The 57,671-nt window shown below is 40.2% G+C and carries 50 protein-coding genes and 1 tRNA gene (1 of these 51 running past the window's edge); 16 read left to right on the forward strand and 35 right to left on the reverse strand.

Annotation, left to right across the window (positions count from 1 at the left end; genetic code table 11):
- Nucleotides 1-102 precede the first annotated feature (102 nt).
- Nucleotides 103-495, reverse strand: a complete 393-nt coding sequence (locus RTL34_RS04425) for an MCR_0457 family protein (RefSeq protein ID WP_312114879.1) — start codon at nt 493-495, stop codon at nt 103-105.
- Between the two features lie 174 nt (nt 496-669).
- On the reverse strand, nt 670-1,401 hold the full coding sequence (gene tsaA, locus RTL34_RS04430; RefSeq protein ID WP_312114881.1) for a tRNA (N6-threonylcarbamoyladenosine(37)-N6)-methyltransferase TrmO: 732 nt from the start codon (nt 1,399-1,401) through the stop codon (nt 670-672).
- A gap of 177 nt (nt 1,402-1,578) precedes the next feature.
- On the opposite strand from tsaA, the gene RTL34_RS04435 reads away from it, so the two are divergent.
- The gene (locus RTL34_RS04435) at nt 1,579-2,355 is read left to right on the forward strand and encodes a ferredoxin--NADP reductase (protein ID WP_188874179.1); all 777 of its coding nucleotides are present in this window, start codon (nt 1,579-1,581) and stop codon (nt 2,353-2,355) included.
- Between the two features lie 58 nt (nt 2,356-2,413).
- On the opposite strand, the gene RTL34_RS04440 is transcribed toward RTL34_RS04435, so the two are convergent.
- The 17 genes from RTL34_RS04440 to RTL34_RS04520 form a co-directional block, all read right to left on the reverse strand.
- Nucleotides 2,414-3,850 carry a capsule assembly Wzi family protein gene (locus tag RTL34_RS04440; protein WP_312114883.1) on the reverse strand — a complete coding sequence of 479 codons (1,437 nt, stop codon included), beginning with the start codon at nt 3,848-3,850 and terminating at the stop codon, nt 2,414-2,416.
- Nucleotides 3,851-3,864: 14 nt separating this feature from the next.
- Nucleotides 3,865-5,079 carry a DegT/DnrJ/EryC1/StrS family aminotransferase gene (locus RTL34_RS04445; protein WP_312114885.1) on the reverse strand — a complete coding sequence of 405 codons (1,215 nt, stop codon included), beginning with the start codon at nt 5,077-5,079 and terminating at the stop codon, nt 3,865-3,867.
- A gap of 43 nt (nt 5,080-5,122) precedes the next feature.
- Nucleotides 5,123-5,770 carry an acetyltransferase gene (locus RTL34_RS04450; protein WP_312114886.1) on the reverse strand — a complete coding sequence of 216 codons (648 nt, stop codon included), beginning with the start codon at nt 5,768-5,770 and terminating at the stop codon, nt 5,123-5,125.
- Complete coding sequence (locus RTL34_RS04455; protein ID WP_312114888.1) at nt 5,763-6,377, reverse strand: sugar transferase; 615 nt, start codon at nt 6,375-6,377, stop codon at nt 5,763-5,765. The genes RTL34_RS04450 and RTL34_RS04455 overlap by 8 nt, the downstream gene beginning before the upstream one ends.
- Nucleotides 6,378-7,508 carry a glycosyltransferase family 4 protein gene (locus tag RTL34_RS04460; RefSeq protein WP_312114890.1) on the reverse strand — a complete coding sequence of 377 codons (1,131 nt, stop codon included), beginning with the start codon at nt 7,506-7,508 and terminating at the stop codon, nt 6,378-6,380.
- Nucleotides 7,505-8,392 (reverse strand): glycosyltransferase family 2 protein, encoded by an 888-nt coding sequence (locus RTL34_RS04465; protein ID WP_312114892.1) that lies wholly within the window; start codon nt 8,390-8,392, stop codon nt 7,505-7,507. The genes RTL34_RS04460 and RTL34_RS04465 overlap by 4 nt, the downstream gene beginning before the upstream one ends.
- Complete coding sequence (locus tag RTL34_RS04470) at nt 8,389-9,471, reverse strand: O-antigen ligase family protein (protein WP_312114894.1); 1,083 nt, start codon at nt 9,469-9,471, stop codon at nt 8,389-8,391. The genes RTL34_RS04465 and RTL34_RS04470 overlap by 4 nt, the downstream gene beginning before the upstream one ends.
- A 4-nt stretch (nt 9,472-9,475) precedes the next feature.
- Complete coding sequence (locus RTL34_RS04475; protein WP_312114896.1) at nt 9,476-10,567, reverse strand: glycosyltransferase; 1,092 nt, start codon at nt 10,565-10,567, stop codon at nt 9,476-9,478.
- A 124-nt stretch (nt 10,568-10,691) separates the two neighbouring features.
- Nucleotides 10,692-11,696, reverse strand: a complete 1,005-nt coding sequence (locus tag RTL34_RS04480) for a glycosyltransferase family 2 protein (RefSeq protein WP_312114899.1) — start codon at nt 11,694-11,696, stop codon at nt 10,692-10,694.
- A gap of 118 nt (nt 11,697-11,814) precedes the next feature.
- Nucleotides 11,815-12,807 carry a glycosyltransferase gene (locus RTL34_RS04485; protein ID WP_050325745.1) on the reverse strand — a complete coding sequence of 331 codons (993 nt, stop codon included), beginning with the start codon at nt 12,805-12,807 and terminating at the stop codon, nt 11,815-11,817.
- A gap of 227 nt (nt 12,808-13,034) precedes the next feature.
- Nucleotides 13,035-14,321, reverse strand: coding sequence for an oligosaccharide flippase family protein (locus RTL34_RS04490; RefSeq protein ID WP_312114901.1), 1,287 nt, complete (start codon nt 14,319-14,321; stop codon nt 13,035-13,037).
- The gene (locus tag RTL34_RS04495; RefSeq protein WP_312114902.1) at nt 14,321-15,292 is read right to left on the reverse strand and encodes a glycosyltransferase family 32 protein; all 972 of its coding nucleotides are present in this window, start codon (nt 15,290-15,292) and stop codon (nt 14,321-14,323) included. The genes RTL34_RS04490 and RTL34_RS04495 overlap by 1 nt, the downstream gene beginning before the upstream one ends.
- 109 nt (nt 15,293-15,401) lie before the next feature.
- Nucleotides 15,402-17,339, reverse strand: coding sequence for a polysaccharide biosynthesis protein (locus RTL34_RS04500; protein ID WP_312114903.1), 1,938 nt, complete (start codon nt 17,337-17,339; stop codon nt 15,402-15,404).
- A 44-nt stretch (nt 17,340-17,383) separates the two neighbouring features.
- Entirely contained in the window at nt 17,384-19,552 is a 2,169-nt protein-coding gene (locus RTL34_RS04505; protein ID WP_312114906.1) for a polysaccharide biosynthesis tyrosine autokinase, read from the reverse strand.
- A 100-nt stretch (nt 19,553-19,652) separates the two neighbouring features.
- Nucleotides 19,653-20,084: a low molecular weight protein-tyrosine-phosphatase gene (locus RTL34_RS04510; protein ID WP_312114907.1), complete on the reverse strand. Its 432-nt coding sequence runs from the start codon at nt 20,082-20,084 to the stop codon at nt 19,653-19,655.
- Between the two features lie 16 nt (nt 20,085-20,100).
- Entirely contained in the window at nt 20,101-21,216 is a 1,116-nt protein-coding gene (locus RTL34_RS04515; protein ID WP_312114910.1) for a polysaccharide biosynthesis/export family protein, read from the reverse strand.
- A gap of 331 nt (nt 21,217-21,547) precedes the next feature.
- A tRNA-Leu gene (locus RTL34_RS04520) sits at nt 21,548-21,634 on the reverse strand.
- A gap of 241 nt (nt 21,635-21,875) precedes the next feature.
- Here RTL34_RS04520 and modA point away from each other — a divergent pair.
- Nucleotides 21,876-22,817, forward strand: a complete 942-nt coding sequence (modA, locus tag RTL34_RS04525; protein WP_312114912.1) for a molybdate ABC transporter substrate-binding protein — start codon at nt 21,876-21,878, stop codon at nt 22,815-22,817.
- Between the two features lie 40 nt (nt 22,818-22,857).
- On the opposite strand, the gene RTL34_RS04530 is transcribed toward modA, so the two are convergent.
- From RTL34_RS04530 to RTL34_RS04545, 4 genes are all read right to left on the reverse strand, one after another.
- Nucleotides 22,858-23,277, reverse strand: a complete 420-nt coding sequence (locus tag RTL34_RS04530) for an HIT family protein (protein WP_309592663.1) — start codon at nt 23,275-23,277, stop codon at nt 22,858-22,860.
- A 70-nt stretch (nt 23,278-23,347) separates the two neighbouring features.
- Nucleotides 23,348-24,694, reverse strand: a complete 1,347-nt coding sequence (locus RTL34_RS04535; RefSeq protein WP_312114914.1) for a serine hydrolase domain-containing protein — start codon at nt 24,692-24,694, stop codon at nt 23,348-23,350.
- A 136-nt stretch (nt 24,695-24,830) separates the two neighbouring features.
- On the reverse strand, nt 24,831-25,727 hold the full coding sequence (locus RTL34_RS04540; RefSeq protein ID WP_312114916.1) for a MaoC family dehydratase: 897 nt from the start codon (nt 25,725-25,727) through the stop codon (nt 24,831-24,833).
- Between the two features lie 272 nt (nt 25,728-25,999).
- The gene (locus RTL34_RS04545) at nt 26,000-27,382 is read right to left on the reverse strand and encodes a 3-oxoacyl-ACP reductase (RefSeq protein WP_312114918.1); all 1,383 of its coding nucleotides are present in this window, start codon (nt 27,380-27,382) and stop codon (nt 26,000-26,002) included.
- Between the two features lie 349 nt (nt 27,383-27,731).
- Here RTL34_RS04545 and RTL34_RS04550 point away from each other — a divergent pair, with 349 nt between their 5' ends.
- A complete protein-coding gene (locus RTL34_RS04550; RefSeq protein ID WP_312114920.1) occupies nt 27,732-29,045 on the forward strand; it encodes an acetyl-CoA C-acetyltransferase in 1,314 nt (437 codons plus the stop codon).
- A gap of 134 nt (nt 29,046-29,179) precedes the next feature.
- On the opposite strand, the gene RTL34_RS04555 is transcribed toward RTL34_RS04550, so the two are convergent.
- Entirely contained in the window at nt 29,180-29,470 is a 291-nt protein-coding gene (locus RTL34_RS04555) for a YeaC family protein (protein ID WP_219331352.1), read from the reverse strand.
- Nucleotides 29,471-29,827: 357 nt separating this feature from the next.
- Here RTL34_RS04555 and RTL34_RS04560 point away from each other — a divergent pair, with 357 nt between their 5' ends.
- The gene (locus RTL34_RS04560) at nt 29,828-31,780 is read left to right on the forward strand and encodes an Lnb N-terminal periplasmic domain-containing protein (RefSeq protein WP_312114923.1); all 1,953 of its coding nucleotides are present in this window, start codon (nt 29,828-29,830) and stop codon (nt 31,778-31,780) included.
- A gap of 36 nt (nt 31,781-31,816) precedes the next feature.
- On the opposite strand, the gene RTL34_RS04565 is transcribed toward RTL34_RS04560, so the two are convergent.
- From RTL34_RS04565 to RTL34_RS04580, 4 genes are all read right to left on the reverse strand, one after another.
- Nucleotides 31,817-32,773 (reverse strand): AEC family transporter, encoded by a 957-nt coding sequence (locus RTL34_RS04565; RefSeq protein ID WP_312114925.1) that lies wholly within the window; start codon nt 32,771-32,773, stop codon nt 31,817-31,819.
- A gap of 83 nt (nt 32,774-32,856) precedes the next feature.
- On the reverse strand, nt 32,857-34,743 hold the full coding sequence (gene mnmG, locus RTL34_RS04570; protein WP_312114927.1) for a tRNA uridine-5-carboxymethylaminomethyl(34) synthesis enzyme MnmG: 1,887 nt from the start codon (nt 34,741-34,743) through the stop codon (nt 32,857-32,859).
- 191 nt (nt 34,744-34,934) lie between these two features.
- Complete coding sequence (locus RTL34_RS04575) at nt 34,935-35,219, reverse strand: hypothetical protein (RefSeq protein ID WP_159676396.1); 285 nt, start codon at nt 35,217-35,219, stop codon at nt 34,935-34,937.
- Nucleotides 35,220-35,386: 167 nt separating this feature from the next.
- Complete coding sequence (locus tag RTL34_RS04580) at nt 35,387-36,319, reverse strand: DUF3025 domain-containing protein (protein ID WP_312114931.1); 933 nt, start codon at nt 36,317-36,319, stop codon at nt 35,387-35,389.
- Nucleotides 36,320-36,653: 334 nt separating this feature from the next.
- Here RTL34_RS04580 and RTL34_RS04585 point away from each other — a divergent pair, with 334 nt between their 5' ends.
- Nucleotides 36,654-37,598 carry an RDD family protein gene (locus RTL34_RS04585; RefSeq protein WP_312114933.1) on the forward strand — a complete coding sequence of 315 codons (945 nt, stop codon included), beginning with the start codon at nt 36,654-36,656 and terminating at the stop codon, nt 37,596-37,598.
- On the opposite strand, the gene RTL34_RS04590 is transcribed toward RTL34_RS04585, so the two are convergent.
- Nucleotides 37,595-38,233 carry a class I SAM-dependent methyltransferase gene (locus RTL34_RS04590; RefSeq protein ID WP_312114935.1) on the reverse strand — a complete coding sequence of 213 codons (639 nt, stop codon included), beginning with the start codon at nt 38,231-38,233 and terminating at the stop codon, nt 37,595-37,597. The genes RTL34_RS04585 and RTL34_RS04590 overlap by 4 nt on opposite strands.
- A gap of 90 nt (nt 38,234-38,323) precedes the next feature.
- Between RTL34_RS04590 and RTL34_RS04595 the strand changes: the two genes are divergently transcribed.
- From RTL34_RS04595 to RTL34_RS04605, 3 genes are all read left to right on the forward strand, one after another.
- Nucleotides 38,324-38,536, forward strand: coding sequence for a DNA gyrase inhibitor YacG (locus tag RTL34_RS04595; RefSeq protein WP_040404327.1), 213 nt, complete (start codon nt 38,324-38,326; stop codon nt 38,534-38,536).
- A 65-nt stretch (nt 38,537-38,601) separates the two neighbouring features.
- Nucleotides 38,602-39,786: an aspartate aminotransferase family protein gene (locus tag RTL34_RS04600; protein ID WP_312114941.1), complete on the forward strand. Its 1,185-nt coding sequence runs from the start codon at nt 38,602-38,604 to the stop codon at nt 39,784-39,786.
- 139 nt (nt 39,787-39,925) lie between these two features.
- Nucleotides 39,926-40,858 carry a manganese-dependent inorganic pyrophosphatase gene (locus RTL34_RS04605; protein ID WP_312114944.1) on the forward strand — a complete coding sequence of 311 codons (933 nt, stop codon included), beginning with the start codon at nt 39,926-39,928 and terminating at the stop codon, nt 40,856-40,858.
- A gap of 63 nt (nt 40,859-40,921) precedes the next feature.
- Here RTL34_RS04605 and RTL34_RS04610 read toward each other — a convergent pair whose 3' ends face one another.
- Nucleotides 40,922-41,893, reverse strand: a complete 972-nt coding sequence (locus RTL34_RS04610) for a TerC family protein (protein WP_224054865.1) — start codon at nt 41,891-41,893, stop codon at nt 40,922-40,924.
- A gap of 435 nt (nt 41,894-42,328) precedes the next feature.
- Here RTL34_RS04610 and dinB point away from each other — a divergent pair, with 435 nt between their 5' ends.
- Nucleotides 42,329-43,384 (forward strand): DNA polymerase IV, encoded by a 1,056-nt coding sequence (gene dinB, locus RTL34_RS04615; protein WP_312114946.1) that lies wholly within the window; start codon nt 42,329-42,331, stop codon nt 43,382-43,384.
- A 162-nt stretch (nt 43,385-43,546) separates the two neighbouring features.
- Here the strand turns inward: dinB and acnB are convergent, their stop codons facing one another.
- Nucleotides 43,547-46,147 carry a bifunctional aconitate hydratase 2/2-methylisocitrate dehydratase gene (acnB, locus tag RTL34_RS04620; RefSeq protein ID WP_312114948.1) on the reverse strand — a complete coding sequence of 867 codons (2,601 nt, stop codon included), beginning with the start codon at nt 46,145-46,147 and terminating at the stop codon, nt 43,547-43,549.
- A 390-nt stretch (nt 46,148-46,537) separates the two neighbouring features.
- Here acnB and lipA point away from each other — a divergent pair, with 390 nt between their 5' ends.
- The 5 genes from lipA (at nt 46,538) to RTL34_RS04645 (ending at nt 51,110) form a co-directional block, all read left to right on the forward strand.
- Nucleotides 46,538-47,626 (forward strand): lipoyl synthase, encoded by a 1,089-nt coding sequence (gene lipA / locus RTL34_RS04625; RefSeq protein ID WP_312114950.1) that lies wholly within the window; start codon nt 46,538-46,540, stop codon nt 47,624-47,626.
- An 88-nt stretch (nt 47,627-47,714) separates the two neighbouring features.
- Complete coding sequence (locus tag RTL34_RS04630) at nt 47,715-48,602, forward strand: alpha/beta fold hydrolase (protein ID WP_312114952.1); 888 nt, start codon at nt 47,715-47,717, stop codon at nt 48,600-48,602.
- Between the two features lie 197 nt (nt 48,603-48,799).
- Nucleotides 48,800-49,234, forward strand: a complete 435-nt coding sequence (locus RTL34_RS04635) for an RNA-binding S4 domain-containing protein (protein ID WP_036598052.1) — start codon at nt 48,800-48,802, stop codon at nt 49,232-49,234.
- 114 nt (nt 49,235-49,348) lie between these two features.
- On the forward strand, nt 49,349-50,458 hold the full coding sequence (murB, locus tag RTL34_RS04640; protein ID WP_312114955.1) for a UDP-N-acetylmuramate dehydrogenase: 1,110 nt from the start codon (nt 49,349-49,351) through the stop codon (nt 50,456-50,458).
- Complete coding sequence (locus RTL34_RS04645) at nt 50,433-51,110, forward strand: YdcF family protein (RefSeq protein ID WP_312114957.1); 678 nt, start codon at nt 50,433-50,435, stop codon at nt 51,108-51,110. The genes murB and RTL34_RS04645 overlap by 26 nt, the downstream gene beginning before the upstream one ends.
- 1 nt (nt 51,111) lies before the next feature.
- Here the strand turns inward: RTL34_RS04645 and RTL34_RS04650 are convergent, their stop codons facing one another.
- Nucleotides 51,112-51,432 (reverse strand): rhodanese-like domain-containing protein, encoded by a 321-nt coding sequence (locus RTL34_RS04650; protein ID WP_312114959.1) that lies wholly within the window; start codon nt 51,430-51,432, stop codon nt 51,112-51,114.
- A gap of 285 nt (nt 51,433-51,717) precedes the next feature.
- Here RTL34_RS04650 and ccoS point away from each other — a divergent pair, with 285 nt between their 5' ends.
- On the forward strand, nt 51,718-51,948 hold the full coding sequence (gene ccoS, locus RTL34_RS04655) for a cbb3-type cytochrome oxidase assembly protein CcoS (RefSeq protein WP_007117308.1): 231 nt from the start codon (nt 51,718-51,720) through the stop codon (nt 51,946-51,948).
- A gap of 89 nt (nt 51,949-52,037) precedes the next feature.
- Nucleotides 52,038-52,952 (forward strand): sulfite exporter TauE/SafE family protein, encoded by a 915-nt coding sequence (locus RTL34_RS04660; protein WP_096489037.1) that lies wholly within the window; start codon nt 52,038-52,040, stop codon nt 52,950-52,952.
- Between the two features lie 447 nt (nt 52,953-53,399).
- On the opposite strand, the gene RTL34_RS04665 is transcribed toward RTL34_RS04660, so the two are convergent.
- From RTL34_RS04665 to alr, 3 genes are all read right to left on the reverse strand, one after another.
- A complete protein-coding gene (locus RTL34_RS04665; RefSeq protein WP_312114964.1) occupies nt 53,400-53,579 on the reverse strand; it encodes an oxidoreductase-like domain-containing protein in 180 nt (59 codons plus the stop codon).
- A gap of 69 nt (nt 53,580-53,648) precedes the next feature.
- Complete coding sequence (gene mfd / locus RTL34_RS04670; protein WP_312114966.1) at nt 53,649-57,251, reverse strand: transcription-repair coupling factor; 3,603 nt, start codon at nt 57,249-57,251, stop codon at nt 53,649-53,651.
- A gap of 233 nt (nt 57,252-57,484) precedes the next feature.
- Nucleotides 57,485-57,671, reverse strand: partial view of an alanine racemase gene (gene alr, locus RTL34_RS04675; protein WP_312114968.1) — the end only. It continues 1,070 nt past the right edge of the window; 187 of the gene's 1,257 nt are visible here — the last part of the coding sequence; the start codon falls outside the window, past its right edge; it ends in the stop codon at nt 57,485-57,487.

Consider the following 57,671-nt stretch of genomic DNA (forward strand, 5'->3'; position numbering starts at 1 on the left):
GTTGCCTTATATCCACCGCCTGAAGTCGGTGGTTTTACGGCAACAGAGGATAAAACCCCCTAAATCAGTTAGGGGGTGGATAGCGTAGATTGACTTAAATTATTAGTTACTGTTGGCAAGGTCTTTGCACAGTTCAATATTCTCCGCTTTTGGATAACTGAGCGTCCATTGGCGAGTTTCATTCAAAATTTGCTTGTAATCTTGCTGAGAGGATAAGTACTGCACCGCTAAACGAGGATCGCTGATGGTTGGCATTAATTTTTTTAGCTCGACATTATAAGCGGTGTTAAACCCTGTTTGTTGCGATTTATTCAGCATGGGTGGGCAGATTTCTGACAACACTTGTAATACCGCCACTTCTTCTTTGGTGGTCGATAATTCTGACATATCGATTGCGATAGTATCGTTATTTTTATCTTCAGCGATACCACTCACGGTGACGCCCATTAACAGCATGCCTATCATAGCTTGACTGATTTTGCCCAGTTTAATCATACGGAGTCCTAACATTATCTAAGTAAAATACAGCCCATATCATACTAAATAATCAAAAAAAATATAGCGAATAATCACGCTACATAGTCAGTATTTTGTGAACAAGTAAAAATTTTTGAAACAGTTTAGCAATATACGGCTAGATAAAAACTTTCATATCCTCAATGCGACGGCTTAGTTTAATACCTCAATCGCTTGAATTTGCAAAACACTATCTGCTATCTGGCTAAAATAAACATCGACATTTTGATAACGCATGACAAATGGGCTATTAAGCTCTTGCTGTCGATACGCAGGTCTGGGGTCTTGCGCAATGAGTTGCTCGATGGTTTGCCAATCTGCTTGATTTAGCTGACTTTTTATTGCAATATGCGATAATTCCTGCAATAAATCGGGATGCCAATGCACCGACTTGATAATGGGTTTTTGGCTGGCATACCCAGCAATCGCGTCATTGATACTATCGCTATAAGGCAAATACGGTTTGATATCAATGACTGGTGTGCCATCTACCATATCACCGCCAATGATATGCAGCCTCAAGCCCTCCTCAGTGTTTTCAATATGCGAAAATTTGACCACTGACAATCCAATATTTGCCGGTCGATACATACTTCGACTGGCAAAGACCCCTATCTTTTGGTTGCCACCAAGTCTCGGTGGACGGACTGTTGGCTGAAAATTTGACTGATTGGTATTGGCTCGATTTTGATGAAATTGCCATATAATCCAAAGGTGGCTAAATTGGGCAATGCCTTCAAAAGCACTGAGCACATTGTAGGGCGGCAACATGCTGATAGTAGCGTTGACATCCACAAGATTGGGCTGGCGGGGTGCGCCAAACTTTTGCTTAAGCGGGGAGTTCACACTGCCGATAATCGGCAGGGTAATTTGTTGTGGTAACATAATGGGTCGTTAAAATATGATATTTTAAACTATGATTATGCCATTTTTTTACGCCCAAATTCGACTAAATCATCAAAAATTTGCTATCATATCGCCCCAGAATGTCAATATTAACCCGCGATTTTTATTCTTTATCCAGTTTTATTTTTATTTATGACCAATACAAGGTTGGGTGCTATGTCAAAATTTTATGAAGAAACCGTTACCTATGTGCATCATTGGAATGACACATTATTTACCCTAAAAACTACCCGTAATGCAGGTTTACGTTTTAGGAATGGTGAGTTTGCCATGATTGGTCTGGAAGTCAATGGAAAACCTTTGATGCGTGCCTACTCTATTGCCAGCACCAACTATGATGAAGAGCTCGAATTTTATTCTATCAAAGTACAAGATGGTCCTTTGACATCTATTTTACAGCATATCAAAGTGGGTGATAAATTATTGGTGAGCAAAAAACCCACTGGCACCCTCGTGCTTGATGACCTAAACCCTGGCAAGCATTTGTATATGCTAGCAACGGGTACAGGCTTGGCACCATTTTTGTCACTTGCCCGTGACCCAGAAGTGTATGAGCGTTTTGAGAAAGTCATCGTGGTGCATGGCGTACGTTATGTGAGTGAACTGGGCTACCGTGAGATGTTCGAAAAAGCCTTGTTTGAAGATGAGCTGCTAGGTGAATACGTTAAAGATAAACTCATCTATTACCCCACCGTCACGCGTGAGCCGTTCCGCAATGAAGGGCGTATGACCGATTTAATGAAATCAGGCAAGTTATTCCAAGATATTGGATTACCACCCATCAATCCAAGCGATGACCGCGCAATGATTTGCGGTAGTCCATCTATGAATAAAGACGTGGCAGCACTACTCGATGAATTTGGTCTTAAACCATCGCCTCGTATGGGTGGTACGGGTGATTATGTGGTTGAACGCGCGTTTGTCGAACAGTAAAAGTTAAACCGTAAAATCATAAAAAAAGCCCTGCTTGGGCTTTTTTTATAACTCAAAATTAGTAGCTATATTCCAACACCAAATTACCACCCGCATCTTTATCATCGCTGATGCTGTCTTTTTTACCCCAAATACCCAGTTTGACCGAGGTTTTGTCATTGTATCTATGTTTCCAATCGGCTTCGACAATATCCAAATCTTGCTTGGTTGCAAAGGCAGCATTAATCACTTGATTAGATTGATTGACTTTGGCGTTAGCGTATTTGAACCCGAGCTGGTTCTTGGCATCAATATTACCTGATAGTCCCACACTAATGATTTCACCATCCCCACCTATCGGATGACCTAGCGGCAAGCCCTTTTGATAATAACCATCTTTATAAATGCTATGGGTGTAAATAGTATTGGTTTTATCAAGGTCATAGTAAGTATTCGCCCATTCTGCATGCCAGAGCCAAGGCTGTTGAAACAGCGGGATCGTACCTTTTAACCCCCCCAAATAAGCGTGTTTACTTGGCAAACCACCTGCCTCATCTTCCCCAATAAATTCACCATACACACTCACCGGCAAATTCACCAACGGTTTTAAATTTAGCTGTGCATCAATTCCTGCGATTTGGTTTGAAGGATCTTCATCTTCGCCACCATTATCATATTTACCGATTAAAGCCTTACCTAAAGATTTTAGGCTTTCAGACTTATTATCGCCACCCCACATCAAGGAACGCGATGCGCCGATTTGAAACGCTTCATGCGGCTGAAAACTCGCTCGCATGCCAATCAATTTGGTGTGAGGCTCTGCTTTATAGTCTTGCAATTGACCGGCAGTAATCTGGTAATTAAAATTACCTAGTTTTGATAATACAGGAAAATTAATAGGGGTATTATTGGCGCGCTGCATTAAAAAGCCCGTGACAGGTCTAGCCGCATCACTGCGAATTAAACTGCCATCAACCCCGTTGCCCCACCATACCGGAATACTACCAAAGGCAAGGCGATGATTGCCTAATTTGGTACCGATATAGCTGCCATCAAGATTAGATAACTTGCTAGGCTCATCATCATCGACATTTAAGGTGCCTTGAATTTTATAATCAATGTTATCACCTGCATAGCTATGAGAAAAACTAACACCCAAAGGCGTCACCGTATTGCCTTCTGTATTAAATCCGCTAAACACAGCGCGCTCGTCACCATTGATGTTGCTTACTATTTGTAGCTTGGATACATCGTTGGCTTCAAGCTTTTGTTTAACTTGATTTAATAATAGTTTATCATTGTCTGATTTGGGCTGCGCTTGACTCAAGGCTATCTCTATGGCTTCTGAACTAACAGGCCATGTTGATATATCAACATTTAGAACGCCATTAAGTTTTAAAATCTCAAGTGTTTGACGCAGGTCACTATCAATTTGGACTAATTGACCTGCCTGACTAAATTGTGAGAGTCCAAGTAGTACACCCAATGAGAGATATTTAACCGTTTTATTTGTCATACGAGACTCGCAGTTTATGTATTGGCATTGAATAGAGTGGTTAGTACATCAACAGTGGTATTAGCAATCGTTTGCATTTCAGTTGTTGTCAATGTCGGGTGTATTAAAAACATCAAGCTGGTTTCCCCTAATTCTTTAGCAACTGTCAATCGCGCGTTGGGACGTGATGGATGATTGTCAAATGCTTTTTCTAAATAAATTTCTGAACAAGAGCCAGAGAAACAAGGAATTTTTTTCTCATTAAGCGAATTTAAAATACTATCTCGATTGATATTCTCTGGCAAGTTTTCCGGTCTCACATATACATAATATTTATAATACGCATGGACAGAATCGCCACCCATGACTTGGTGAAATTCTATATCTGGTATACGTAAAAATTGTCGCTCACCTGCAAACTGTGTTAGAGCATCACGCAAAATCTTGGCGTTTTGTGTACGAATCTTGGTCCACTCAGCCATTTTTTTAAGCTGAATACGACCAATCACTGCTTGCATTTCCATCATGCGCCAATTGGTGCCAAAGCTGTCATGTAACCAGCGAAAACCCGGTGGATGTTGTTTATGATAAATGCTATCGTAGTTTTTACCGTGGTCTTTATACTCCCACATTTTTTGCCATAATGCTTTGTCATTAGTCGTGACCATGCCACCTTCGCCGCCTGTGGTCATGATTTTATCTTGACAAAAACTCCAAGCACCAACGTGACCAATACTACCCACTGGTTTACCTTTGTACTTGGCGCCATGCGCTTGGGCACAGTCTTCGATGACCCAGAGGTTATGCTGCTTGGCAAGTGCCATAATCTCATCCATGTCGCAAGGCCAGCCAGCTAGATGCACGCAAATGATGGCTTTGGTCTTGTCGGTAATATGTGGGGCAATGGTACGCGCTGAGAGATTGCCTGTATCAGCTTCGACATCTGCAAATACCGGCATTGCGCCAGCATTGACGACCGTTGAGACACTGGCAATAAAACTGCGGGGCGTAACAATCACTTCGTCACCCTCGCCAATACCCATAGCTTGTAACGCAACATCGAGTGCTAATGTACCATTTGCCAGTGCCACTGCGTAGTCTGTTCCTGCCCATGCGGCAAATTCTTTTTCAAACTCTCGACATTCTGTGCCCGTCCAGTAGTTGACTTTATTAGACAGTAAGACTTGCGAGACGGCATCGGCTTCTTCTTGGGTAAAGCTAGGCCAAGGGGAAAATTGGGTGTTTAACATGTTTTATATTCTCATATTTTTGAAAATGAAATTAACGATTTTTTTAGTTTTTAATCAAAGGTCTTGCAGGATTGCCGACGACAGTTACGCCAGCGGGTACATCTTTAGTAACGACTGCCCCCATGCCAACGACAGCGCCTTTACCAATTATTAAAGGCTTATCTGGTGTACCTTGACGTAGCACCGCACCTGTACCAATATAAGCATGGTCTTCAATATGCACATTGCCATTGCAGCTAACGCGTGGCGCAAAAGTGACAAAATCACCAATCACACAATCATGCTCAACATAGCTATATAAGTTAGCATGAAAGCAATGCCCTATTATGGCATTTGCCCCAATAGTAACAAATGGACTTAGTGCAGCCCCATTGCCAATTATGACATTATCCATTATAACAGTTGATTGGGATTTGACAGTCCAAATGTTAATGCCATCGTTGGTGAGTTTTTCGGCTAATTTTTGGCGGATATTGCTATTAGCAATGGCAATCAACACATACTTTTCTTGCGCCTTCATCGCCTTGAACATCTCATAGTTAATGGTTGTATGACCATTGATTTGCTGCTCAGTGGTCACCGCATCATCGATAAAGTAAATCGTTTGGTCATCTGGCACACAATCTCTAGCAACTGGCATCAAGCTTCTGCCACAACCTGATGCACCATACACGGCATAGATTTTATTCATGCACAGTTCCTGTAAATTTTGTCCCTGTAAACTTGGTCATAGTCGCTTCACCCTCGGCGCTAATACCGTCTTTGATAATGACTTTTTTAACGGTTTTTAGCAAGATTTTCATATCTAACCACAATGATTGATGCTCAACGTACCAGGTGTCAAGCTTGAACTTATCTTCCCAACTTAAACTATTGCGACCATTGACTTGGGCATAACCTGTCACCCCTGGACGCACGTTGTGACGTTTGACTTGTTCAGCATTATATAAAGGTAAATATTCCATGAGTAAAGGTCTAGGACCAACCAAACTCATATCTCCTTTGAGCACATTCCAAAGTTCTGGCAACTCATCAAGGCTACTGGCACGCAGTTTTTTACCAAATTCGGTCAAGCGCTGGCTATCTGGCAGCGCGTTACCTGCTTTATCAGTCGCATCTTTCATGGTGCGAAATTTAATCATCTCAAATGGCCTGCCATGCAGCCCTGGACGAGTTTGACGAAATAGTACAGGCGAGCCCAGTTCCTTTTTAACCTTATGCGCAGTAATCGCAAGCACGGGCGATAATACTATAAGGGCAGACGCAGAAGCGGCAATATCAAAGGTACGTTTTAGCATTTACACTCCTAAAATTTTTAGTAGTCGCTCATTGACTTTTCGAGCATCAAATTTTTCTTGGGCTATTTTATAACTTTGTTCACCCATTACTTGAATTTGTTTTGGATTTTCGATGAAATAAATCATTTTCTCGGCTAAGGCCTGCGGATTCCACTTGGGTACAATAAATCCATTTTTGCCGTCTATCACAGTTTCACGACAACCGGGTACATCCGTGGTGATAACTGCTCTGCCCACTGCCATCGCTTCTTGGGTACTGCGTGGCACACCTTCGCGATAGTATGACGGCAATACAAAAACATGGCTATTAGCTATCCATTCAGACACATTATTCACCCGCCCCGGATATTCTATAATATTCGATTGGACTAATTCATCTAATTGAAATTTTGTCATTGCCCCGTGTGCGTGCTCATCAATACCACCTAACACTGTGAAAATAGCATTTGGATAGATTTTTTTAACAAGTTTAGCAGCTTCGACAAAATCAAAAATTCCTTTTTCTCGTATCAATCGAGCAATAAATAAAAATCTTGTTTGAGATTCCAAACTAATCGGCTGATATGGATATTCTTTTAGATTCAAGCCAATGCCACCCAAAACCTCAATTTTTTTAACACCAATGTGGTGTGATTTTAATAAATCAATCGGGTCATCTGGGTTAAGAAAGATTACTTTATCGGCTAATGGCAATGCCAGTTTAAATAGAGCGACTTGCACTCGTTGTACGATTTTGGCTTTTCTTGAGTAGCCATTTGGTTGCTCGGTAAAGGCAAAGCCTAAGCCTTCTATCATAGCGATTTTTTTAGGTACTTTGGCAAGCTTGGCAGCGAGCGTGCCATAAATAACAGGTTTGATAAAATAGCTAAGGACGATATCGGGCTGAATTTTTTTGATTTGTTGATAAAGACTTATTGTATTGGATAAATCTTTATAAGGATTAAGACCGCCTCGGCTGAGTTTATAATGGGTAGGAATAGCGCCTATGTGGGCAATTTTGGCAAGCTCCGTTTTATCACTGTCTGACGTGAAGGCATATACGGTATAGCCTTTATCAATCATTGATAATATAAGGTCTTTTCTGAAGGTGTATAAACTTGAAGCAATAGTACCTATAATAACTATTTTCATGATTTATTACTCAACTGCTGAATAATATTTAATTGCTTTTCATACTCATTTCGAATAACAGTAGAAACCTCTCTCTTGCTTCTACGATTCAATATGATATGCATCATCTTCATTGCATCAGCAATGTTTACAATCATTTTTTTCGCAGCAAACTTTCGCATGATATTTTGATAATCTTTTTCAGAAAGAATACTGTTGTAATATTTACTAATAATTTGCATTTGCGTATTATAACCCTTCAGCATTTTCTTCTTTGTAGCACTGCTTTCTTCTCGATAGTAATATAAATATTCTGGCAAAAAACCAACTTTTAAATCATTGTTAATGGCAGCAGATAGCCAAAGTTCATGATCTTCTGCAAGTGCATTAACTTCATTGTATAAATTACGTTCGCACCATGCTTTTTTAGCTAATATAGAGGCATGTAAAATACCCGACTGACCAAGTAAGGCATCTTTTTTTGTAATTTGCTTTGGAAAATAAGTCCTAGTACCGATAATTTCATTACTATTTTTAATGGAAATCATAGAAGTAGAAACCAAGTCAAATTGTGGATTGCATTGCAAAAAATTTAATTGTTTAGCTATTCGTTCTGAATGCATCATATCATCGGCATCCATTCTTGCAATGTAATCCCCTTTGGCTTCACGGATAATTTGATTTAATCTCGCAGGTAATTTTTTATTTATACCATCTGAAATCACCCTAATCCTGCTATCTTGTTTTGCGAAATCTTTAGCAATCTCGAGTGAGTTATCTTTTGAGCCGTCATTAACTAGAATAAGCTCAAAATTTTGATAGCTTTGAGCTAATATCGATTTTATGGCATCTGCTAGGAAATCTTCTGCATTATAGATGGGAATACCTATAGTAATGAGTTTCATAATTTATTCTCCTTGACCTCTTTGGCAAAATAAAACACTACTATTAATATCCAAAAAGCTAATGTTCTTGCATTATAAGTTGAGAATCCGTAAAACATAGGTCCTAAAAGAATTACTTTTTCTGCAAATGTTAATCTTTTAAAAACTCTGCTTAAGAAATACAAAAATAATATTAAACCTGTTATTCCATAATAAAAAGCAATACCAAACCATGTAGAATGTATTTCATGCCCTGTTTCAGAAAACCTTGAGTAGCCACCTTGACCTGCTCCCAAAATACTATATTTTGGATAGTTTAAAAGATGGTCAAGACCTCTATCAGAAATTTGTTTATCTTCTTCATCAACACCCTCTGTAAATCTAGTGATGATATTATCTAAGTACCCATACTTATATAAAATATATCCTGCAATTCCTACACAACAAGCAGCCAAAAGAACTAAAATAATTTTCTGTTCAATTCTACCTTTTTGTTGCAATATCAGCCCTAATGTTAAAACCGCTAATCCAATAGTTGCAGACCTTGACATTGTCAAAAGAATTATAAACACGGACAAAGCATATATGATTATTTTGATATAATTTTTTTCAAAAATTATAAAACTCATAGCACATGCTGATAATATCCAAAATGCCATTTGATTTGGGTCATTGAAAAAACCATTATATCTAGGTGCAAAATCATATCTACCACCACCAATAGCCCAAATTAAAATACTCAAGACTAAGCTTAAAGGTATAAAAAATTTAAGATATTTAATGAATGCTTGAATAGAGACTTCATCTAAGCTTGTCATTACTGCAAATACCATTAGATTAAATATCCAATACAACAACGAAACTATGTATGAAGTATCTCCGAATTCTATAATAAGAAAAGCCATGTTTACTACATAGGCATATGTGGAAAATATTGCTAATGCTTGTAGCGCTGATGAATACTTAAGCTTTTTATATTTTGAACAATATGCGATTATTGCCAAAATTATTATAATATGTGATGGCTGAGGTAGACCACTTGACCAAAGGTAAAACTGGCTTAAGAAAAATCCTAACGCGATTAATAGAGCAATATTCATCTAATCAACCAAATTGAAAGTAAATATTAGTTAGTTCTTTAGAATTTTTATGAATATTAAACCCTTTGATCGACATAGAGCTTAGAATTTTATCCTTTTCTATTTTTCTGGTATCAAATTTAGTTATCTCACAAATCCAAGAATTAACTTTATCTAAATCTTTAAAATTGATTAGATTTAAACCCAAATCAACTTCTCTTGATATATTGGCTGAAATTAGTGAAGGTAAGCCTATTGCTTGACTTTCGACTAACACAACTGGAAAACCTTCATGGAGCGACGGCATCAACATTAAATCCGCTCCTGCCATTAACTCTGGCACATCATCTCTAACGCCTAGTAAATGTACTTGTTCTGATAACTCATATTCTATTATTAAATCTCGAATTTTACTTTCCAAACCGCCTTGCCCAACAATAAAAAAAGTAAATTCAAAACCTTGTTCTCTCAACGCTTTGGCAATTTTCAATGAAAATTCATGATTTTTTACTTCAGTTAATCTGCCAACTTGGATAAGTCTAAGCCCTTTATGTGGCAATACGTTATCCCAGTAACTTTTTTGAGTTGTTGCAACATCGGCATATTTTTTTAAATCTATCGCATTATTTAATATCAAGACGTCATCTGCAGTGCCATACAGATATTGGGCAGCTTCAACCCCACAAGCTATTCGATAAGTTGCTAATTTTTGAATGGTCTTTTTAGCCCAAATTTCATATAGTTTTTTTAATTTTGAATCTGCGCCATTACTTGTGTTGTGAGAATGAGAAATTCTATGCTTGATTCCAGCACTTTTAGCAGCTATTAAATGAAAGGCATTATTAAGCAGGACATGAGAATGTATTATTTGATATTCGGGATGGGATTTTAAAAATTTCTGTAATTTAAACATGCGACTTATAGAGTCTTTAGCCACGATTGGAATAATCTTGCCACCCATTGCAATGATTTCATCATCATAATCACCTTTGTCATAAGTAAAAGTAACAAAGTCAAACTGTACTTTTGAACGGTCAATCTGACGGTATAGATTCATGAGCATGGTCTCAGCCCCTGCTCTGTCCATTTTACCAATGATATGAAGAATACTTTTCATTTTATGACTCTATAATTAATTTTTTTATCTAAGCAAACTTGTGTACTAAAGATTTTAGTTAGTGGATATAAAGGTTTCTAAATTGGTACATAAGTACTAATTCAAAATTATTTTAGTATACGATTTAACTTCTTAATTGAGCTAAAAAAGTAATTATATACTTAGATTTAAATTTAATTAACATAAAATAGATTTTATCTTGCATGGTAATAGGCTTATAAAATTTATAAAACTGTCTTAGATCATTGTCATTCAACATTTTACTTACATATGCTAATTTTTGATTAAATCTAAATTGATTATTAAAATGAAATAAATTTAGTACACAGTATCGTAAACCGCCGATTAAATTTGTCGCTAATATCTCTTTTTTATTAATAAATGACCATGTATCAATAAATTCTAATAATGCTTTATGTTTCAACTTTACCCAATCAAAGCTATTTTCATGAAATTGTTTTGTCAGTGTTTCCACTGGCCTTTGAATATAATGTACATAGGCTTTCTTGTTAAATAAAATTCTATCTGAATGTTGGTATACCTTGGCATTAAATAGTATATCTTCAAATAATGATATTCCATTTATAAAGCTTATATTATTTTGGTTTAAGTACTGCTTACGATAAATTTTATTCCATGCATAACCTAGAATATTTAACATATAAGGTGATAGATGAATAGCTTCACCATTTAGCCAAATATTATCTTCAGGTAAATGTTTAACTTGTTTAATTAATTTTTCCTCTTCATCTACACTATCTTGATAAAAGCCAAACACCAAAAAATCTAATTGCTTATCAACCATAATTTCTATATTTTCTTTTAGTAAATTATTTTCAATCCAATCATCAGAATCTAAAAAAAATATATATTCACCCGTGGCTATGTTAAGACCAAAGTTTCTAGCATCTGATATACCACCATTTGGTTTAGTGTAAACCTTTACTCTATTATCTGCTTTTTCAAATTCTTTGGCGATAGCTTCACTATTATCTTTTGAGCCATCAATCACAATGATTAACTCAAAGTTTTTATAGGTCTGATTAAGTACAGACTTAATAGAGGATGCTATATAATTTTCTACATTATACACTGGCATTACAATTGAAACTTTCTGCTGTAAATACATGATTGTTCTCACTAACTTCTATCTATCAATAATAATATTTTTCAATGAAGGTAAATTAATTTTTAAATAATAATTCATTAAATAATACTTTATTATACAGTTGAGATTACTTAGTACTTTAATTAGCCATTTTTTGCTTCTTTAGTTTATGATGTAGCCAAATCCACCCTATAAATATGAAACCATGTTGATAAAAGTTATGATAGCCTTGACGTTGTATCAAATTTAGATCAACCCTATTTTCCAAATCTCTTAGTGGAAAATAATTTTTCATTACTTGTAAAGGTTTCATGTTGAATTTGTTAACACTGTCAGTAATATAATCAGCTAAACAATATATATAAGTTATTGCATACAGCTTATTACTCAGTATTTTTTCATAGGAGTAATTAATCACAAATTCATAACTTAATTTCTGTTTCTTTATATTACTTAGATTTACAGCTCTGAGACTACTTTCAGCATTACTTCGATAATAATAACTTACCATTTTAGAAAAATATAAGTTACGAGCTCTAATAATTACATCCGTCATAAATATAATATCTTCAAAATAAATACCTGGGATAAATCTTTTATCTGCAAATACTTCTCTTTTGAAAATATATAACCATGGGTACCAATTATGCTGATTAAAAATTCTTTGTTTTACTTCTTGAGTATTTTCAACATAACCCTCTTGATCAGATAAATAAATTCTAAAATTAGTATCGTTAGGTTTCCTTAGAAAACGCTCTGCTTCACAGCATATTACATCAGGTTGATAAGTATCAATTATTTCTACGACCTGTTTAAAATAATTTTCAGGTAAAATATCATCAGAATCTACGAAAGCCACGTAACTACCGATAGCAATATCTAAGGCGGTATTTCTGGCGACACTCTGCCCTTGATTTTTTTGACTAAGAACTTTAAATTGATTAGATTTAATTTTTGGCAAGTTTAAAATAATATCATCAAGTACTTTTTTTGAATTATCCGTTGACCCATCATCAACAATAATTACCTCAACTTCCTCAGTAATCTGACTTTTTATACTATTAATACACTCTACAATATAATTTTCAACATTGTACATTGGTATTACTAAACTTAATTTAATCCGTGACATCTTCCTACCTTATCTGTCATTATATTTTACTAGATTTCTAAAACCCTTTTTAACACTATTAATTAAAAATGTTTTATATTTCTTATTTAGACCAAATATACATGATATAAAAGTGTAATCATTTTTCTTAAGTAGAATTCATACCCATTCTCTATAATTAATTTAAAAATTTTTAAAGTTTTTTGAATAAGTACGTTATCATACGCAGTAAAATTTTAATCATTAAGTTATTTAGCGCTACTAAATCCAATTGTTTGCAATAGTATTTCTTTTGCCCTCAAAGGTTTATAAAATAGATTAATTATAAAGCTTGAAATAAACTCAGTGATAATAATTGCGTAAGCGCCGCCAATAACGCCATAAAGTCTTACGAAAATATATGTAAGAGGTACATTAATTACACAGGAAAATACCATCTTATTAGCTAAGAATTTATAACCTCCATATTTTAATGTCAATCTAAAGAAGAAAAATCCCATGACTGAAAAGTAATTTGCTAAGAGTAGATAGTAAAATATCTTAATTGAAGGTATAAACGCATCACCGTATAATTTAGTAATAATGAATTTACCGAATAAAGCTAACATTGTAATAATAAAAATACAAAAAATACTAATACTCCTAAACAATCTTACTGATTTTTTTAGTGATTTTTCCTCATCCCTTTCATTATAAATGCCTGATAGATAAGACATCATAAGAGTAACAGGTACAAAATACCAACAACCTGCTAGCGTTGAGGCGATTGAATAGTAACCAACTTCTTTAGTACTTTCGAGAGAAGCTAAAATCAAGTTAGCACATTGCGTATAAATTGTGACTGATAAACTCGATACAACTAACGGAATTCCAACTTTTAAAAAATATCTGTAATAACTAATAAAATGAATAATCTTTAATTTAGGATTTTGCAATTTAACTTTAGAACTAAAGATTAACTGTCGTAATACAAACGGTACAAAAGCAGTAAGAATTATTGGAATTGATAATAATTCAATAGGCAAGTTAAATTTTACTATCAGATATCGTGAAATCAAGCTAATTAGGATACCAACTGAATTTGCCATTACATTATACTTAGAAAGCAAAATAGCATCCAAATGAATAGCTCTAATATCAATGACACCAATATACACTGCTAAACAGGTTGCCACGAAAAACACTGTATGCTGACCACTACCATAAAAATAAAACCAGCCCAACGTTAAGACAGAAAAAGGTATATAGATACTGCTTATAATATAAATTGCATTTACAATTAATTGGCTATTTTGATAAGATTTTTTGCTTGCCTGCTTAAAATAAATTTGATCTATCCCTAATATTGCTACCGCTCTTACAATAGCAAAAATAGTACCTGCAAGTGCTAGCTCTCCATATACCGAAGGCCCTATATATTTTGCCACTAAGGAAGTGACAAATATTAAGCCAAAAAAACTTATACCTTTTTCACTTACCATCCATAAAGAATTTTTTAATCGTCCATTTAATATCTTCTTTAGACTATTTTTCATTAGCGTTTCTTATCTTTATATAATGAGCCGTAAATACTATTTGCATTAATTAATTTACTTTGTAGTAAATACTTTAAGAACGTACGTTCAATGGACGTAATCTTGACAATTGGTAACCCCTTGGTCTTATGTATGTTTTTAAATGCTAAATAGCTATTTATCTTAATAGCATCCCATTTCACATTTTCATGAATCAAAAAAGCATTATTTTCGCACTTTCGAAGATAAAAATTGTATTGAGTGGGATGGTTTAATAACACTAATTGGGCAGCTAAATAAGCCAAGAGATAATCAGGTCTATCTATAGATTGTGAAATCTGAGTATAATTTGAATTTTCCTTTAATTTAAAAAAATATTTTTTTGCTCCCATAGTCAATAAAGGCGCTAATGCCTCATACCATTTTTTTATAAATTCACTATTTGGCGGGGCAGCCAAAAACCAATTTTCTATAATCGGTCGAGAAAAATCAGTCGTTGATTTTTCACGATAAAAAGCAATCAAATCAAAATTATTAATATTATCAATTTGTAAAAACCAGGAAAGCGGTTTTAATAATATCGTAGTAATATCTAGCCAAATACCCCCATACTTATAAAGCAGCGCCAATCTAATTACATCACTTTTATTGGCAATAGGGATTTCAATATTTTCATCAAATACTAACTCATCTAAATATAAATTTAAATTCTTAAAAGTTACTAAATTTAATTGATATTCAGGATTATCAATTTCTATACGTTCTTTAAATAGATTAACCTCTGCAGGAATATTTTCACTATCCCAAAACATCCAAATTATTTTTGGTATATCAGCATTTTTTTTATTATTATTTTTAATGATAATATCTTTCTCTAATTGCTCATTATAAACTAGCTTAGAAAACTCATTAAAGTTAAATGTCATTTTCTCTTTTAAAAAAAGTGCGTATTCATATAGACCTAAATTTTTTAACAGTTGAGTTTTATTCATTGGGGTTAAACCATAGTAAATAGATAGACTTTTAGAAATGAATACATATTTCATTAAATTAGATAGGCTAAAACCATTAGTAATTTTCTATATTACAGATGCCTATTAGCTAGGGGTTAATTCTATTCCTATATCCCTCGACAAAATACTCAAATCTCTGTCTTAGCCAATATAAATCTTTTTCATTATTATATTGTTCAATGATAAGATCTATGAAATTATCAAGTTCAATCTTAGCAAAACTACGTTCTCTTGCTTGCATAATTAATGGATGCTGGGTCTTCTCTATATTATCCCCATCGATGATTAACTCTTCATACAGTTTTTCACCAGGTCGTAAACCCGCAATGACAATTTCAATATCACCATTGGGGTTATGTTGGTCTTTGATTTTAAGTCCACTTAACGTAATCATGCGTTTAGCAAGATCTATTATTTTAACAGGCTCACCCATATCAAGCACGAATACCTCGCCACCATGCGCCATCGCACCTGCTTGGATAACGAGCTGAGCAGCCTCAGGAATCGTCATGAAATACCTTGTCACGTCTGGATGTGTCAGGGTGATAGGCCCGCCAGCTGCAATTTGCTTATTAAACAGCGGTACGACAGAACCTGATGAACCTAATACATTACCAAATCTCACCATACTGATAGTGGTTGTTGATTGGTCTGCAGCCATCGCTTGACAAGCTAACTCTGCCATGCGTTTGGTCGCGCCCATGACATTAGTTGGTCTAACGGCTTTATCCGTTGAAATCGCAACAAAGGTTTCAACACCCGCGCTGACTGCGCCTTGTAGCGTATTAAACGTACCGACAAAATTATTGATTACACCCTCGTATTCGTTACTTTCGACGATAGGGACATGTTTATAAGCCGCTGCATGGTAGATGGTTTGAACGCCGTACTGGTTGCATAGCAGTTCAATAAGTTTTTGATTGGTAACACTGCCTAGATGAACATAGAGCGGCGTCACAGTTGTTAGTTGTCTTTCCTGCTGCATATTTTTGGCAAGTTTTTGCAGTTCACTGTGTATAGCGTAAAGCGCATACTCCGACAGTTCAAATAATACCAAGGCTTTGGGTTGCTGCTTTAAAATTTGGCGACATAACTCACTGCCGATTGAACCGCCCGCCCCTGTCACCATCACAACTTTATCTTTGATATTTTTGGCAAGTAGCGATGTATCTGGTTTAACCGTATTGCGTTGTAGCACATCTAGCACATCGACAGGTTTAATATCTGATAATTTAATTCGACCACTGGTGATTTCTTCCAAACTTGGAATTTCACTAATTTTAACTGGTACGTTTTCTAATTGCTTGACAATACGCTCTTGGATATGACGCTGATGGCTGGGTAATACAAAAAACACATGATTAACTTCTAAGTCTGCAATTAAAGACTCAAGGTTATCTTTTGGATACACCTTAACCCCTAATACCCTAGCCCCAATAAAATTATCATTGACATCGATAATCCCAACTATTTTAAATTGGTGCGTTTGATGAAGCACATGCATCAAATCTTTGGTTATGTGACCCACACCATAAATTAATACATTTTCTTTTTTTTGTGCATAGAATTCAGGATGCAATGTTCTTGAAATAATAAATTGCAAAACAATTCGGCTATTCCATATCCATAAATAAAGCAAAAAAACATGGATAGCGGTCGCCGCTCTAGGAATATCAGGTGTTACCCCTAAAAAAATCAGTATTTGACTAATTAATAGATAACCTAGCAAAACTACAAGCGCCCAGCGCATACGCTCATCTTGAAAAACTCGAATAACATGCGAGTAAAACTTAGTAACCGCTAAAAAGATAACAGGTAAAGCGCCAAGTAGCATAATTGACAAGATATTGGTATGAAAGTCAAATTTTGCATAGCGTAGGGCAATCGCTAAAATCAACGTAATAATAGATGCAATATAATCTATCACAAACAGACTTACTACTTTTAGCCAGCGAGGCTGCTCAATCGCATTGGATAGTACAGTAAAAGCTAAAGGCGCTTTAGTAGCGTTAGTTGTATTGCTCATATAAAACCTAGTAGATGATAGGGCTATGATTCATCTTTATATCGTTAATTTTTTGATTTATATTCATAACCATAATGATAATTATAGGCGCCAATTAAAGACTGCTTAGCATCATTGAAAATAATCCCTTCTACTTTTACATTCGCACGTTGTAGTTTTTCGACTGCATAATTTACCTGTTTTAGGTTTGAAACGTCATATCGTACCACGAATAAGACTGAATCAACCAACTGCCCTATCGATAGCGCATCTGAAGTGCCCATTACAGGTGAGGTATCGATAATGATATAGTCATAGAATTGACGATAAAAATCTAGAAGCGCTTTCATTTTTCCATTTAATAATAATTCTGAAGCGTGACTATGGCCTTTGCCCCTAGGTATAAAATGCAGATTTTCATATAGTGTGGTTTGAATCATATAGCTGCTATTAGCCGCATCAATGGTATCATCAACCAAATAATCAACCAATCCATTGATATTTGGCAAATTAAATCGATCTTGCAGATGACCTAACCTAGCATCCGCGTCAATTAACAGTACACGTTTACCTGTCATTGCCATTGCTACGGCAAGGTTGGCGGCAATAAATGACTTACCAATACCAGGGCCTGCACCCGTCACTAACAACGTATTGCCCTCGGTTTTTGTTGCATTAAACAATAAATGAGTGCGAATGGACTTAAAGCCTTCACTGACCATCCCTTCAGGTTCAATTTGCTCAACCAAGGGAATTTTAGTTGATTTACTTTTTAACAACCGCGTTAATCGAGGCGAATGAGGAATGACACCAATCACCGGAATATCCGTATTGTTCTCTAATTCTTCTAAATCTTTCACGCCCGCGAACAGCAATGATTTTAAAAAGGCTAGCCCGATGCCTAACATCAAACCTAACAGTGTCGCGATTAGGACAATTTGCGCTTTTTTTGGTGCAATAGGTTCATAGGTGTTAATAGGTAAATCTATGATGCGTACATTACCCAATTGTCCAGATTTGACAATTTGCAATTGCTCATAGTTTTTGAGCATATTTAAATAAATTTCATTGCTAATCTTAACATCACTCGATAATTCTAAAAATTGACGTTGAACCTCTGGAATACGGGTAATATTTTGTTTAAGAGTATCTTCTTTGTCTTTTAGCTCTTGTATTTGCATATTTAATTGCTTTAATACCGGATATTCATCCGTATAGCGCTCGGATAATTCTGCTCGTTTTAGCTCAAGTTCACGAAGATTGGTTTCAATCTCCGATCTTACTTTGATAGCTAATTCAGCTTCTTTATCAATATCAACTGTCGCATTTTGTTCACGAAAATTATTAAATTTTGCTTCCGCTTCTGCAAGTTTTGCTTTTAATTTAGGCAGTTGTTCTTGCATAAATGCAAGGGTTTTGGTCGTTTCCGCGCTACTTTTATCAAGATTTTGCGTTTCATACATTTTAACGATGCGCGTTAAGGTATTAGTGATTTCATCTTGATTAGCGCCTGTAAGTGAAGCATCTAAAATCCCTGTTTGCTTACCTTTTTCAGCCACCGCAAGATTTGCTCTAAGGTTATCTATTGCCTTAGCTGGTGTAAGTTTACTCAAGTTATAAGAATAACCAGGTGCTAATGAGGTGACTTGAATATCAATATTACCCGCACTCGTTTTAAAACGCGATGCGGTTGCAACTTTACCGGTAAATTCAGCGCCATCAGGAGAGATCAGTTTAAAATTTTGGCTGTCTATGGCAGTTAGAGTAAAATTTTTATTCTGGTAGGCCAAAGGGACATTAAATTCAGCTATCCACAATCCAACCTTTAAGTTACCCACACCATTGTCTGTATGACTAACTAGGACACTTTTCTTGATGAGTAATTTGTCTAAAAAACTGTCTTTAAGTTGATTGACAGTTAAATCTAAATGCAATTGGTTAATGACAGGCCACAGAATCATGCGAGAATTGATAATTTCTACTTCTGTTTGCGCAGAGCTATCCTGAGCGTTTAGAAGACCTACAACGTCCTCACCTAAAGCAGAAACGCCTGAGGATGTTTTGTCAACTTGAATCAATGAGTTTGTTTTATAGATTGGCGTTGCCGATTGGGCATAATAGAGACCGCCTAATAAACCAAGTAACAGCATTGATAAAATTAATTTCCAATGATTTAACAAAGTTGCGATTAACGCTCTTAAATCAATTTCATCATCATTTACTTTCTGATCCATGCTTACTCACTTGATGCTAAACTACGATAAAATACATTTTAATTGTTACAGAATAAATAAATCTTTCTTATAATTTCAAAAGCTTTGCCAGCTTTATAAGTTAAGCTAATTTATCCTTCCAACTTTCTACAGCTTTACTGAGCACTGCTCGACTTTCATAAAATTTTTCAATGGGTAGTTTATAAGGATCGGCTACATTTTCGTTTATCCAGTGACCAATCCGATATACTTTTCCACGTTGGCTTGAGTAATTTTGTTTTATCCAACTCTCTTGATCTTTGGACATACAAAGCACCAAATCAAATGTTTGCATCAATTCTTGGGTAAGCTGCTGGGCGCGATGACTACGCATATCAACATTCCATTCATCCATCACTTGAATGGCTTTTTCATCTGCCCCTTCGCCCACTAATGCGCTTAATCCCGCTGATTTTACGATTAGATTAGGATGTTGTTTCTGTAATAGCGCTTCACCGATGGGGCTGCGGCAGATATTACCGACGCATACCACTAAAATTTTTTCAAATGACATAATAAAAACCTAGCTATTAAAATTGTCTTACAACTCCAGGTAATGCCGCTGAAGGAAGGATTTGACTAAGAATACGATTCCAGCGTGTTAAACCAGTTGGGTCTACATACACCACATCACCCGGCTGCATTTTAAAGCGATTTGCTAAAGAAAAATTTGTTAGGGAAGTCATATCAACATAATAGATATTAGCATTATTCGACGAATTTTCACGTAATACGTAAACTTTTTTAGCATTTGCAGTAGTACCAATTAATCCATTCGCCTCCCCTATGACGCCCGCCAGACTCATACCGTTTTCAGGAATTTCAATATTACTGATTTTATTAAACTCGCCCATGACAGTAATTTTATTTTCGGTCAAATCACCAATTTTGATTGTATCACCATTACGAATTATCACTTGGTTAGGAGAATACCCAGCATTTTGCAGTGACTTGAAACCAAAGTTATAGGTTCTTCCAGCTCTAATCAGCTGGATATTATTTGTATCAGATTTTTCACTCGTACCACCTGCCATACTGATAGCGGTATAAAGATTGATAGGCTGATCTGCAATGTCATATTGCCCAGGCGATTTTACTTGCCCATCAACATAAAATTTATTACCGCGGTAGGAAAGTACACGAACTTGTGGATCTGGATGTTTAAGATAACGTGATAAACGAATAGTTAATTGACTAGTGAGTTCAGCTACTGTAAGCCCCTCTGCCTTTATTCGTCCTATCATTGGAAATTGAATATAACCGCTTTGATCAACTAAAAAGCCATTGCCGTAAATGCTATTACCTGCTGCTGAACTAGTACCGACAACTTCAGGATATCCTGGAAGATTAATTCCTAATACATCTCCTTTAGCAATACGATTATATACACCCCCGCCTCTTGTCAATGGAGGAAAAGAAACCGTTCTTTTAGCAAAAATATCAGGAGCAGGTATATTGTTTACAGTTAACTCAGCCACATTAAATCGTATACCATTATCTGCAACAAATGAAACAGGTTGATCTGGCGTCATGACTTCTGGCAGTTTACCCGAATACATTCCACTAGTAATAGCGGTTTTAGAACTACAGGCGCTAATAGATATAACTAATAATAAAGGCGATAGTTTTATGAGCTTTGCTAACATGTGACAATCTCGTAAGATAAAAGGCAAAATCTAACAGTAAACCAATATAGTGCGTAATTGTAATCAAAGTTGAATGCTACACGCTTGTAAATTTTGTAAATTTAAGTAAGCGATCTGACCGTCATCACCAATTAATTATTTTTATTAGCCTCTAACAAAAGTATTAGTACTGCAACTGAATAACATGTAATCCCTTATAGCATTATAGCATTATAGCATTATAGATTTGCTTGATAAACAATTAAAAATAATACCTTAATCATTCATACGTTAAATTTTTATCCAGCAATTTTAGTTCAAAAAAAAGCCCCTGTAATTAGGAGCTTTAATTTGGTACCAGTGGTCGGACTCGAACCGACACGCTTTTAAAGGCAACGGATTTTGAATCCGTCGTGTCTACCAATTTCACCACACTGGCATAGATGGCTATAGCTTTTTAGTTTATCTGTAATCGGCTATGTGGGGTGGTATTTTAGCAACTTTATTTTTTTTTGCAACAACTTTTTCAATTATTTCTGTCTCGAAGCAAAAATACTTAAAAAATAATTTTTCAATAAAATCGATACGTTTTTTACACACTCATTTACCACTTTGTATAGTATTCTTGCTCGCCACTTAATCATAATATCGCTAAAAACTAGGGCTAAATTTGTTAATTTATGACTTTTAATCAACCTGCCACGATCTTTTTTACTAGGGTGCTATTTGTTGTCACAGCATTCATAGCGGGTTGTAATTCATCAAATAGCAATCAAAATTCAACGACGTCAAACAACCAATCTGCCAAAGAACCTGCCAAAGCTATCTCAAAGAATGCGCCTGCCGCCTCTTCACCTCAAGCGATTGAGAATCTACGTATTGCCGCTTTTTCCAATCTTCGCATGGTATTGCCGATTTTGGTATCAGATTTTAACCACAATTATCCGAATATAAAGATTCAAATTACCTTTGAGCCCAATGCTGCGCTGTATGATACGGTAAATGCCAACCCTCAAAACTTTGATATTTATTTATCGGGTAATCAGACTTACCCAAAGCAAATGCTTGCCAGTGTTAAGGGTGTTAAATCATCGCCTTTTACTTATACCCGTGGTCAGTTAGTGCTTTATAGTCACAAATACCCTATGGACATTAGCCCTACAACCACGCTTGATCAATTGATGCTCGACAATAAACCCTTTAGTTTAGCGATAGCCAATCCAGAGAATTTAGCTTATGGCGTGGCAGCAGAAGCCTGGTTGGTCAATCAAAACCTTTATAATAATATCAAGCCTAAGATTATTTATACCAATACCCTAGATGAAACTTTTGCGTTAACTGAAAGTGGAAAAGCAGATTTTGGATTTGTAAGCCTCTCGCAAGTATTGAATAAACCCAATAACATTGCCCTGCAAAATGTCAATACACTAAGCAATAACTACTTGATACTGCCTAAAAATAGTTATCCGCCAATTCTGCAAGATGGCATCATTTTGAATCACCCTAACACCAGTCAAATCTTTGTGGATTATCTAAAGTCGGTAAAAGCACAAGATGTTTTAACCGATGCGGGGTTTTTACCGATTTGTACCTCGACAACTATCTTACCTGCTTGCAAATAGGGGGTTGGGTGTTAATTATCCGCTACTTGCAAGTCGCGAATTAATTTGCAATCGCTGATTTTAATTGATTAGCCAGCGCTGCTAGACGCTCATGATCGCCTTGACGATTTTCATGCAATCCAAGATGATAAATACTGCTTGGAATCAAATGAACGTGGTAATGAAATACCGATTGTCCTGCCTCAGCATTATTTAACTGCATCTGCACAATACCTTGGCGATTAAATACCTTGCGCTGCGCTGCCATGACTTTTTGCGCGGTGCTGAAAACTGCCGCTATATAATCGGTTGGCATATCCGACAATTCAACGGCCTCACATTTTGGAATCACTAAAACATGCCCTTCTGCCATCGGCATGATATCCATGAAGGCAAGCGTTTTGTCATCTTCATAAACTTTATGGCTAGGAATCTCACCACGAAGAATTTTGGCAAAAATATTTTGAGTGTCATACGGCATTGATTACATTCCTTTTACTGTTTAAATGGGGCTAAGAAACAAGACTAAGAAAAAAGCCTTAGCAATTAGGCTAAGCAAAAAAATCTAATATGGTTTCATTCAAGATAAATTGGCGATCATCACCCAGCATAGTGACATCATAATTATGTACAAAGCTCACTGCTAATGCGCGACTGGGATCACACCAGGCCATAGACCCATTATACCCCATATGTCCAAATGCATCAGACACATCATGGAACAGACTAAACACACGATGATAACCGAGTCGCCACGCCATTACCGCTGGCATGATTTTGTCAAATTGCTCATTGTGAATGGTTGAAAGCGCCTTAAAAACAGCAGAATTGATTAGCGTTTTACCTTGCCAAACGCCGCGATTTGCAAGCATTGCATATATTGTAGCCAACGCTATCGCGCTGGCTACTCCATTTGCGGCAGGAATTTTCGCCTGCAGGGTGACAGGGTGATAATAATTAAATTGTCTGCTACCGATGGGTACCAGCGCAGATTTATAGTCTTCGATATTGATATTAGCAGGTTGAAAATACAGCGCGTTAATGGCCTGCGTTGTCAAAGGAGAGCCCGATTGAGACAATGTTAACCACTCGGGGTAAAAAGGCAAGGATTGATAAAATTGTAGCGTTGAGTCAGCATCTTGAGTGAGTAAAGGTTTAGCTTGAGTCTCTTTGGCACGTATTTGACCTGCCACCTGTTCAACTTTGTCTTTGGGTACCCCAAAGTAAGCTTGACCGACCAAATCGAGCGGTTCCAATAAATAATATTCTAGGGCTTGCTGCAGGGGCAATTGGGTTACTTTTTCAATCAGCCCACCCAATACCCAGCCGGATACCAAGGCACTATAAGCCGCGCTAGAATCCGCATGGGAAGCCGCGCTAGATTCGGTTGATTGATTAACAGGCTGCTTCTTATTAGCTGAACTATTACCTGAACTCTGCGTATTAGTTGGACTATTTAATGCCATTTGCTCAACATTGCTGAGCATCAATTGCCAATCTAGCATGTCTTTGGCATGTTCGGTAATACTGACAATATTAAATAATCCCGACTCGTGGGTTAGCATATCACGCAAAGTGACGCTATCTTTGCCATTTTGGGCAAACGCTGGCCAATAGCTAGCCAAAGTTTTGTCATACGCTAAAAGATTTTGACTCACTAAAATATGAATCAACGTAACAAGTATCCCCTTACCTGTCGAAAAATTCAGCGACAAGGTGGATGGCTGCCAAGGGGTGATTTGCTGGTTAGTTTTATCAATATTTGCGATACCGTGAGCCAATTGAGTAACTGCTTTACCTTGATGAAAAATAACCAGACTGCAGCCACCTACCTTTTGATTAAGATCAAATTGTGATAACAGTTGGGCTAGGTGTTGATTGAGCGCTTGATAATCCATTAAATCCTTCATTACTTCAATAGCATCCTAAAAAACCATTTGCTAAAAACCATTGTGCTAGAAAACACCCTGCTAAAAAAATAGCCGCTTAACATTGAACCCTTATTGAAATTTTTCTGTCGCTTTTTTATCGCTATTATTTAGCCTGCGCTTGGGTGATTTTCCCTATCAAATTGGCTTTTGGTGTAGTAGCATCATACACACCAAAATCCACTTGCTCGTCACGATTATCAAATTTTGCGATAAACTCTACTTCAGAGGGCAAAAAAATCGGCAATTTAAACGTCACATCACAGGTAAAGCTCTCTGGCAAATCACCCAACGCACCCAAGCATTTGGCTTTTGTCCACATACCATGGGCAATGGCTTTTGGAAAACCAAATGCCTTGGCGGATAAAGGATGCAAATGAATCAGATTAAAATCCCCAGAGATAAACGCATAGCGACGCCCGATATCTTCAGGAATTTCCCAAAATTCATGCATATCATTACTATCAAGTGTGGGCTTGGGTTCTACTTGCGTCGTCGATGCTTTGTGAGTCGTTTTTTTGCTTTTTTGGCGTGATAAATACGTCGAAGTCCCTTCCCACACCAGCTCATCTTTTTCAAAAACTTTAGTCACAAAATCAAACTGCTTACCACGATCATGGTCGCGCAGGTTAGCAAAGCTCACCGCCATTTTAAAAATTGCGCTATCTTTAATGCGCCGATATTGGGTAACACTGTTTTGCACATGAATCAAGCCGAGCATGGCAAAGGGAAATGGCTCTTTGACCATCATGTTCATCTGTAACGACTGCGACAGCACCGCAAAATACGTCGGCGGCACGTAGCTATTGTTTTCAAAACCACAAATTCTGCGGTAATCGGCTAAGTTATCATGGTCGATTTCAAGCGTATTGACGCTATAAGTAGCATTGGGCAGCACCGCATTGGCTGATTTGTCTTGGTCGCCGATGGGTAAAAAACTTTTGATAATATTGGCATAGGTGGTGTGCGGCTTTGGCAAACGACTAAAATTTTGGTCTGACATACAGACTGTCCTTACTTTTTTACTTTTTAAGCTTGAGCCAAAAAATGGCTGTTTGATTAGATAGTGTTCGGGTATATTCCATTACTTTTCATTACCGTCAGATCTCAAAATCTGAGAACTTAGTTTATTATAATCGAATGTCACAATCTAATTGTTGATTTTTTGCATAAAGCTTAGTTTAAGTTTGACTTAGAAAAAATACTTAGAAAAAATAATGAAAAAAAATCAGTAGCGATATTTTCGATACTGATTTTTTTTCAGCCCGTCAATAATTACGCACCCAACACACTTTGACCACAGACGCGGACAATGTTGCCATTGACGCCGCCCGATGCAGGGCAAGCCAGCCAAGCAATGGTCTCAGCCACATCAATCGGCAAACCGCCTTGGCTCATTGAGTTCATCCTGCGACCTGCTTCTCGAATCGCAAAAGGTATGGCAGCCGTCATTTGGGTTTCGATAAATCCTGGCGCTACCGCGTTAATGGTAATACCATTCTTTAATGTAGGCGCAGTCGCTTGTACCGCGCCAATCACGCCAGCTTTGCTCATGGCATAATTGGTCTGTCCCAAATTGCCGGCAATACCGCTAATGGATGATACACATACAATTCTCGCGTTTTCATTGAAACTGTCATGACTGAGCAGATAATCATCAATTTTTTCTTCCGCATTGAGATTGACGTTCATGACGGCATCCCACATGTTATCATCCATTTTTGCCAATGTCTTGTCACGCGTTATGCCTGCATTGTGGACAATACCATCTAAGCCGCCACGCTTAGCTGCCGCTGCGGCTATTTTTTCGCCAGCATCGTCGGCGGTGATATCTAATGTTAAGGTAGAGCCGCCTATCTCACCTGCTACTTTTTGCAAGTCCGATTGCTGTGCAGCCACATCGACACAGATGACATGTGCGCCATCACGCGACAATACCTTTGCGATGGCTTCGCCAATACCTCGGCTCGCGCCAGTCACCACCAGTGTTTTACCTTTTAAGGGCTTTTGCCAATCGACCGTGACTGGGTTGCCTTCACCCACTCTGACCACTTGACCTGACACATACGCAGAACGCGGTGAGGCAAAAAAACGTAAAGTAGATTCAAGGTTCTGCGCCGCATTTGGGTCTACATAGATAAGCTGGCTTGTGATACCGCGCTTAAATTCTTTACCGACGGATTTGACAAACCCTTCTAAAGCACGCTGAGCTGCTGCCTGTGCGATACTGGTGCATTTTTCTGGTGGCAAGCCAATGACGATAACCCGACCTGAGCGGTCAATCGAACGCGCAATCGGATGGAAGAAGTTGTAAACTTGTTTTAGCTCATGGGTTGTTTTGATACCTGAAGCATCGAAAATTGCCACTTTAAAATACTGATTCGCGCCAAACTGCTCGGCTTCAATCTGTGCATTTTGTAAAGCATCACGCGCTGACTCATTGGCGTCTAGATAGACATCGGCTTGCACATTGGCTAATACTTTGGCGATGTCATTTGCCAGGACAGCGTTTTCACTAGCCCCAAAAATGACACTGCCTGTCACGGGTGCTTGACCGTCTTTGTAACGCTCAAGGTTAATTGGCATCGGTAAACCCAAATTTTGGGCAATCTTACGTCCCAATGGATTTTGAACGAATTCTGAATAATGGTCTGACATAAGGACTCCTTTGAATAGTTAATTTTGCTTAGGCTATTAGATAAGACTGAATTAAAAAGTGAGTTAAACACTCAATTAAACACAGCTGCTAAACATAGATACTGTGTAAATTTTATACCAATCAAACAACATTGAACAGTCATATCAAATAAAATTTTATTGGTTTTGTTCATTTATATAAATTATCGTTATATATATAACTTTAGGCGATATTTTTGTCTGCGTTTTATGGTAACATCACTGCAACTTAAAAAGTTTAGTTATTTTTAAAAGATTTAGTTATTTTTAAAAAGTTATTTGGTTTAAATTTATCTCAATTATTTAATTGATTGCTCAAAAGGATTTTTCTATGGACAATTTTCAACACCCAACTCAACAGCCTGCTGGCAAAAAGGTCGCTATTTTAGGTGGCAACCGTATTCCTTTCGCCCGCTCAAATGGTCAATATACCAATGTCAGCAACTCTGAAATGTTGACAGCTGCGCTTAATGGCTTGGTGGAACGCTATAACTTACAAGATAAACGATTGGGTGAAGTGGTGGCGGGCGCGGTCATTAAATTAAGCCGTGATATCAATCTCACCCGTGAATGCGTGTTAAGCACGGCGTTAAGTCCACAAACACCTGCTTATGATGTGTCACAGGCGTGTGGTACTGGACTACAAGCGGCTTTCGCGGTGAGCAATAAAATCGCCTTGGGGCTGATTGATTCAGGGATTGCAGGCGGTGTGGACACCACCTCTGATGCCCCTTTAGGCATTGGTGATGGGCTTCGTAAAGCGCTGTTAAAACTTAATAATGCCAAAACCAATAAAGATCGCTTGCAAGCGTTATTAAGCATTAACCCAAAAGACTTGATTGATGCACCGCAAAATGGTGAACCTCGTACCAAATTATCAATGGGTGAGCACCAAGCCATCACCGCACTTGAATGGGCAATCACCCGTGAAGCACAAGATGAGTTTACCTTTAATAGTCATAAAAACTTGGCGCGTGCGTACGATGAGGGTTTTTTTGATGATTTAATCACGCCATTTAAGGGTTTAACACGCGACAATAATCTACGTCCTGATATTTCGTTAGAAAAATTGGCGTCATTAAAACCTGTATTTGGTAAGAAAAATGCCAACCCAACCATGACGGCGGGCAACTCAACACCGTTGACCGATGGCGCATCTTGTGTGTTATTAGGGACAGATGAGTGGGCTGCAGCGAATGGATTAAAACCGCTTGCTTATCTCACCTACCAAGAAACCGCTGCAGTTGATTTTACAGGTAAAAAAGGTGTTAAAGAAGGCTTATTGATGGCACCTGCCTATGCTGTGCCACGTATGTTGGAACGTGCAGGCTTAACGCTGCAAGATTTTGATTATTATGAAATTCACGAAGCATTTGCTTCACAGGTATTGTCTACGCTTGCTGCATGGGAAGACGAAAGTTTTTGTAAAGAGCGCTTAGATCTTGATAAACCACTTGGCGCGATTGACCGCAGTAAACTCAACGTAAATGGCTCATCACTTGCTGCAGGGCATCCGTTTGCCGCAACCGGTGGTCGCATTCTTGCCAGCACCGCTAAACTACTGGATCAAAAAGGCTCGGGTCGTGCGCTGATTTCTATCTGTGCGGCGGGCGGACAAGGTGTGGTCGCCATTTTAGAAAAATAATCAACTAGCTAATACCAAGTACTTATACTTAAGTACTTATACCTAAGTAGTTAAGTATTCAAATAATTGATAAATAAGTACTTAAAAAAATAGTGTAAAAAAGGCGAGATAATGAACTCGCCTTTTTTTATCGCCTAACTAAATTTAATCGGTTTTTCACCGTCCTCGTCCTGCGGTTTATTTGGGTAGTGATGATCATGACCGATATCACAGTCTTCTGCCGCTTTTTTGGGTCGATGAATATAGCCAGTACGCTCTTCTACAACCAAAAACTCATGCTCCCACACCATCACCGCTTGCATACAAGTTTGACGCTGTTCTTCCGTCAACTTTCGACCATCTTCCCATTTGCCAAGCGAAATCGCTTGACGAAATTTTTCAACAATTTCAGGCGTTAACGCTGATAAAATCGCTTGTTTATCCATGACTGAATTGTCCTTATACCCTTTAATAAATCACAATAGTTTAAAAAAATTTTGCTAAATAATTAAAAAATTATAGCAAATTAAGCGGATAAAATCTATTTGGCAAGTTGTCTTATAGCCAGATAGCTGCCTACAATGGCGTGATTACAAATTGGGCAATGTTAATTTGCACACAGATATTATATGCTTTGCTTATCAAAAGTTGTGAAAACTTACCTTATAAAAATTTACCTTATAAAATAGAGCACCGCTATGAACTCTCTCAAATACAGCTATCATCAACACGCTGTAACCCGTGTTTTTAATCAAAAGAAAATAGTTTTTAATCAAAAGAAAATAGCTTTTAATCAAAAGCAGTTGGCTCAAGCAGCCTTTGTATTAAGCCTAATATTCGCTCAACATTATGCGTTAGCAGCGCCTTTATCCAATGTCTCGCCTGCACCAGCTCAGCAATTTTTGTCAGATACAGCCCTATCTACGCCGACGCCTACTGCCGCTACCCAAGCACTGCAAACGGCATTGACATCAGCCCATGAGCAAAACTTAGCGGCGCAAAAAGCGTGGCTGCGGTTGTTGTATTATCCTGAAACAGTCACCACAAAACGGCCCTTTGAAAGTCGGGTCAACAATCGTTTTAACCCACAAGCGAGCCAAAGACAATTTTTTGCTAGCGCGCAAGGTGCCAAAAATCCCCAAGCAGAACTTGACGAAATGCTCACACAGTTATTTCACCCAAGCGAAAAAAATAATGCCTCTGTCCAATGTCGCTTTCCCGCTCGTACACAGTGGCTCATTGAAAACTTAGCCATCGATACCTCAAGCCTACCCAATCAGCATTGTGATGCACTCGATTCATGGCTACAAAAAATCAATCCCCAATCCGTCTCATTAATTTTTGCCAGTGAGTATTTAGATAGCCCACCGTCTGCATTTGCCCATAGTTTTTTGCGATTTGATAATGCCGACCTTAGCAATCAATACTATTTGAACTTCACGCCGAAAGTCACCGACGGTGAGCATTTTTTAAAATTTGCTTACAAATCTAGTATCGGTGGCAATGCGGGCGAATTTACCATGACCAATTATCAGCAAGGTATCAAAGAATATTTGCAAGATAATGGGCGCAACGTATGGCAATATCAGCTCAATCTTACTGATAAACAAGTTAAACAACTTGCCTATCGAACTTGGGAAATCAAAGACCAAAACTTGCCTTATTATCTGTTATCCGATAATTGCGCCTCTGAAATTTTGGTGTTACTAAATTCTATTTTTCCCGATAAAAATTTTTTAGTGACTGACTCCCCAATGATTTCCCCCGCCCAAGTGGTACGCATGTTAAATCGCGAAAATTTGATTCGCTCTACCAATTTTAGTCCTTCAACACCGACTATCGTGCAAGCGCAATTAAATGCCCGCAACACGGCAAATCATCCCAAGGCTTTTAACAATCCCCATCAAGATATAGCGTTAAGTTCTCAGATATTGCCTAGCCGCGACAATCCTGAACTGGCTAATCCTTTAAGTCGATTTGATATCGGAGTTAGTCAGCAGTCGTTTGACAGGGTCAGTGGACGACCTAAGTTAGACAGTAACCAGGCTATCACTTTAAATTACCGCATGGTGTATCGTGATGCGTTGGATAAAATTGATGGCTATCCCATAGGCTCACAACTGACGGCATTGAGTATGGGTCTTAGCATCCATGACAACGCCGACCATCAAGATACCGTGCAACTTGAGCAACTAGGATTATTTGATGTGCGTTCATTGCATCCGATTAATAGCGCAAAAAAAGGTATTTCATGGGGTGGTAATATTGGTTTACAGCGAGTCTTTGATGGTATCAAGGGTGCCAGCAGTAGCAACAAAGATGACCGCAGCGCTACAGACAATCATTTGGTCGCAAATATCAGCGGTGAATTTGGTAAAAGCGTAGCACTAGGTAGCGCCGCCCCAAACACAGGCGATATGCCCGCCAATATTTGCTATGCCTTGGGCACTCTTGCAGCGCAGTTTGGTAAGGGCTTATATCATGGTTATCGTGCTGGGCTTGGCGTCAATATTGGATGCAATGCAGAATTGCGTCCAAATTGGCGTGCGATATCGGAATTAAACCTGCCGTTTTGGTTAAGTGGCGATAGTGATAATGAAAGCTATTGGCAGCCCAAACTCAGTATTGGTAGTCAATATGATATCAATCAAACCAATGCGATTCGGGTCACCGCTAGCCGCGAATGGTTGCCGAAGTCCGACAGTATCGATAACGTTGATGAAGTTGCCCTAAAATGGCTACACTATTTTGAATAATCTACTTCGAATAATCTATGCCTAGCCAATTTTGCGCTACGCCAAGCCAAAATGGCGCAACAATGCCATGCCGATGGCTAGACTAAACATAGAAAAAACGGTGGTAAATCCTAAAATATTGGCCGCTAATATTTCATTGCCCCCCATGCTGCGAGCCATCACATAACTGGCAGCAGCAACAGGCGATGTTACCATAATAAACATCACGCCCATTTGTATCGGTGATAACTGCATCAAGCCACCCACCACAACCGCTGTGATAGGCGCCACGATGATTCGACCGATGCTAGCCTGCATAGACACGCCTGTCATATTGAGCATCGACTTGATATCGAGTGTCGCGCCTGCACAAATCAAAGCCAACGGTAACGCTACCGCCGCCAATAACTCGCCTGTTTTGATGATAAATTCAGGCGGCATCGGCAGCTGCAATAACTTATAAGCAAACGCCGATACCAACGCAATAATTAACGGATTTTGCCCGATTTTTTTGGTCATGGTGATGGCTTTTTTAACCATGCCTTGGCTGTTGTTGTCATTTCTGCTTAGGCTAATCACAGACAACACATTATACACAATGGTTAAAAGACCCATATAAACCGCACCGATACTAACGCCTTGGCTACCATAGGCGTTGGTCACAGTCGCCAGTCCCATAATTGCCATGTTACTGCGAAAGACGCCTTGTACAAACACACCTTTATCACGGCTATTTTTGACAAAAAAATAAGCAAATAGCTCACCGAGAAAAAATAGCCCAAAAGTGACCATCAATCCCGATTTAATCAAATCGACCTGCTCCGCAAAATGAATGTCACTTTTTAGAATACTAAAAAACAGCAAACATGGCAGGCAATAGTTAAAAACCATATCAGAGGCGATTTCAACAAACGACTGGTTGATGGTTTGTTTTTTTTGCATCATCACCCCCAATAACATCAGTAAGATATTGGGCAAGGTAATTTTTAGCGCAAAGAGGAACGCAGTTAGCATAATAATTTTTTTGAGTAGAAAATAAAAAAGTCCCAAGTATGGCACATACCAATACCATGGGACTTATGTAGCATGGTCTAAAGTTAAGAGCTTAGCACTTCACGCGCTTTTTTGCTTTTTTTAATCATCATTGCCAAAAGTTGTACCGCAGCTGGCGTGACACCGCTAATGCGACTGGCTTGGGCAAGCGTGGTTGGGCGCACTTTTTCAAGTTTTTGCACAATTTCATTGGAAAGCCCAGAGATATCATGATAAGTAAAATCTTCTGGAATGAGCGTGTGTTCAAGTTTTTTCATCTGACCGATTTCAACTTGCTGACGATCGATATAACCGGCGTATTTGACACCAATTTCAATTTGCTCACCCACTTCAGCAGATACGGAAGATTGGGTCAATTCGCTAATATCATCAAATGACACATTCGGACGTTTTAACAAATCCAGCGCGTTATTCTCTTTGGTCAGTACTTCGCCGGTTTTATCGATAAATGATTGACCTAGCGTATTAGTGGGCGTTGCCCAAAGCGAGCGCAAACGTGCGGTTTCTTGCTCAATCGCTGTCATTTTATCGCTATACACTTGCCAGCGTGCATCGTCCACCAGTCCTAAATCACGACCAATTTCTGTCAAGCGTTGATCGGCATTGTCTTCACGCAGCAGTAGACGGTATTCGGCACGACTGGTAAACATACGGTACGGCTCTTTGGTACCATTTGTGATGAGATCATCTACCAACACACCGATATAGGCTTGGTCGCGGCGCGGTGTCCAAGCATCCAGTCCTTGGGTGCGACGGGCTGCATTTAACCCAGCTAAGATACCCTGCGCAGCGGCTTCTTCATACCCTGTCGTTCCATTGATTTGACCGGCAAAAAATAGGTTATCAATAGATTTGGTCTCAAGGCTTGGTTTAAGATTTTGTGGGTCAAAATAATCGTATTCAATTGCGTAGCCAGGACGCAAGATGTGCGCATTTTCCAGCCCTTTCATCGAGCGGACTAAAGCCAACTGAATATCAAATGGTAAACTCGTTGAAATCCCATTGGGATAAAGTTCATGGGTGGTCAATCCTTCAGGCTCAATAAAAATCTGATGGCTGTCTTTATCCGCAAATCGATGAATTTTATCTTCAATCGATGGGCAATAACGGGGACCAATGCCTTCAATCACCCCTGAATACATGGGTGAGCGATCCAGCCCACTGCGGATAATGTCATGGGTGCGTTCATTGGTATGGGTGATATAGCAGTTGATTTGGCGCGGATGCATGGACACATCGCCCAAATACGACATGACGGGCAGTGGTGTATCCCCTGGCTGCACGGTCATGACACTAAAATCAACCGTGCGCGCATCAATGCGTGGTGGCGTGCCTGTTTTGAGACGTCCAACCGGCAGCTTGAGTTCACGCAATCTATCTGCCAAACGGATAGAAGGCGGATCGCCTGCACGTCCACCTTTGTGGTTTTCTAACCCAATATGAATAGTACCACCTAAAAAAGTGCCAGAGGTCAACACCACTGCCCCGCAAGCAAATTCAATCCCTGATTGGGTAACCACGGCTACGGCTTTGCCGTTTTCAACCAAAATATCATCCGCCGCTTGTTGGAAAATATCCAAGTTTGGCTGATTCTCTAAGGTATGGCGAATCGCCGCTTTATATAAAATACGGTCTGCTTGCGCACGTGTAGCACGGACAGCGGCACCTTTACGGCTATTTAACACACGAAACTGAATCCCTGCTTTGTCAGTGGCAAGCGCCATAGCGCCGCCCAACGCATCGACTTCACGCACCAAATGCGACTTGCCAATCCCGCCTATCGCAGGATTACAGCTCATCTGTCCCAAGGTTTCAATATTATGCGTAAGTAGAAGCGTCTGCTGACCCATGCGTGCAGCAGCTAGCGCCGCTTCTGTGCCAGCATGACCGCCACCAATCACAATTACGTCGTAGATTTTAGGGTATTTCATCGTGTCACCCATGATTCGCTTGTCAATAAAAACTGACAATTATACCATGCTTAGACGGCTATCGATTATTTTTTTATCAATGCCAATCATTGAGCGTTTAGGGTGATACTTTGCTTTAATAATTACCAACAACATGACGAAAAAAATCCAAGTTATTCGGCTTGGATTTTGATTGATTCGCGGATTTATAGTTATTGTGAATCGATTTGGCTATCGCGGATGATTAGTAATTCATCTTTTAGACTTGTGACTTTAAGTTCGTTGCCATCATTAAACACTTGGATATTAGCGCCTTTGCTATCTTTATAATCTTTGTGACGACGAAAGTTGTGCTCAATTTCAAAACGAACCACCGTCTCAAGCAATGATTGCAATTCTACTAAGGTATAATGTTCCCATTGAATTTCAAGATGAGGGGCTAATTTACCTGTAATCATACGAACTTTATTATCAATTTTGACGACTTTGGTGGTCATGCCGATGCTCCAATATTTTTATTAGTAATTATGAGTTTCATCAATAAATGGACTGGATGAACTAGAAATTGCTTTAATGCTAACGGATTAACCGGCTTTTATCAAGCAAGATTCATAGACTGGGTAATCACCCCCAACCACTCTAGCCACGGTTATAAATTTTCTGGTCACTGGTGTAATGAGTCATGTAATGAAAAAATAGGCGCGCTAAAAGCTCTTGGACGCCTGAAAACAGCCTCATCTTGATAAAATATTGGTATCACATTGTCATCACTATAGCCAGGGATACCCATCACAGGTAACGGCTGAAAGCTTTTGGATGATAGCTTAACTCCATTCTCCGTCAAATCTGGCATTGCCAGTTGTCTAAACATCCTAGCAATTGCGGTATCAAGCTGGTTTCTCTGACTGGCTATAGATTGCTCAAACCAACCCTCATCTACTAAAATCAGCAAGGTATGACTGGTGATATTTTTTCTTGGGTTAACTAATTTTTCAAGCAGGGCATGACCAAATGGAAAAAAGGCAATGGTACGATGTTGACCCAACCAATTTGCTCTATGCGTGACTAAAGCCGCTTGCCATTTAAAGGCTTGTAACTGTTCAAGCAATAGTTTATCTGAACTCACCACAATGCCGCCATTTTCATCAAATACCGTTAACGCATTACGCAGCGCTGTTCTGGCGTTATGAATACCATGTTGCAAAATATCTTTGGCATGAAGTTCGTTAAATACCGCTTTAGCCTGCGGAAAATTCAGCCAAATTAAACCGTTCAGCAAATCATGGTGATTGTCACGGGTTGGAATTTTCCCTGTGTTGGCAATAAAACTCTCATAAGCCTCACTCTCAGGCAAACACGCTTGCTCCACAAAGCGAATGGGTAATTTTTCAAAATTGACTATACGGCTGGCGTTTATATCCTCATATCTATCCAAACAAGCATTCAAATTTTCAACAATATTGATAGCAGGGGCATGACTATGTGTTGAATGAGTATGTTTTGCCTCAAGCTTGGGAAAATTCGGAAAATAAGTCAAATAGTGATACCAAGGTTTATCAAAATAAATGATGGCGTTGGTGGGATGAGTCGCTGACATAAATACAATCTGACAATATAAGAACAAGTATAAGAATAAGAAAAATAATCGTAGGCTGAACCAAAAATATTAGCACACTAGCACACTTTTGGTTAACCCCATGATAGATAATTACCACCTACCAATCGTTACCAGCCAATCATTACCAGCCAAGCATAGCTAATGGTTTAGATACTGTTGACCTCAATCCATAAGGATATCGCAATTTTTTGAATAACATGCCTTGTATAACCTGTTTTGCATAATAAGCGATTTTTAGCACGATGTTGCAAAACATCATATAATAAGATACAGTCATTCAAATTTTACCACCCAGTAGAAGTAGAGTTATTACATGCATATTTTTCTAGCTCGCAACAATGTGCAAGCCGGCCCCTATACCCTTGAACAACTCAATCAAATGCTTGCGACAGGGCAAGTGTTACTCACTGATTTGATGTGGCATCAAGGGATGGATAACTGGAACACAGTCAATGCGATGACGGATGGGCAATTTTTTTACCGTCCAACGATGGATGAAAGCTTGCCAGGAAATACCCACCAACGTGAGCAGCTACCATCTAACGAAGCAGATTATATTATTAACAACACGCCTAATCCTATATCGCCTTCAGAAGACTCTGAGAATGTTTGGGATCGGTATTCAGCGAATAATCCGCACAAATCCCCTAACCCTACCAAGGTCACATTGAGCAAGAAACTTGGCTCGAAGCAAGACATTGCCCATGCCAAAAAACAGTTAGACCTTGCCAGCATCGGTAGTCGTATCGCAGCAAAATTGGTAGATACCCTGCTTATGGTATTGGCGTCGTCGCCCCTGTTTATCTCCCTATATAACAGCCCAAATTTTGATAAATTACTCAAATGGGCAGAAGCAGGACAAACCCGCTTGACGTCTGCCCAGCAGATGGAACTCATGTCAGCGTTACCTGAGCATATATTGTTGTTGACCAATATTTTGGTATGGGGCTTAATGATTGCGCAAGTCCTATTATTGATGCGCCGTGGTCAGACTATCGGTAAGATGATAATGGGCATACGTATTTTGGATCGCCAATCCAATGCCATTCCCAGATTTTTTAACTTAATCATTATGCGTGGGTTATTTACCACATTGGCTTACTCTTTATCGATTTTTGGTTTGGTTGTGTTAGTTATTGATTTGGTCATGATGCTCACCAGCAAAAAGCGATTAAGCTTACATGATAAAATCGCCAAAACTTATGTGGTACGTGCCGATGACACCCAAACCACGCCCCTTGCATTAAAACCTGACTAAAGTGAATTAAAATCATCAAACCGTGTGGTATAACCATGCGGTTTTTTTATGCTCAGTTGCCAACAGGCCTCGCCACGCGCTAGGTATTTCACCTCAAAATGCGTGCGTTCACTATGATTGGGTACTTGGGTTTTCTCCACCGGCACTTGCCAAACTGTCTGTGCTTTAAGCTCGGCTTCATCAATATAACTTTCAATATTACTGGCAAGTATAAGCTCGCCACCTGGTTTTAACCGAGACAGCAACCACTCAAAAAACGGCATGTTAAGCCAGCGTTGGTTGGGGTTATGCGGCTCTGGATTGGGGTAAAGAATAAACACCCCTGACAAGCTTTGCGCGGGCACAGCATGGGTGACCCAAGCAATGGCATCAGCATGAATAGTCGTTAAATTAGACAACTTGGCTTGATTCGCCATTTTTTGCATGGCTTGATATTTTTCTGCGGTACGTTCAATCGCAATGAGATGGGCATTGGCATTATCGCTGGCAAAACTCAAGGCATGCTTGCCTTTACCTGCACCGATTTCAACAAAAATGGCGGGTTGCTGCCAAAATGTTGCGGCAAGTGGCTGAAAATCTCTGGGATGACGGATACGATCGGGTTGAAACGGTCTGGTAAATTGATGACTTAGCATGAACAGTCGCTTGATTCGCCCAAAAAAAAGGATTTATAGTATACTATGGCAAATAATCCGATACACTATTTTTAAGAATACCTTTTGTTTATGTCTAAAACCGAGCCCACCCCATCAAATGCACCTGTCAAAACTTACCCCTGTCCGCGCTGCGGCAAACCCACCGTTTGGGCAGATAACCCCACCAAGCCATTTTGCAGTGCACGCTGTAAACTCATTGACTTAGGCGCTTGGGCGAATGAAGACTATAAAGTCGGTGCAGAAGACACCCCGTTTAGTGACGAATTAGACGCTTTTAAATAACGTAGATTTGATTGGTTAGTAATTGCGCTAACTATGATTCGCTAACTAGGATTAAAGGAATCCCCATGAGCTCTTATTTACTTCCCACCTATAAACGCCAGCCCATTAGCTTTGTCAAAGGTCAAGGTAGTTACCTTTATACCGCTGACGCAACGCCGTATTTGGATGCGTTAACAGGGATTGCTGTCTGTGGCCTGGGGCATTGTCATCCGCGTATCACTGCCGCGATTGCCGATCAAACCGCAACGCTTGTGCATACCAGCAATCTTTTTGGTATTGATTGGCAAGAGCGCGCGGGTGAAAAGTTATGCCAAGTCGCAGGCATGGATAAAGTATTTTTTGCCAATAGCGGTGCCGAGGCCAACGAAGCGGCATTAAAAATGGCGCGACTGTTTGCATCAAATCGTGGGCAAACCCAAGCCAAAGTGATTGTGATGGAAAAATCGTTTCATGGACGCACCCTATTGACCGTATCCGCCACTGCAAATCCGATGGCTAGAGCTGGATTTTTTACCTTAGATGAGGATTTTATTCGTGTGCCTTTTGGGGATATTGAAGCGATTAACCAAGCGATTGCCGATAATGACAATGTTTGCGCTGTGATGCTTGAGCCTATCCAAGGTGAAAGTGGCGTCAATACCGCTGCCAATGGCTTTGATTTTTTAACCCAAGTTCGCAAAGTTTGCGATGACCATGACTTATTAATGATTTTAGATGAAGTGCAAACGGGCAATGGTCGTACGGGGCGATACTTCGCTTATCAATATTCATCCATCAAACCTGATATTTTGACCACAGCAAAAGGATTGGGGAATGGTTTTCCTGTGGGTGCGTGCATGACCAGCGCAAAAGCCAATGATATTTTTAGCTATGGCTCACACGGCTCAACGTATGGTGGTACGCCGCTTGCTTGCCGTGTGGTTAGCGAAGTGATTGATGTCATTGATGATGAAAATATGATGGCAACTACCCTGAGCAATAGCGCGGCATTAATAGAGCAAATCACCAGTGAGCTGGGTAACCAAGGGGTTACTGTACGCGGAAAAGGCATGATGCTAGGGGTGGTGATGCCACAGGATAGCGGCATTGCATTTGATACCTTGGTCGATAAAGCGCGTGACAATCATCATCTAATCATCAATGTGGCAGGCGGTAATGCCATCCGGTTATTGCCACCGCTCAACATGAATGCCGATGAAACCGCCCAAATCGGTGAGCGCCTCATTCACCTTATCCAATCAGCCATGTAGTTTTTTTGCACTTAATGGTGCACTTAATAGTAAAGTTAGCCGATTAGTCAATATCGGCTTTTTCATCGCAAACTTGCCAGTCAACCGTTTGATTTTGACAAGGTGATATAATAGCTGTGTTTTATATTGGGGTAATTTTATGACAACCATTGCTGTTTTTGGGCACAAAAAACCAGATACCGATGCTATCGTATCCGCCATCGTCATGACCTATTGGCTCAATCAACAAGGTATAGATGCCAAAAGTTACCGCTTAGATAATATCAATCAAGAAACCAAATTTTTAATTGAACTTGCTAAAGTCCGATTACCAGAATTACTCACTCATCTTGAGCCTGACCAACCCGCTGCTTTAGTCGATCATAACGAAAGCCAGCAATCGATTGCCAATCTAGCAGACGCCCATATTTGTTACCTTGTCGACCATCATAAACTCGGTGATTTAACCACTGCCGAACCTGCCTATATTCGTTTTGAGCCTGTCGGCTCTACCAGCACCATTTTATATCAAATGTTAAAGGAAAGAAATTTGCTGATTTCTCAGCAAATGGCAACATTGATGGCAGGTGCAATCATATCTGATACGCTTAATCTGACAGGTCCTACCACTACAGACAGTGACAAGCAAGCGTTACAAGCAGTCATCCACCTTGCAGGGATTCACGATATAAACAGCTTTGCCAATCAATTATTCGATGCAAAAAGCAATATCAGCGACTTAACGGATGATGCGTTAGTCACTACCGATTATAAACAGTTTATTTTCTCAAATAAAAAATGGGCAATCGCTAGTATCGAAACTGTTAAACCTGATGTGGTGTTGTCGCGCATTGAGGGCATCCAACAAGCCAGTGAACTAATCCGCCAAAGAGATGGCTTGGATTATATGCTAGTTATTATTGTTGATATTTTAAAACAGCAATCTTGGGCGGTTGGTAGCAACGATGCACAAAATGAAATCATTGAGCAAGCATTTGATACCAGACTCAATGATAAACTGCTTGATTTAGGTAACTTGGTCAGCCGAAAAAAACAATTTGTGCCTACTTTAGAAGCATTTTATGCCAAATAGTCAGTTTTTAATCCACAAAAAAGGGCTAAATTGTTAGCCCTTTTTTATATTCAAAAATATTTTTTATGCTTCAACTTTACCCAAATTTGGAAACTTTACCGATAAAATCGCTGTCACTGTTAGTACGGCGGCAATAAAGCCTAACGAGATAGCCATCGGCACATGGAACACATCAAGCAGTAGCATTTTAGCACCAATAAACACCAAGATGACACTAAGCGCATAAGGCAATAAATGGAATTTATCCGCCAAACCCGATAACAAGAAGAACATCGCCCGTAGACCCAAAATAGCCAGCAAGTTTGCCGTCAAAACAATAAACGGGTCGGTAGTGACCGCAAAAATTGCAGGAATCGAATCCACCGCAAAAATCACATCGGACAATTCAACCAAGATAAGCACCACCGCTAATGGGGTAAAATACTTAACGCCATTTTTCACCAACACAAACCGCTCTTGACCTGATGCATCATGGCTGTCATCGCTGATTTTCAGATGTTTTTGTAAAAACTTATATAAGCCTGACTGCTTCGGATCTTCTTGCTCATCGTGGTTTTGCCACATTTTTACACCCGTGTACAGCAAAAATGCGCCAAAAATATATAAAATCCAGCTAAACTCCGTGACAAGCCAAGCCCCTGCAAAAATCATCACCGTACGCATGACAATCGCACCAATCACCCCGTACAGTAAAATCTTCCGTTGCATCGCAGGCGACACCGCAAACGCCGCAAAGATCATCAACCATACAAAGACGTTATCAATGGCGAGGGATTTTTCCAGTAAATATCCTGTAAAAAACTCGCCTACTTTTTGAGTGGCGATAGCACCGCCAAAATTTTGTGATAGATACCACCATAGACCGCCTGCAAACAGCACAGACACGCCCACCCAAATGGCACTCCAAATACCCGCTTGTTTCATCGAAACCGCTTCACCATTTTTTGGGGTTTTAAAGGTAAAAAAATCAACCAATAATAGTATTGCTACGATAGCAAAGAACACAGCATACAGCATGGGACTGCCAATGCTCATGGGTTCTGTCATTTGATTCACTGCTGCAAGTAACATTATCGCTCCTTAGTATGCATTTACAAACTATGGCTGGCAATAAGTCAAAGGATTTTGGGAAATGCTAAGCACAAAAAAACCTTGACTCACACCGACCAAATATGTGGTTGTGTTAAGTCAAGGTCTGGCTTACTATTTGATAATTAGCTCAATATATGGCTAAAAAATAGCTGATTTACCGGTAAGCGGCTACTTACGTAATGACGATAAATCACAAACTGCTGAAGTGAGAAGTTACTCCCCTTGATAGCGATAATGTAGCAGATTAACGACGACTTATCAATTGAATTTATCAATCAGTACGTTTTGAATTTATTGTTTAAATTAGCTAGCGTATTAAGCGTTTAGACAGTTAATTAAATACTTCCCCCATACAGTTAGGATGGTAAACTAACAACCATGCGTAAAATTATTCATATCGATATGGATGCGTTCTTTGCCAGTGTTGAGCAACGGGATAATCCTGAGTTACAAGGTAAACCATTGGTGGTTGGCGGTGATCCCAATGGGCGCGGTGTCGTCGCAGCAGCAAGTTATGAGATACGCAAGTTTGGTGTGCATTCTGCCATGTCATGCTATCGAGCCCGCCAACTGTGCCCCCAAGCAATTTTTGTCAAACCACGCTTTGAGGTGTATCGTGAAGTTAGTGAGCAAATTCGTGCCATCATGCACCAATATACGCTACTGGTCGAACCTTTATCACTCGATGAGGCGTATCTGGATGTGACCGATAGCCCGTATGAAAAAAATTCTGCGACGCTAATCGCCAATCGCATTCGCCAACAGATTTTGCGACAAACGCAATTGACCGCTTCAGCAGGCGTGTCTTATAACAAAATGCTTGCCAAAATCGCGTCAGATTTAAATAAACCCAACGGTATCGCGGTGATTACACCCGAGCAAGGATTGGACTTTATCGCCAATTTACCGGTAAAAAAATTTCACGGGATTGGCAAAGCCACCGTCAAAATGTTGCATGACATGGGTATATTTACAGGATTGGATTTACGCAATACCCCAGCGGACGTATTAAAACAACACTTTGGCAAACGGGGTGATTTCTTTCACCAGATTGCCCACGGTATTGATAATCGAGAGGTTAAAGCTGAGCGCAACCATAAATCTGTCGGTTCTGAGACAACGTTTGTGCACAATACCATGGATGATAAAGTCATTGTGGCTGCCCTGTATCGCGAAAATAGCCAAGCGTTTAAAGATTTACAAAAAAAGCAGCGTAAAGCCCGCACCATCACCATTAAAATTAAATACAGCGATTTTAGTGTGATTACCCGTTCTCATAGTATTTCCTCCCACTTCGAGAAAGAATCCGATGCCCATTATTGGATTCAATGGCTATATGAACATACCCCAAAACTTTTACCTGTACGTTTGGTTGGGGTGACTTATTCAAATTTGTTGCAAGCTGAAGCCTCGCCACAGATGCCATTACTCTAAACCACTATAAGCCAAATTTTGCCAAGATATTTTTTAGCTAAACGTTCAAAAAATTTTATGTAAATGCTAACAACAGCAAAACCCTGCTATATTGCAGGGTCTTACTTTATTGTTATCCTATTTAAGTAAAATTAGATGAGCCTAACTTTAATCTAACGATGGTTAGGTAAGCTGTGCTACGTTAATTTTATTTGCTTCTTCAGTATATTCGCTCATACGGTCGAAGTTTAAGTATTTGTAGATATCAGCTGACATGCTGTTGAGCTTACCAGCATATTGTTGGTATTCTTCATTGGTAGGAAGTCTACCAAGTACCGCAGCCACCGACGCCAACTCTGCAGAAGCCAAGTACACGTTGGCACCTTGACCTAAACGGTTCGGGAAGTTACGTGTCGAAGTTGATACGGCGGTTGATTTTGGTGCGATACGCGCTTGGTTACCCATACACAGTGAACAACCCGGCATTTCAGTACGTGCGCCCGCTTGTGCATAGACATTGTATAGACCTTCATCCATCAATTGGCGTGCATCCATTTTAGTGGGTGGTGCAATCCATAGACGCGTGCTTAAGCTACCCGCAGGTACTTCTTTTAACAACGCGCCCGCTGCACGGAAGTGACCGATGTTGGTCATACATGAACCGATGAATACTTCATCAATCTTGTCGCCGGCAACGTCTGCCAAGGTTTTGGCATCATCTGGGTCGTTTGGACAGCAAAGAATCGGTTCTTTGATGGCGCTCATATCGATAGTGATGTCAGCAGCATATTCTGCATCTGCATCAGCACGTAATAATGTTGGGTTGGCAAGCCAGCTTTCCATACCTTTGATACGGCGTGCAATGGTACGGGCATCGCCATAACCTTCAGAAATCATCCATTTGAGTAGGGTGATGTTTGACGTTAGGTATTCTTTTACTGATTCTTCAGACAGGGTGATAGTACAACCTGCGGCTGAACGTTCGGCAGAGGCATCTGATAATTCGAATGCTTGTTCAACGGTTAAGTCTTCTAAACCTTCGATTTCTAAGATACGGCCGTTAAATACGTTTTTCTTACCGGCTTTCTCAACGGTCAATAAACCTTCTTTGATGGCTTGGTAAGGAATCGCGTGTACCAAGTCACGCAAGGTGATACCAGGCTGCATTTCACCGACAAAACGCACACGAACTGATTCTGGCATATCTAATGGCATCACACCGGTTGCTGCAGCAAACGCCACTAGACCTGAACCTGCTGGGAACGAAATACCCATTGGGAAGCGCGTATGTGAGTCACCACCCGTACCAACGGTATCAGGCAATAGCATACGGTTTAACCATGAGTGAATAATACCATCACCTGGACGTAATGATACACCGCCACGGTTCATGATAAAGTCAGGAAGTGTGTGCTGAGTTTCTACGTCGATTGGTTTTGGATAAGCTGCCGTATGACAGAATGATTGCATGACCAAATCTGCAGAGAAGCCTAAACAAGCCAAGTCTTTTAATTCGTCACGGGTCATAGGACCTGTGGTATCTTGCGAACCCACGGTGGTCATTTTTGGTTCACAGTAGGCACCAGGACGAATACCTTCTACGCCACAAGCTTTACCGACCATTTTTTGCGCTAAAGTATAGCCTTTACCAGTGTCGACAGGTTGTTCTGGTTTTGCAAAAATGTCAGACGCGCCTAAACCTAGATATTCACGGGCTTTGTTGGTTAAGCCGCGACCTACGATCAATGGAATACGACCGCCGGCACGCACTTCATCAAGCAGCGTTGGTGATTTTAATTCAAAAGTTGCAATCACTTCGTCAGAATCATGTTTGGTGATTTTGCCGTCATGTGGGTAGATATCAAATACATCACCCATGTTAAGTTTGCTAACATCCACTTCGATAGGTAATGAGCCCGCATCTTCCATGGTGTTGAAGAAAATCGGTGCGATTTTACCACCCAATACCAGACCGCCGGCACGTTTGTTTGGCACGCCTTGGATATCATCACCCATTAACCACAATACCGAGTTGGTCGCTGATTTACGGCTTGAACCGGTACCAACCACGTCACCCACATATGCCAATGGAATACCGTCTTTTTTCATCTCTTCGATTTGTTTCATCGGACCAATCACGCCGTCTTGGTCTGGCACAATACCTTCACGCGCATTTTTTAACATGGCTAATGCGTGAAGTGGGATGTCTGGGCGTGACCATGCATCTTGTGCAGGTGACAAATCATCAGTGTTGGTTTCACCGGTGACTTTGAAGGTTTTGTAAGTGGCTTTTTTTGGCACTTCTGGACGGCTGGTGAACCATTCGGCGTTTGCCCAAGATTGTAATACCTCTTTGGCCACTTCATTACCCGCTTCCGCTTTTTCAGTGACATCATTAAAGGCATCAAATACCAGTAAGGTTTTTTTCAGCGCGTCGCCAGCAGCTTTCGCCAATTCTTTGTCGTCTAATGCTTGAATTAATGGTTCAACGTTGTAGCCACCTTGCATATGACCCAGTAACTCAATCGCTTTTAGTTTTGAAATCAGGGGAGAAGTGGTTTCACCTTTAACGATGGCCGCTAGAAATGCCGCTTTAACATAAGCTGCTTGGTCAACCCCAGGTGGAATACGGTTTTCTAATAAGTCTACAAGTGTCGCTTCTTCACCCGCCGGTGGATTTTTTAATAGTTCAACCAAATCAGCCGTTTGCTGTTCGTTAAGTGGCTGTGGCACAATACCCTGTGCCGCACGATTTTCGACGTGTTTACGATAGTTCTCTAGCATGAATCGTCCTCATAGTCATGTAAGATTATTGTGTTAACCATGCGTCTGCAAGCCCTCTTCACAACACAGTTGAATTTTGAAATGGCTACTAGCCAGCATGGCTTTGGCTAAAAAATTTAACCCTTCTAATATACTTGAAATGTGATGAAATGTTAATGAGAAAATACGTTTTTGTTAACATAGCCATTATTTTTTAAAAAAATAGCCCAATAATTTTTAATAAATGCGTTTGAGCCGATTATGGCTTTTTTTACTCTGATGCAAAATAACTTTGGCTGTGTAATTTAAACAACAAAGCTTATCCCAAAATAGTTTAAATTCGTCAGCCTAGATTTCTGTTATAATAACCCCCTAAAATCTGCTAAATGAATTCAAGGATTAATCATAGCAATGACCGACACTGTACAAACTTTTGCCCCTTCAACGCCGCGCACCGATAGACCCATCGCTCGTGACAAATCAAATTGCGACAAGCCAAAACGTCCTGAAGTGGGTGAAAAACTACGTGGCCATGATAAAGTTGCCCGTATTCCGATTAAAATCATTCCAACGGTAGAAACCCCAAAAAAACCTGACTGGATTCGCGTCAAACTGTCATCGCCCAGTGAAGTGGCGCGCATTAAGTCAACCTTGCGTGAACAAAAGCTGTATACGGTATGTGAAGAAGCGGCTTGCCCTAACCTTCCCCAATGTTTTGGTGATGGCACCGCGACCTTTATGATTATGGGAGATATTTGTACCCGTCGCTGCCCATTTTGCGATGTGGCGCATGGTCGCCCCAATGCACTTGATGAGCTTGAGCCGATTCACACGGCTGAGACCATTGCTGGTTTAGGGTTAAAATATGCGGTGATTACCTCGGTTGACCGAGATGATTTGCGTGACGGCGGCGCGGAACATTTTGCCAATGTCATTAAAGAATCTCGTCAGTTAAGCCCTAATTGCTTGATTGAGATTTTAGTCCCTGATTTTCGCGGTCGTGAGCAAGTTGCACTTGATATCTTAAGTGACACAGCGCCTGACGTGTTTAACCACAATATCGAAACCGTGCCACGTTTGTATAAAGCGTTTCGCCCAGGGTCGGATTATCAGCATTCATTACAGCTGTTAAAAGATTATAAAGCGCGTCGCCCGGATATCGTTACCAAATGTGGTTTTATGGTGGGTCTTGGCGAGACCGAAGAAGAAGTTTATGCCTTACTCGATGATTTAAAGGCGCATGATGTCGATTTAATTACCATCGGTCAATATTTGCAGCCAAGCAAATCGCACGCCCCAGTTGATAGATTTGTGCATCCTGATGAATTCGATCGTTATACGGCACACGGTAAAAAATTGGGCTTTGCAAATATTTGGGCAGGTCCGATGGTGCGCTCAAGCTATTTTGCCGATCGACAATATTATGGTGAGCCTTGCCCGCGCCCTACCCGTGGTGCCAATCCGTTATCAGAAGCGGATATGAAAAAATCAGGCTGTTGATTTGTGAATTTGTGCGTTGATTTAAAGCCGTCTTATGACGGCTTTTTTATGCTACCCTAATTATAAAATAACTCACAGGAAATTTGCGATGAATAACAACTACACATTCTATCTGCCTAAGGTGACGCCCGTTGCTACTTTACTAATCGTGCATGGCATGGCAGAACACCAAGGGCGCTACCAACCCTTTGCGCAATTTTTGGCAAACCATGATATTGCGGTGTTAACGTTTGACCATTTGGGTCATGGACAGCAAGCCTATGACAATGGTTGCTTAGGCTATATGGGTAACCCCAATCCTGCTGAGTTGATGATTGACAATGTGATGGACCATGCGCAGTTAATCGCTGAAAAATACCCTGATATCCCCCATTTTATCTTGGGTCACAGTATGGGGTCATTTATCGTTCGCTGTATTCTGCAGCGCTATGGTGAGCGATTTGCGGGCGCAATGATTATGGGTACTTCAGATTTTAATCCATTGGCAAATTTGTTTGTGCCTGTGACCAAAAATCTTAATCACTTTACCACGCGGCGCACCAATCCGGTATTGGATAAAATTTTAAACCAATTTAATAACCTACCCTTTAGAAAAGAACCCGATTTACAAGGGTTTAATTGGCTCAATTCAGATCCCAAGCAAGTAAAAGCCTACCTTGATGACAAGCTTTGCGGCTTTCAGTTTACCAACAATGGCTATTTTGCCCTCATGTCGTTGATGCAAACAGGCACCAATAAGCATTGGTATCAACAAGTACCCAGGCAGTTACCGCTGCTATTTGTCAGCGGAAAAGATGACCCTGTTGGGCAGATGGGGAAAGGCATTCCGCGTATTGTCAAACGTTTGCAACAAAATAATTTTATCTCGGTGAGCATGCAGCAATATGCAACGATGCGCCACGAAATCTTGCTAGAGCCTAATCACCAACAAGTGTATGACGATATTTTGGCTTGGCTCACTCACCATATCAATTAGCCTAAAAATCCCTGAGTCTTGCTAATAAGTCTGACTTTTCAGTATTTAAGCAGCGTTTTATAACTGTCATGATGAATAGACTATTAGCCTTGTTTTGACACGCCAGTTGCTTGTTAGAAATATCGATGTGACGTATTGAAAGATTCGAAAAAACAACCATTTAATCTAAAGTTATTCATGCAGTTAAGTTATAGGAAATGTCATTGAGTACAACTGATAAAATTAAAGTGCGTTTAGATAAATGGCTATGGGCAGCAAGATTTTATAAAACTCGCACCCTAGCCAAGGAAGCGATTGAATCGGGACGGGTCCACCATTTTGGCAATCGCGTCAAGGTTAGTAAAGAGATAGCGGTAGGTGATGAATTGACGATTCGTCAAGGGTCAGCCAATCATTACACCCAAAAGACGGTCAAGGTGCTGGCGCTGTCTGAAGTGCGTGGCAATGCCACTGCCGCCAGTGTGCTTTATCAAGAGACCGATGCCAGTATCAGTCAACGAGAATTTTTCACCGAACAGAAAAAACTTGCTAACCTTGCCCGCCCCGATCATCGCCCAAATAAAAAACAGCGTCGTCAGTTAAGCCGTTTTAGGGATATTAACCATTTTGGCAGTGATGAAGAAGGTTTTTAATTGGCTGTCATGGGGTCATAAAAATCGCAATTTTCCCTGTGATATTTCGTTATAATAAGCACTTTGTCATTGCACTGGCGATGAGCAACTCTGCCGATTATTAACGATATCTTTATGACCAATTTTTTTGAACCTAACCCTGTGCAGGCTAATGCTAGCTATGTGGATATTAGCGCATACAATACCATGGCATTAGCCTGTCAAGCCAAACAATTTATCCGTTTAACTCATCTGTCTGATATTGAGCCCACTTTTAAGCAACTGGCAGCCAATCAACAAGCGTTTATTGTGCTATCTAATGGCAGTAATATCATTTTGCCCGAAGTGTTGGACGCGGTTGTCGTGTCACCCAGTCTTAAAGGTAAAACCGTTCTTTTTGAAGACACCCAAACAATAACCCTTGAAGTGATGGCTGGCGAGGATTGGCATACGCTCGTCGTAGACACGGTCCATCAAGGTTGGTATGGGCTGGAAAATTTGGCGTTAATCCCAAGCTGGGTCGGTGGTAGTCCCGTACAAAACATCGGTGCGTATGGGGTACAAGCTGAAGATGTGATAGATAGTGTAAAAGCGTTTCATATACCGAGCTTAACGTGGCATCATCTAAGCAACGCTGATTGCGAGTTTAGCTACCGTGATAGCCTGTTTAAACAGCAAGCGGGACAGTGGCTCATTACCAGCGTCATTTTTACCCTCAGTAAAACTGCCAAACCCAATACCCAGTATGGGGATGTGGCAAAAGTTGCACAGCACTATGCAAGCCTAGCGGGTCGCGATGAAGTCACACCCGTGGATACCATGAATGCCATCATCGACATTCGTCAAAGTAAACTCCCCGATACCAACGATTTGCCCAATTGTGGCAGCTTTTTTAAAAATCCCATCGTCGCCAAATCTCAAGTTGACCAGTTACTGCAGAGCTATCCCAATCTGGTGCATTATCCTGTCAAAGATGCCCAAGGCAATTTGACCGATTACTGTAAAGTTGCGGCTGGCTGGCTTATTGACCAATCAGGGCTTAAAGGTAAAGGCATTGCACCGATTTTAACGCATGTAAAACAAGCCCTCGTATTGACTAACCATGCGCCAAAAGTTGCGACGCAACGTGATGTTGCCAAAAGTATGCGATTTATACAGGAAACTGTACTTAAGAAATTTGGGATAAAATTGGAAGCTGAACCGGTTTGGATTGAATCTGATGGTAGCATTCGCCAAGCTCATTAACTACCTTGAGCGATTTTTTTCAATCATCAAACAGATTTTGACCGTTGTGGTATTGGTGGGGTGTCTAATTACACTCAGTTTTTTTACACCGCTGTTTTCTACCATTGTATTGTTTATCTTAGATTGTTATCGCCTGCCAGAATCGGCGGTGAGTGTCAATCCTGCAACGGCGATTGTGGTATTAGGTGGCGGATTAACCAATAACCAGCAAAATGAGATTGTGATTAACCAATTTACCGAAAGTCGATTGATTAAAGCCAGCCAAGTGTATCAGCAGACTGACTTACCCATCATCGTCAGTGGTAAGGAGGCGCCATGGATGGCAAAGTGGCTGCAAAAAAAAGGCATTATGTGGGTCGTGGCAGAAAAAAACAGCTTTAACACCTGTCAAAATGCAAAATATACCGCAGAAATGGTCAATGTCAAACAGGTAATTTTGGTGACCGATGCGTATCACATGAACCGCTCAAGACGGCAGTTTGCCATTAATGGTATGGCTACTGTCCCAAGTATCGCCCCATTACCAAAGGCAAATGATTGGCAGCATTTTGATCAGAATTTGCAGCACTCAAGACGCGCCTTGTATGAATTGTTGGCATTCGCTCGCGATCTTGTCAAACCCCAATACGACTGCCAACCGACCAATAAATAACTTATTTTTGAATTTCGACATTGGTGTAGCCAGCTGATTGCAAAGCAGATTTGGCTTGTTGGGCACGACCGCCACCACGGCTATACACTTTAATGGTATCTGATTTGGCAATGCCTTGCGCCGTTATTTTGGCAAGTAATTCACTGTGTGGAATATTAATGGCACCTGCGGGATGATTTACAGAATACTCCTCTGGGGTACGCACATCAATAACTACTGTCGCCGCGTTTGCTGTTGGCATCAATAATGCGCCAACCATGACAGCCGCGCCTAAGGCAAGCAACTGTTTCTTTGAAAGCTTAAAGATTTTAGGCATCAACATCATAATTTCCTTGTAGAATTTTGAGTTTTAAAACCAAGTTAAACCTCAATGTTTAACCTGCTATGATTATAGCATTCATTGTTCGCACTCAAATCACTGAGTTGCTTTGATTTGCAACCCATGTGTTTGTTTTGTAAGCATACCAATGGCTATTTATTTGATTGCTGCTATTTAATTGCTACAGCAACGCTGCGACATTTTGCCGCATTTATTTATGTCAAAATAAGCGTATAATGGTTTTTTTAACTTAATTCGTTTGTTTACGCCAAGTAATGGGGATGCCCGATGCAAAGCATGTATTTTTTGATTCCTATTAGTCTAGTGCTATTTGTATTGGGTATTTTTGCCATTTATTACGCCATCAAATCACGCCAATTTGACGATTTGGACAATGAATCTCAGCGGGTCATTTTAGATGACAGACAATTTCGCCGTGAACAATTGGGTCAAAATCCCGCCAAGCCTTCATCTTCTCATCCCCCAAAAATACAAGACCCTACTGACGAGCAAAAATAACGCGTTGGTGTTATCTTTCTTCCTGCTGATTTCTTTCTATTGATTTATCTACGTTTTGCAAAAATTTTTAGACTTTTTTGGAGCATTTTATGACCTGGGCATTATTTTTGGCAGCCTTTAGCATGGGATTGTTCGGCTCACCGCACTGTCTAGGGATGTGCGGTGGCATTGTGACGGCTTTTGGGCTGTCTATGCAGCATGTATCGGACAGCAAAAAAAATGGCTTGATTTTGACGTATCATTTGGGACGCCTCATCAGTTATTCCTTGCTTGGATTGATTGCCGGTTTTGTTGGGGTGGCAATCTTTCAATCCATTATGAGCAACAGTGCGCCAAGAATTGTACTGGGTGCGGTATTGGTGTTGATTGGGCTTGCGATGCTTGGGTTACCGCTGTTTAATCAGTTAGAAAAGTTCGGGATGCGCTTTTGGCAATCGCTTGCCCCGATACGCAAAAAAGTGTTTCCGATTGATAGCTTTGGTAAAGCTTTGTTTGCTGGCTTGCTTTGGGGATTTTTGCCGTGTGGATTGGTGTATGGTGCGCTCATGATGGCGATTGCTGGCAACAACGTCGCTACAGGGGCGGCTCTAATGTTTGTATTTGGGCTAGGTACCATGCCGATGTTGATTGCCACGCAAAAAACTGTGGGGATGCTACAGTCGAGTATTAAAAATTTTCGTCTTCGCCAAATTAATGGGGTGATTATGATGTTGTCTGGGCTTGCGGTGATTTTTATCCCGATGATGATGCACCATAACCATGGTTCACATAATCAAGGTTCACACAGTCATGCCATGAATGAGACGAGTATGCACCACGATATGTCGACGATGAATCATTCTGCGTCTAATCCTGCTTCTATGCCAGCTTCGACTACCATGCCTATGAACCATAATATGAGTGATGATATGAACCATAATCATAACATGAATCACGACATGCACAATATGCAGGATATGGATAAGCACCATGAGGTGGCGATGCCTGCCAGTACCAGTCCCTAATCACTAGTTACTAGTTACTAGTCAGTAATCATTCATTTATATTGCCCAAAAAAAACAAACCTCTTAATCGGTATATTAAGAGGTTATCGGTTGCGAATTTTTACGTTTTACGCTTAACTTGCAGTTTACATTTCTACCGCGTCATCGCCTTCGTCAAGATAGATGATATCGGTTTCATATTCAAACGCTTCATTTAACATATCTAACATTTTTTACTCCTATCCTTCTTTATCCAATGATTATGGATTTTTTATTCATTTTAAGGCTTTTGCCATTTTTTAGTTGTTTACTTACTATTTTACGTTATCAATGCAACTTCATAACGTCATGATATTTAACGTGAGTTTGATGACAGTAGCATGAAATTCATGTGACAGGAATATGAATTTACAAAAAATTACTTTTATTGAAGAATAATCCAGCTACCGAGCAGGTTTGTCGAGGTCGCTAAGTAGTTTTAGGCACGCTTTTAAGTCGCTGTTGCTGTTCGTCATAGGCTTGTTTTTGGACGCGGTAAATTTCATAAACGCACAGTTCTTCGCAGCCGTTGTTGCAACATTCCCAATCTTCAGGATAGGTAGGTTCTTCAATCAGGCGCTCGCCATTAGGTAATTGATTTTCCATCATTTTCTAAATCTTCTTTTTCGCTATAACACGCTTATGATGAGCCAATAATTATTTATTATCAGGTCATCATCACGTTTTTAAAGATAATTTCTCTATAAGATTCTTCACCGCATCAATCCGTCCTTCTGGCGTGGCAAGGGCTTTGTCGTCCATCATTTTTAGCCCTGTCGCGCCATTCATTTTAAATTTTTTCGGATTCGATTGAATAAGCCCAATAATGGTAATGGCTTCCACAGGGGTATTGGGCGAAAACTCAAAGGTGACTTGGCGCTCATTGCCATCAATTTTGCTAATCTCCAGCGCTTCAGCCATTAAGCGGATTTGGTGAATGGCAAACAGATTTTTGGTGGGCTCCGGCAAACTGCCAAAACGGTCTAGCATTTCGCTGCGGATACTAATTAGGCTATCATAGTCTTCAGCATTGGCAATTTTTTTATAAAACAATAGCCGCTGATGGACATCACCCAGATAATCTTCAGGAATGAGTGCCGACAAATGCAGATTAATGTCACTGGTTAGCGATAATGGGGTGTTCAAATCAGGTTGTTTACCTGCTTTGATGGCTTTGGTGGCACGGTTTAGCATATCCATATACAGATTAAAACCAATCGCTTGCATATTGCCGCTTTGGTTTTTGCCCAGTAGCTCGCCCGCCCCACGAATCTCAAGGTCTTCACTGGCAAGCATAAAGCCTGCCCCCAATGTGTTAGCACGGCTGATGGCATCAAGGCGCTTTTGGGCGTCGCTGGTCAAGCCTTTAATCGAAGGTACTAGCAAATAACAGTAGGCTTGGTGGTGACTACGCCCAACGCGGCCGCGTAGTTGGTGAAGCTGGGCAAGCCCGAATTTATCGGCACGGTTAATGATAATGGTGTTGGCATTGGGGATATCAATGCCTGTTTCGATAATGGTAGTACACACCAACACATTGTGTCTTTTGTGGTAAAACGATTGCATGATTTGCTCAAGCTCTCGTTCTTTCATCTGACCGTGAGCCACTGCTACCCGAGATTCGGGCACAAGCTCTCTTACGGTTTCTGCCATGCGCTCAATGCTTGCCACATCGTTATGCAGTAAAAACACCTGGCCGCCACGCAATAATTCACGCAAAATCGCTTCTTTGAGTAAGTTATCAGACTTTTGCATGACAAAGGTTTTAATTGCCAACCGCCTTGCCGGGGGCGTGGCGATAATCGACATGTTTCTCATACCCGATAACGCCATGTTCAGCGTGCGTGGTATGGGTGTCGCGGTCATCGATAGTACATCGACATCCGATTGCATGGCTTTGATACGCTCTTTATCTCGGACGCCAAAACGGTGCTCCTCATCGACAATCATCAGACCTAAGTTGGCAAACTTGACATCTTCTTGCAAAATACGGTGGGTACCGATAACGATATCAATTTTACCTTCGGCTAAGCCTTTGAGAATCGCATCGTGTTGTTTTTTGGTGCCAAAGCGCGACAGGCTTTCAATACGAATGGGCCAATCGGCAAATCTATCCAAAAAGTTGTCTTCGTGTTGCCCAGCAAGCAGCGTCGTCGGTACTAGCACTGCCACTTGATACCCTGCTTGCACCGCAATAAAAGCGGCACGCATTGCCACTTCGGTTTTACCAAAACCGACATCGCCGCAAACCAGCCTGTCCATGGGCTTATTTTGCTTCATATCAAACTTAACCGCTTCAATGGCATTGGCTTGGTCGGGCGTTTCTTCAAACGCAAATTGACTGGCAAATAGGTCATACTGGATTTGGTCAATTGGGAAGTTAATGCCCACTTTGGCATCACGGCGGGCTTGCACGTTGAGCAGTTCTGCCGCCACATCATGAATTTGGCTGAGTGCTTTGGCTTTAGCTTTATCCCATTTACCGCTACCTATGGTATGAAGCGGTGCGGTTGCCGAGTCGCCGCCAGCATAACGGCTGATAAGCTGCAGATTTGCCACAGGCACATACACACTGGCATCATCAGCATAGGTAAGGTGAATGAACTCTTGCAGTTGTCTATCAATCTCAAGCGTAATCAAGCCTTGATAACGCCCAATACCAAAATCAATATGCACCACAGGGTCGCCGATGTTAAGCTCACTGACTGATTTAACCAAAAACTCATCAGATACATCGCTTTGGCGACGGCGGCGAGTCTGTAACACCTGCCGTCCAAACAACTGGGTTTCTGAGAGAATCGCAAACTTATCGGGAAGTAACGCGCCTCGTTCAATCGGTGCAATGGTCAAGGCAATCGCAGTACTATGTGCCTCATCCATGTTTGCAAGAAAATCGGTCAATCCTGAAACACTTTGTAAATTAAAGCGTTTTTGCAACAGCTCCGATAAAATCTCACGGCGACCCGCAGTTTCGGCAACCAATAATATCGGTTTAGCAAACTGCTCGCGAAATGCCATCAATCTTTGCAGTGGCTCAGCAAGTTTATGGTCAACGGTTAAATCAGGTGGTGTGTCAACCACTGCGTTGATTGCCCCTGCTTTGGTGTCATCAATTGGCTGTTCGCTGGTGATAATGCGGGGATATTGGGCAATTTTTTCGTTAAAGATATGTTCTGCCAGATACAAATCCTGCGGTGCCACAATCGGTTTTTCGATATCGTGCCTGCGGTCATTGTAGCGAGTTTGGATTTGTTGCCAAAAATTTTGGTAAGCTGTCTCTATTTGATTATCGACGATAAACAAGCTATCTTTGGGCAAATAACTAAAAAAATCCGAGCCATTTTGCCAAGTATCCGCTTCAAAGAATAATGGCTGATAATACTCCACCCCCGCGGGTGCAATGCCGTTCATCACATCGTTAAACAGCTCAAAACGGCGGGCAGATGTGTTGGCAAAGGTGCTAGCAAAATTGGCGCGAAACGTTTCTTTACCCTCATCCAGGGGAAATTCTCGCGCCGGTAAAATCTGAAAACTGGTGATTTTACCGATGGTTTCACCCGATTTTTTTTGACTATTGATAAACTTGACATATTGATGGGGGTCACTGTCTTTTAATTCGTCCAAATCCGCTTGGGTCAAGCTACGCTGGGTTTGCGGGTTAAAAAAACGGATACTCTCAATCTCATCATCAAATAAATCAATGCGCACTGGAAACGGCTGACCAATGGCAAACAAGTCAATCACGCTGCCACGTACAGCAAATTCCCCGGGCTCAAAGACATTATCTACCACATGATAGCCTGCGGTTGCCAGTTTTCGACGTTCGGTTGCCACATCAAAGGTGTCACCCACTGACAAATCAAAGTGTTGCCCCAATAGCCATGAGGCAGGGGCAACGCGGTGCATTAAGGTCTGCACGGAAATCAGTAAAATACCATCAGTTGGCATATGAGTAAGCAAATGAATCCGCTCAGAGACAATATCATGGTGCGGTGACAGTTCATCATAGGTAAGCGTTTCCCAATCAGGAAACACATGGGCATCAACCCCACTAAATGCCAACTCTGTTTCAAGCTGATTGAGCTGATTTTGGTCACGGGTCACGACCACTTTTAGGCGGTTTTGCTGACCGCTATCAATGCTAGTCAGACTGGCAAGCCATAAGGCTTGGGTCATGCCTTGTAAATTGCCCAGCCATTTTTTGTCATGCTTAGCATTGTCAAACAACGATTGGTTGAGGCGAAAGGAAAGATGAGACAGTGGGTGTGTAGCATTCGTCATTGTTATCGGTCTTTTGGTTATAAGTCTTTTGATTAAGAAAGGCAAAAAAGAATGACGTTATTGTGGGGGTTTTTGCTGAAAAATTAAAGCTAAAATAGCAGTGTTTTAGCAGACTTTTTGGCAATAACACTTTAACACTTTATCCCTGCAATGCAGCAATCTAGCGTTTTTTACCAAAGTGATATGCAAAAAAAACACCGCCAATTTGACGGTGCTTTTTTGTCAAGTTGACGTTATTTTTTGAGCCATTTAGTAGTTTGCGCTTTGACAAATTTGGGATTTGAGTTACCCCAGTTGGCGTAGATTTCGGTAAAGAGTGTACCTGTGATATCTTCGATTTCCGACTGGGTGATTTCGGCACTGCCTTGTTTACCAAAGATAACCACCTCATCGCCTGCTTTGACATCGGGGTAATCGGTG

Origin of the sequence: Moraxella sp. CTOTU47915 (assembly GCF_031986685.1) — a bacterium.
GTDB classification, from domain to species: Bacteria; Pseudomonadota; Gammaproteobacteria; order Pseudomonadales; family Moraxellaceae; genus Faucicola; species Faucicola tetraodonis.

What these genes read in the sequence shown, in the direction of transcription:
- RTL34_RS04425 (WP_312114879.1), bottom strand. Translation starts at nt 495, where the DNA reads ATGATTAAACTGGGCAAAATCAGTCAAGCTATGATAGGCATGCTGTTA.
- tsaA (WP_312114881.1), bottom strand. Translation starts at nt 1,401, where the DNA reads ATGTTACCACAACAAATTACCCTGCCGATTATCGGCAGTGTGAACTCC.
- RTL34_RS04435 (WP_188874179.1), top strand. Translation starts at nt 1,579, where the DNA reads ATGTCAAAATTTTATGAAGAAACCGTTACCTATGTGCATCATTGGAAT.
- RTL34_RS04440 (WP_312114883.1), bottom strand. Translation starts at nt 3,850, where the DNA reads ATGACAAATAAAACGGTTAAATATCTCTCATTGGGTGTACTACTTGGA.
- RTL34_RS04445 (WP_312114885.1), bottom strand. Translation starts at nt 5,079, where the DNA reads ATGTTAAACACCCAATTTTCCCCTTGGCCTAGCTTTACCCAAGAAGAA.
- RTL34_RS04450 (WP_312114886.1), bottom strand. Translation starts at nt 5,770, where the DNA reads ATGAATAAAATCTATGCCGTGTATGGTGCATCAGGTTGTGGCAGAAGC.
- RTL34_RS04455 (WP_312114888.1), bottom strand. Translation starts at nt 6,377, where the DNA reads ATGCTAAAACGTACCTTTGATATTGCCGCTTCTGCGTCTGCCCTTATA.
- RTL34_RS04460 (WP_312114890.1), bottom strand. Translation starts at nt 7,508, where the DNA reads ATGAAAATAGTTATTATAGGTACTATTGCTTCAAGTTTATACACCTTC.
- RTL34_RS04465 (WP_312114892.1), bottom strand. Translation starts at nt 8,392, where the DNA reads ATGAAACTCATTACTATAGGTATTCCCATCTATAATGCAGAAGATTTC.
- RTL34_RS04470 (WP_312114894.1), bottom strand. Translation starts at nt 9,471, where the DNA reads ATGAATATTGCTCTATTAATCGCGTTAGGATTTTTCTTAAGCCAGTTT.
- RTL34_RS04475 (WP_312114896.1), bottom strand. Translation starts at nt 10,567, where the DNA reads ATGAAAAGTATTCTTCATATCATTGGTAAAATGGACAGAGCAGGGGCT.
- RTL34_RS04480 (WP_312114899.1), bottom strand. Translation starts at nt 11,696, where the DNA reads ATGTATTTACAGCAGAAAGTTTCAATTGTAATGCCAGTGTATAATGTA.
- RTL34_RS04485 (WP_050325745.1), bottom strand. Translation starts at nt 12,807, where the DNA reads ATGTCACGGATTAAATTAAGTTTAGTAATACCAATGTACAATGTTGAA.
- RTL34_RS04490 (WP_312114901.1), bottom strand. Translation starts at nt 14,321, where the DNA reads ATGAAAAATAGTCTAAAGAAGATATTAAATGGACGATTAAAAAATTCT.
- RTL34_RS04495 (WP_312114902.1), bottom strand. Translation starts at nt 15,292, where the DNA reads ATGAATAAAACTCAACTGTTAAAAAATTTAGGTCTATATGAATACGCA.
- RTL34_RS04500 (WP_312114903.1), bottom strand. Translation starts at nt 17,339, where the DNA reads ATGAGCAATACAACTAACGCTACTAAAGCGCCTTTAGCTTTTACTGTA.
- RTL34_RS04505 (WP_312114906.1), bottom strand. Translation starts at nt 19,552, where the DNA reads ATGGATCAGAAAGTAAATGATGATGAAATTGATTTAAGAGCGTTAATC.
- RTL34_RS04510 (WP_312114907.1), bottom strand. Translation starts at nt 20,084, where the DNA reads ATGTCATTTGAAAAAATTTTAGTGGTATGCGTCGGTAATATCTGCCGC.
- RTL34_RS04515 (WP_312114910.1), bottom strand. Translation starts at nt 21,216, where the DNA reads ATGTTAGCAAAGCTCATAAAACTATCGCCTTTATTATTAGTTATATCT.
- modA (WP_312114912.1), top strand. Translation starts at nt 21,876, where the DNA reads ATGACTTTTAATCAACCTGCCACGATCTTTTTTACTAGGGTGCTATTT.
- RTL34_RS04530 (WP_309592663.1), bottom strand. Translation starts at nt 23,277, where the DNA reads ATGCCGTATGACACTCAAAATATTTTTGCCAAAATTCTTCGTGGTGAG.
- RTL34_RS04535 (WP_312114914.1), bottom strand. Translation starts at nt 24,694, where the DNA reads ATGGATTATCAAGCGCTCAATCAACACCTAGCCCAACTGTTATCACAA.
- RTL34_RS04540 (WP_312114916.1), bottom strand. Translation starts at nt 25,727, where the DNA reads ATGTCAGACCAAAATTTTAGTCGTTTGCCAAAGCCGCACACCACCTAT.
- RTL34_RS04545 (WP_312114918.1), bottom strand. Translation starts at nt 27,382, where the DNA reads ATGTCAGACCATTATTCAGAATTCGTTCAAAATCCATTGGGACGTAAG.
- RTL34_RS04550 (WP_312114920.1), top strand. Translation starts at nt 27,732, where the DNA reads ATGGACAATTTTCAACACCCAACTCAACAGCCTGCTGGCAAAAAGGTC.
- RTL34_RS04555 (WP_219331352.1), bottom strand. Translation starts at nt 29,470, where the DNA reads ATGGATAAACAAGCGATTTTATCAGCGTTAACGCCTGAAATTGTTGAA.
- RTL34_RS04565 (WP_312114925.1), bottom strand. Translation starts at nt 32,773, where the DNA reads ATGCTAACTGCGTTCCTCTTTGCGCTAAAAATTACCTTGCCCAATATC.
- mnmG (WP_312114927.1), bottom strand. Translation starts at nt 34,743, where the DNA reads ATGAAATACCCTAAAATCTACGACGTAATTGTGATTGGTGGCGGTCAT.
- RTL34_RS04575 (WP_159676396.1), bottom strand. Translation starts at nt 35,219, where the DNA reads ATGACCACCAAAGTCGTCAAAATTGATAATAAAGTTCGTATGATTACA.
- RTL34_RS04580 (WP_312114931.1), bottom strand. Translation starts at nt 36,319, where the DNA reads ATGTCAGCGACTCATCCCACCAACGCCATCATTTATTTTGATAAACCT.
- RTL34_RS04585 (WP_312114933.1), top strand. Translation starts at nt 36,654, where the DNA reads ATGCATATTTTTCTAGCTCGCAACAATGTGCAAGCCGGCCCCTATACC.
- RTL34_RS04590 (WP_312114935.1), bottom strand. Translation starts at nt 38,233, where the DNA reads ATGCTAAGTCATCAATTTACCAGACCGTTTCAACCCGATCGTATCCGT.
- RTL34_RS04595 (WP_040404327.1), top strand. Translation starts at nt 38,324, where the DNA reads ATGTCTAAAACCGAGCCCACCCCATCAAATGCACCTGTCAAAACTTAC.
- RTL34_RS04600 (WP_312114941.1), top strand. Translation starts at nt 38,602, where the DNA reads ATGAGCTCTTATTTACTTCCCACCTATAAACGCCAGCCCATTAGCTTT.
- RTL34_RS04605 (WP_312114944.1), top strand. Translation starts at nt 39,926, where the DNA reads ATGACAACCATTGCTGTTTTTGGGCACAAAAAACCAGATACCGATGCT.
- RTL34_RS04610 (WP_224054865.1), bottom strand. Translation starts at nt 41,893, where the DNA reads ATGAGCATTGGCAGTCCCATGCTGTATGCTGTGTTCTTTGCTATCGTA.
- dinB (WP_312114946.1), top strand. Translation starts at nt 42,329, where the DNA reads ATGCGTAAAATTATTCATATCGATATGGATGCGTTCTTTGCCAGTGTT.
- acnB (WP_312114948.1), bottom strand. Translation starts at nt 46,147, where the DNA reads ATGCTAGAGAACTATCGTAAACACGTCGAAAATCGTGCGGCACAGGGT.
- lipA (WP_312114950.1), top strand. Translation starts at nt 46,538, where the DNA reads ATGACCGACACTGTACAAACTTTTGCCCCTTCAACGCCGCGCACCGAT.
- RTL34_RS04630 (WP_312114952.1), top strand. Translation starts at nt 47,715, where the DNA reads ATGAATAACAACTACACATTCTATCTGCCTAAGGTGACGCCCGTTGCT.
- RTL34_RS04635 (WP_036598052.1), top strand. Translation starts at nt 48,800, where the DNA reads ATGTCATTGAGTACAACTGATAAAATTAAAGTGCGTTTAGATAAATGG.
- murB (WP_312114955.1), top strand. Translation starts at nt 49,349, where the DNA reads ATGACCAATTTTTTTGAACCTAACCCTGTGCAGGCTAATGCTAGCTAT.
- RTL34_RS04645 (WP_312114957.1), top strand. Translation starts at nt 50,433, where the DNA reads ATGGTAGCATTCGCCAAGCTCATTAACTACCTTGAGCGATTTTTTTCA.
- RTL34_RS04650 (WP_312114959.1), bottom strand. Translation starts at nt 51,432, where the DNA reads ATGTTGATGCCTAAAATCTTTAAGCTTTCAAAGAAACAGTTGCTTGCC.
- ccoS (WP_007117308.1), top strand. Translation starts at nt 51,718, where the DNA reads ATGCAAAGCATGTATTTTTTGATTCCTATTAGTCTAGTGCTATTTGTA.
- RTL34_RS04660 (WP_096489037.1), top strand. Translation starts at nt 52,038, where the DNA reads ATGACCTGGGCATTATTTTTGGCAGCCTTTAGCATGGGATTGTTCGGC.
- RTL34_RS04665 (WP_312114964.1), bottom strand. Translation starts at nt 53,579, where the DNA reads ATGATGGAAAATCAATTACCTAATGGCGAGCGCCTGATTGAAGAACCT.
- mfd (WP_312114966.1), bottom strand. Translation starts at nt 57,251, where the DNA reads ATGACGAATGCTACACACCCACTGTCTCATCTTTCCTTTCGCCTCAAC.